This is a genomic window from Actinosynnema sp. NPDC059797 (assembly GCF_042732085.1).
Taxonomy (GTDB): Bacteria; Actinomycetota; Actinomycetes; order Mycobacteriales; family Pseudonocardiaceae; genus Actinosynnema.
Map to the genome: position 1 here is coordinate 113,302 of NZ_JBHWIE010000002.1, position 42,726 is coordinate 156,027.

The 42,726-nt window shown below is 73.8% G+C and carries 40 protein-coding genes and 1 other RNA gene (1 of these 41 only partly in view); 29 read left to right on the forward strand and 12 right to left on the reverse strand.

What is annotated here, in order from left to right:
* A protein-coding gene (locus tag ACFV4N_RS01425) for a fructosamine kinase family protein (RefSeq protein ID WP_499670510.1) crosses the window boundary here: on the reverse strand, positions 1-139 show its beginning. It extends 692 nt beyond the left edge of the window; 139 of the gene's 831 nt are visible here — the first part of the coding sequence; it begins with the start codon at positions 137-139; its stop codon lies off the left edge, out of view.
* 196 nt (positions 140-335) lie between these two features.
* Positions 336-791 carry a low molecular weight protein-tyrosine-phosphatase gene (locus ACFV4N_RS01430; protein ID WP_499670551.1) on the reverse strand — a complete coding sequence of 152 codons (456 nt, stop codon included), beginning with the start codon at positions 789-791 and terminating at the stop codon, positions 336-338.
* A gap of 89 nt (positions 792-880) precedes the next feature.
* Here ACFV4N_RS01430 and ACFV4N_RS01435 point away from each other — a divergent pair, with 89 nt between their 5' ends.
* The 7 genes from ACFV4N_RS01435 (at position 881) to ACFV4N_RS01465 (ending at position 6,748) form a co-directional block, all read left to right on the forward strand.
* The gene (locus tag ACFV4N_RS01435) at positions 881-1,348 is read left to right on the forward strand and encodes a hypothetical protein (RefSeq protein ID WP_499670511.1); all 468 of its coding nucleotides are present in this window, start codon (positions 881-883) and stop codon (positions 1,346-1,348) included.
* Between the two features lie 155 nt (positions 1,349-1,503).
* A complete protein-coding gene (locus ACFV4N_RS01440; RefSeq protein WP_499670512.1) occupies positions 1,504-1,626 on the forward strand; it encodes a hypothetical protein in 123 nt (40 codons plus the stop codon).
* A 54-nt stretch (positions 1,627-1,680) separates the two neighbouring features.
* Complete coding sequence (locus tag ACFV4N_RS01445) at positions 1,681-2,667, forward strand: polyprenyl synthetase family protein (RefSeq protein WP_499670513.1); 987 nt, start codon at positions 1,681-1,683, stop codon at positions 2,665-2,667.
* Positions 2,668-2,677: 10 nt separating this feature from the next.
* Complete coding sequence (gene cobC, locus ACFV4N_RS01450) at positions 2,678-3,721, forward strand: Rv2231c family histidinol phosphate aminotransferase CobC (RefSeq protein WP_499670514.1); 1,044 nt, start codon at positions 2,678-2,680, stop codon at positions 3,719-3,721.
* A complete protein-coding gene (locus tag ACFV4N_RS01455; protein WP_499670515.1) occupies positions 3,718-4,863 on the forward strand; it encodes a Nif3-like dinuclear metal center hexameric protein in 1,146 nt (381 codons plus the stop codon). The genes cobC and ACFV4N_RS01455 overlap by 4 nt, the downstream gene beginning before the upstream one ends.
* The gene (locus tag ACFV4N_RS01460; protein ID WP_499670516.1) at positions 4,860-5,597 is read left to right on the forward strand and encodes a zinc ribbon domain-containing protein; all 738 of its coding nucleotides are present in this window, start codon (positions 4,860-4,862) and stop codon (positions 5,595-5,597) included. The genes ACFV4N_RS01455 and ACFV4N_RS01460 overlap by 4 nt, the downstream gene beginning before the upstream one ends.
* Entirely contained in the window at positions 5,594-6,748 is a 1,155-nt protein-coding gene (locus ACFV4N_RS01465; RefSeq protein ID WP_499670517.1) for a bifunctional RNase H/acid phosphatase, read from the forward strand. The genes ACFV4N_RS01460 and ACFV4N_RS01465 overlap by 4 nt, the downstream gene beginning before the upstream one ends.
* Here ACFV4N_RS01465 and ACFV4N_RS01470 read toward each other — a convergent pair.
* On the reverse strand, positions 6,745-7,560 hold the full coding sequence (locus tag ACFV4N_RS01470) for a helix-turn-helix domain-containing protein (RefSeq protein WP_499670518.1): 816 nt from the start codon (positions 7,558-7,560) through the stop codon (positions 6,745-6,747). The genes ACFV4N_RS01465 and ACFV4N_RS01470 overlap by 4 nt on opposite strands.
* Positions 7,561-7,627: 67 nt before the next feature.
* Between ACFV4N_RS01470 and ACFV4N_RS01475 the strand changes: the two genes are divergently transcribed.
* Both ACFV4N_RS01475 and ACFV4N_RS01480 read left to right on the forward strand, forming a co-directional pair.
* Entirely contained in the window at positions 7,628-8,026 is a 399-nt protein-coding gene (locus ACFV4N_RS01475) for a hypothetical protein (RefSeq protein ID WP_499670519.1), read from the forward strand.
* Positions 7,984-8,502: a hypothetical protein gene (locus tag ACFV4N_RS01480; protein ID WP_499670520.1), complete on the forward strand. Its 519-nt coding sequence runs from the start codon at positions 7,984-7,986 to the stop codon at positions 8,500-8,502. The genes ACFV4N_RS01475 and ACFV4N_RS01480 overlap by 43 nt, the downstream gene beginning before the upstream one ends.
* Here ACFV4N_RS01480 and ACFV4N_RS01485 read toward each other — a convergent pair.
* On the reverse strand, positions 8,499-9,056 hold the full coding sequence (locus tag ACFV4N_RS01485) for an NAD(P)H-dependent oxidoreductase (RefSeq protein ID WP_499670521.1): 558 nt from the start codon (positions 9,054-9,056) through the stop codon (positions 8,499-8,501). The two genes, ACFV4N_RS01480 and ACFV4N_RS01485, sit on opposite strands and share 4 nt — an antisense overlap.
* A 224-nt stretch (positions 9,057-9,280) precedes the next feature.
* Here ACFV4N_RS01485 and rnpB point away from each other — a divergent pair.
* Positions 9,281-9,679: RNase P RNA component class A (gene rnpB / locus ACFV4N_RS01490), an RNA gene on the forward strand.
* Between the two features lie 200 nt (positions 9,680-9,879).
* Entirely contained in the window at positions 9,880-11,571 is a 1,692-nt protein-coding gene (locus tag ACFV4N_RS01495; protein ID WP_499670522.1) for a DUF6345 domain-containing protein, read from the forward strand.
* Positions 11,572-11,640: 69 nt separating this feature from the next.
* On the opposite strand, the gene ACFV4N_RS01500 is transcribed toward ACFV4N_RS01495, so the two are convergent.
* On the reverse strand, positions 11,641-11,985 hold the full coding sequence (locus ACFV4N_RS01500) for a ParB family protein (protein WP_499670523.1): 345 nt from the start codon (positions 11,983-11,985) through the stop codon (positions 11,641-11,643).
* 383 nt (positions 11,986-12,368) lie between these two features.
* On the opposite strand from ACFV4N_RS01500, the gene ACFV4N_RS01505 reads away from it, so the two are divergent.
* The 11 genes from ACFV4N_RS01505 to ACFV4N_RS01555 all read left to right on the forward strand — a co-directional run bounded on the left by ACFV4N_RS01505 (position 12,369) and on the right by ACFV4N_RS01555 (position 23,230).
* Positions 12,369-12,644 carry a hypothetical protein gene (locus ACFV4N_RS01505; RefSeq protein ID WP_499670524.1) on the forward strand — a complete coding sequence of 92 codons (276 nt, stop codon included), beginning with the start codon at positions 12,369-12,371 and terminating at the stop codon, positions 12,642-12,644.
* Positions 12,645-12,647: 3 nt separating this feature from the next.
* Positions 12,648-13,079 carry a hypothetical protein gene (locus tag ACFV4N_RS01510; RefSeq protein ID WP_499670525.1) on the forward strand — a complete coding sequence of 144 codons (432 nt, stop codon included), beginning with the start codon at positions 12,648-12,650 and terminating at the stop codon, positions 13,077-13,079.
* Between the two features lie 88 nt (positions 13,080-13,167).
* Positions 13,168-15,918 (forward strand): ATP-binding protein, encoded by a 2,751-nt coding sequence (locus ACFV4N_RS01515; protein ID WP_499670552.1) that lies wholly within the window; start codon positions 13,168-13,170, stop codon positions 15,916-15,918.
* Positions 15,915-17,828, forward strand: coding sequence for a hypothetical protein (locus ACFV4N_RS01520; RefSeq protein ID WP_499670526.1), 1,914 nt, complete (start codon positions 15,915-15,917; stop codon positions 17,826-17,828). Before ACFV4N_RS01515 ends, ACFV4N_RS01520 begins: the two co-directional genes overlap by 4 nt.
* Positions 17,828-18,442 (forward strand): hypothetical protein, encoded by a 615-nt coding sequence (locus ACFV4N_RS01525; protein ID WP_499670527.1) that lies wholly within the window; start codon positions 17,828-17,830, stop codon positions 18,440-18,442. Before ACFV4N_RS01520 ends, ACFV4N_RS01525 begins: the two co-directional genes overlap by 1 nt.
* Before the next feature lie 3 nt (positions 18,443-18,445).
* Positions 18,446-19,447, forward strand: a complete 1,002-nt coding sequence (locus ACFV4N_RS01530) for a C40 family peptidase (protein ID WP_499670528.1) — start codon at positions 18,446-18,448, stop codon at positions 19,445-19,447.
* A gap of 12 nt (positions 19,448-19,459) precedes the next feature.
* Positions 19,460-20,038, forward strand: a complete 579-nt coding sequence (locus tag ACFV4N_RS01535) for a hypothetical protein (RefSeq protein ID WP_499670529.1) — start codon at positions 19,460-19,462, stop codon at positions 20,036-20,038.
* A gap of 56 nt (positions 20,039-20,094) precedes the next feature.
* Positions 20,095-20,283, forward strand: coding sequence for a hypothetical protein (locus tag ACFV4N_RS01540; RefSeq protein ID WP_499670530.1), 189 nt, complete (start codon positions 20,095-20,097; stop codon positions 20,281-20,283).
* Positions 20,284-20,336: 53 nt separating this feature from the next.
* Positions 20,337-21,758 (forward strand): RNB domain-containing ribonuclease, encoded by a 1,422-nt coding sequence (locus ACFV4N_RS01545; protein ID WP_499670531.1) that lies wholly within the window; start codon positions 20,337-20,339, stop codon positions 21,756-21,758.
* Between the two features lie 12 nt (positions 21,759-21,770).
* A complete protein-coding gene (gene npdG, locus ACFV4N_RS01550) occupies positions 21,771-22,439 on the forward strand; it encodes an NADPH-dependent F420 reductase (protein WP_499670532.1) in 669 nt (222 codons plus the stop codon).
* Positions 22,439-23,230, forward strand: coding sequence for a helical backbone metal receptor (locus ACFV4N_RS01555; protein WP_499670533.1), 792 nt, complete (start codon positions 22,439-22,441; stop codon positions 23,228-23,230). The genes npdG and ACFV4N_RS01555 overlap by 1 nt, the downstream gene beginning before the upstream one ends.
* Positions 23,231-23,444: 214 nt before the next feature.
* On the opposite strand, the gene pip is transcribed toward ACFV4N_RS01555, so the two are convergent.
* On the reverse strand, positions 23,445-24,383 hold the full coding sequence (pip, locus tag ACFV4N_RS01560; RefSeq protein ID WP_499670534.1) for a prolyl aminopeptidase: 939 nt from the start codon (positions 24,381-24,383) through the stop codon (positions 23,445-23,447).
* Between the two features lie 81 nt (positions 24,384-24,464).
* Positions 24,465-25,319 (reverse strand): 3-methyl-2-oxobutanoate hydroxymethyltransferase, encoded by an 855-nt coding sequence (gene panB, locus ACFV4N_RS01565; protein WP_499670535.1) that lies wholly within the window; start codon positions 25,317-25,319, stop codon positions 24,465-24,467.
* Between the two features lie 123 nt (positions 25,320-25,442).
* Between panB and ACFV4N_RS01570 the strand changes: the two genes are divergently transcribed.
* A complete protein-coding gene (locus tag ACFV4N_RS01570) occupies positions 25,443-25,805 on the forward strand; it encodes a VOC family protein (protein ID WP_499670536.1) in 363 nt (120 codons plus the stop codon).
* Here ACFV4N_RS01570 and ACFV4N_RS01575 read toward each other — a convergent pair.
* Positions 25,783-27,486, reverse strand: coding sequence for a right-handed parallel beta-helix repeat-containing protein (locus tag ACFV4N_RS01575; protein ID WP_499670537.1), 1,704 nt, complete (start codon positions 27,484-27,486; stop codon positions 25,783-25,785). The genes ACFV4N_RS01570 and ACFV4N_RS01575 overlap by 23 nt on opposite strands.
* Positions 27,487-27,551: 65 nt before the next feature.
* Between ACFV4N_RS01575 and ACFV4N_RS01580 the strand changes: the two genes are divergently transcribed.
* Complete coding sequence (locus ACFV4N_RS01580) at positions 27,552-28,640, forward strand: TetR/AcrR family transcriptional regulator (RefSeq protein ID WP_499670538.1); 1,089 nt, start codon at positions 27,552-27,554, stop codon at positions 28,638-28,640.
* A gap of 24 nt (positions 28,641-28,664) precedes the next feature.
* Here the strand turns inward: ACFV4N_RS01580 and ACFV4N_RS01585 are convergent, their stop codons facing one another.
* Complete coding sequence (locus ACFV4N_RS01585; RefSeq protein WP_499670539.1) at positions 28,665-29,414, reverse strand: SDR family oxidoreductase; 750 nt, start codon at positions 29,412-29,414, stop codon at positions 28,665-28,667.
* Positions 29,415-29,533: 119 nt separating this feature from the next.
* On the opposite strand from ACFV4N_RS01585, the gene ACFV4N_RS01590 reads away from it, so the two are divergent.
* A complete protein-coding gene (locus ACFV4N_RS01590) occupies positions 29,534-30,358 on the forward strand; it encodes a helix-turn-helix transcriptional regulator (protein WP_499670540.1) in 825 nt (274 codons plus the stop codon).
* Between the two features lie 6 nt (positions 30,359-30,364).
* On the opposite strand, the gene ACFV4N_RS01595 is transcribed toward ACFV4N_RS01590, so the two are convergent.
* The gene (locus tag ACFV4N_RS01595) at positions 30,365-31,927 is read right to left on the reverse strand and encodes an alpha/beta hydrolase (RefSeq protein ID WP_499670541.1); all 1,563 of its coding nucleotides are present in this window, start codon (positions 31,925-31,927) and stop codon (positions 30,365-30,367) included.
* A gap of 72 nt (positions 31,928-31,999) precedes the next feature.
* On the opposite strand from ACFV4N_RS01595, the gene ACFV4N_RS01600 reads away from it, so the two are divergent.
* Complete coding sequence (locus ACFV4N_RS01600; protein ID WP_499670542.1) at positions 32,000-33,715, forward strand: NAD+ synthase; 1,716 nt, start codon at positions 32,000-32,002, stop codon at positions 33,713-33,715.
* Between the two features lie 228 nt (positions 33,716-33,943).
* The gene (locus tag ACFV4N_RS01605; RefSeq protein WP_499670543.1) at positions 33,944-34,435 is read left to right on the forward strand and encodes a hypothetical protein; all 492 of its coding nucleotides are present in this window, start codon (positions 33,944-33,946) and stop codon (positions 34,433-34,435) included.
* Between the two features lie 22 nt (positions 34,436-34,457).
* Here the strand turns inward: ACFV4N_RS01605 and ACFV4N_RS01610 are convergent, their stop codons facing one another.
* Together ACFV4N_RS01610 and ACFV4N_RS01615 are read right to left on the reverse strand one after the other, a co-directional pair.
* Complete coding sequence (locus tag ACFV4N_RS01610; RefSeq protein ID WP_499670544.1) at positions 34,458-35,960, reverse strand: MFS transporter; 1,503 nt, start codon at positions 35,958-35,960, stop codon at positions 34,458-34,460.
* Entirely contained in the window at positions 35,957-36,607 is a 651-nt protein-coding gene (locus ACFV4N_RS01615; protein ID WP_499670545.1) for an LppX_LprAFG lipoprotein, read from the reverse strand. The genes ACFV4N_RS01610 and ACFV4N_RS01615 overlap by 4 nt, the downstream gene beginning before the upstream one ends.
* A gap of 150 nt (positions 36,608-36,757) precedes the next feature.
* Between ACFV4N_RS01615 and ACFV4N_RS01620 the strand changes: the two genes are divergently transcribed.
* Together ACFV4N_RS01620 and ACFV4N_RS01625 are read left to right on the forward strand one after the other, a co-directional pair.
* Positions 36,758-38,101, forward strand: a complete 1,344-nt coding sequence (locus tag ACFV4N_RS01620; RefSeq protein WP_499670546.1) for a glutamine synthetase family protein — start codon at positions 36,758-36,760, stop codon at positions 38,099-38,101.
* Positions 38,102-38,112: 11 nt separating this feature from the next.
* Positions 38,113-42,312, forward strand: coding sequence for an FkbM family methyltransferase (locus ACFV4N_RS01625; protein ID WP_499670547.1), 4,200 nt, complete (start codon positions 38,113-38,115; stop codon positions 42,310-42,312).
* The last annotated feature ends 414 nt before the right edge of the window (positions 42,313-42,726 follow it).

Consider the following 42,726-nt stretch of genomic DNA (forward strand, 5'->3'; position numbering starts at 1 on the left):
CGGCGTTCGGGCGGTCGTGCCGCTTGACCACGACCAGGTCGCCGTCGGCCAGGTCGACCTCCCAGACGGCGGGGCCGAGCTGCCGGACCTCGATGGTGTCGTGGCCGGTCAGCTCGGCGGCGGCGCGGGCGGGGTTCACGGGTGCCCTCCGGTCGTTCGCGGGCCGGTTGTCCACAGGCCGGCTCGACGCGGCCCGGATCGTCGTCCGGGGCCGGCAGAATGAGAACAGGGGTCCCCTGGCCGGGGACCTCCGCGAAGCGCTCCCGGTCGCCGGGTACGCCCGCGAAGCGCTCCCGGTCGCCGGGCACGCCCGCGAAGCCCTCCCGGGACCGGCGTCACAACCGCTCGCGCGCCCACGCCAGCAGCCCCGGCACGGCCGCCTCCACCATCGTGATCACCCGGTCGAACCCGGCCTCGTCGCCGTAGTACGGGTCCGGCACGTCCTCCCCGTCCGCGTCCGGGTCGAACGACCGCAGCAGCCGCACCTTCGACGGGTCGGGCACCATCCGCCGCAGGGCGCGGGCGTGCCCCGAGTCCAGCGCCACCAGCAGGTCGGCGTCCAGGTGGTCGTCCGCGACCTGCGCCGCGGTGTGCCCCGTCGGATAGCCGTGGTCCGCCAGCGACTTCGCCGCGCGCGGGTCGGCCGGGTCGCCCACGTGCCAGCCGCCGGTGCCCGCGCTGGTCACCTCGACGAGGTCACCCAGGCCCGCTCGCCGCAGGTGCTCCCGGAATATGATCGCGGCCACGGGGGAACGGCAGATGTTGCCGGTGCAGATGAAGGTCACGTGCAAGCCCACGGCAGCGCAGTCTGCCAGGTCGCGGCGTTCCGAGGACGCCGAGCGCGTCGAACCGGTCGGCCGGCGCTCGTGGGGAGTTTCTGATGTCCGGGGTCGTGGTCGGTGTCGTCGTGCTGCTCGCGGTCGGGGCGGTGGTGGGCTTGGCGCTGCGGCGCCGGTCGTGGCCGGAGACGCCCGCGTTCGCCCGGCCCCGCCCGGTGACCTCGCCCGGCGGGCTGGCGCCCGACCCGAACGCCGGATTCTTCACCGATCGCGGTTTGCTCTTCCGGAAAAGGCTTTTCTTCGTCGGCACCGGGTGCCCGCCGAGCCTGGTCACCGATTTTCCGTCACTGGACGTGTCGCAACGGGAACAGCCCGTGCGCATTGCCAGGCACGGCATTAGGTCGTGGTGGTGGTTCGAGGGCGAGTTCTACCGCGAGGCGGCCGCCCTGCAGGCCGACGACGTGCGCACGTGGGTCCGGGAGCGGCAGCGGCGACAGCGGCTCAGGCAGGACCGGGCCCGGTTCCTGTCGGCTGCCGAGGAAAGTCTGCGAAAGCGCGAGAACGGGTAACGAACGGGCGTCCAATTCCGACGACAATGCGTGTGGAATGTCGGGGAAGGAACGCGTATGTGCCACAAGTGTGTCGTGCGCCGCACTCGTCCGCTCAATGCCGGGCGGCCCGTCCGCCCGGGGTCGCCCGGCCGGCCGCGGAAGGCGGGTGACCGGTGAACGAGTCGACGCTGTGCCGGTTGACCGGGTGCGAGGTGCCCTCGCTCGCGCACCTGGTGCTGAGCGCGGCGGTCGTGCTGTTCGCCATGTTCGCCTCGGTGCTCTCCGCGGTGGGGTGACCGGACCGCGGTGATCTCAGCGGGCTCTCAGCCGGGCCGCGCGACGATCACCGCGTGTCCACCGTGAAACCCATGCCGACCATGCCCGCCCTGGCCGCGGCGCTGCCGCTGGTCGAGGACGAGGTGCGGAGGCTGGCGACGTCGTCGTCGGTGCCGGCCGTCAACGCCCACGCCGGCCGCATCACCGCCGCGGGCGGCAAGCGCTTGCGCCCGGTCCTGGTGCTGGCGGGCGCCCTGGCCGTGGCCGGGACCGTGCCCGACAAGGCGATCACCGCCGCCGCGTGCGTGGAGCTGCTGCACGCGGGCTCGCTCGTGCACGACGACCTCATGGACGGCGCCACCGAGCGGCGCGGCGTGCGCACGGTCAACGCGGCCTGGGGCGCCGGGCCCGCCGTGCTCGTCGGGGACTTCATGCTGGCCCGCGCGAGCCAGGTCGCGCTCGACCGGATCTCCCCCTACGCCGCGAGCAGGCTCGCCGAGGCCGTCGCCGCCCTGGTCGAGGGCCAGGCGCTGGAGGTGCTCGACCTCTACGACGCCCACCGCTCGCCGGACGACGCGCTGCGCTCGATCGAGCGCAAGACCGGGGCGCTGTTCGAGGTGGGTTGCGTGCTGGCCGCGCACTGCGCCGGCGCCGACGAGGACACCGCCGCCGCCCTGGGCCGCTACGGCGCGCTGTTCGGGGTGCAGTTCCAGGTCCTCGACGACCTGCTGGACCTGGCGTCCACGTCCCGGCGGCTGGGCAAGCCAGCCGGCAACGACGTCCGCCAGGGCGTCTACACCCTCCCGTTGCTGCGCGCCCTCGACGCCGACCGGCGCCGGCTGCTGGCGGAGCGCGGCCGCGAGCTGACCGACGACGAGCTGGCCGGGCTGCTCGCCGGGCTGCGGCGGACCAGCATGGTCGCGGACACCCTCGCGCACTGCACGTCGCTGGCCGCCCGCGCGGTGCGGGCGCTGCCCGACCTGCCCCACGGGGAAGCGCTCGGCGTGCTGCGCGAGCTGCCGGGGGCCTACCTCGACTGGGCGGCCTCGCAGATCGCCTAGACTCCCGGCGATGACCAGCCAGGATCCCGGCCGGGCGCTGCTGCGCCACCACGGGGACGTCGACGCCGAGCCCGGACTCGCGGACTTCGCGGTGAACGTGCGGGTGCCCGCGCCGCCGCGGTGGCTGCGCGACCGGCTGGCCGCCACCCTGGACGCCCTCGGCTCCTACCCGGGCGCCGCCGCCGACCTGCGGGCCCGCGAGGCCGTCGCGGCGCGGCACGGCCGGTCGCCGGACGAGGTGCTGGTGCTCAACGGCGCCGCCGAGGGCTTCGCCCTGCTGCCGGACCTGCGCCCGTCCCTGGCCGCCGTGGTGCACCCGTCGTTCACCGAGCCCGAGGTGGCGCTGCGCGACGCGGGCGTGCCCGTGCGGAGGGTGCAGCTGCGGCCCGAGGACGACTACCGGCTGCGGCCCGAGCTGGTGCCCGACGAGGCCGACCTGGTGGTGCTGGGCAACCCGACCAACCCGACGTCCGTGCTGCACCCGGCCGAGGCGGTCGCGGCGCTGGCCAGGCCCGGCCGGGTGCTGGTGGTGGACGAGGCGTTCGCCGACGCGATCCCCGGCGAGCCCGAGTCGCTGGCCGGCCGCGGCGACCTGGGCGGGCTGCTGGTGCTGCGCAGCCTGACCAAGACGTGGGGGCTGGCCGGGCTGCGCGCCGGCTACTTCCTGGGCGCGCCGGAGCTGCTGGCGCGGCTGGCGCTGACCCGGCCCCAGTGGCCGGTGGGCAGCCTGGTGCTGGAGGCCGTGGCGGCGTGCTGCTCGCCGGAGGCCGTGGCCGAGGCCGAGGCGCTGGCGTGGGAGGCGCGCGAGCACACGTCGCTGGCCGTGGCGCGGCTGGGCGACCTGGTGGTCGTGCCGCCGGCCGCGCCGTTCGCGCTGCTGCGCGTGCCCGACGGGCCGCGGGTGCGGCGGGCGTTGCGGGACAAGGGGGTGGCGGTGCGGCGCGGCGACACGTTCCCCGGCCTGACGGCCGACCACCTGCGCGTCGCGGTGCGCGCGCCGGAGCAGTTCGCGGTGCTGGTGGACGCGCTGCGCGTGGTGCTGGAGGAAGCGTGACGACGACGCTCGGTGACGTGCTGGCCGCGCTGGAGGCGGCCTACCCGCCGGCGACCGCCGAGTCGTGGGACGCGGTCGGCCTGGTCTGCGGCGACCGCGCCGAACCCGTGACGAGGGCGCTGTTCTGCGTCGACCCCGTCGAGTCCACAGTGGACGAGGCGCTGGAGGTCGGCGCGCAACTGCTGGTCGCCCACCACCCGCTGATGCTGCGCGGGGTCAACGGCGTGCCCGCCGACGACCCCAAGGGCGCCCTGGTGCACCGGCTGATCCGCGCGGGCGTGGCGCTCTACACCGCGCACACCAACGCCGACGCCGCCAACCCCGGCGTGTCCGACGCGCTGGCCCACGCCCTGGGCCTGCGGGTGACCGGTCCGCTGTCGCCCGCGCCCGCCCGGCAGCTGGACGTGCTGGCCACCTACGCGCCGGTGGAGCACGCCCAGCGGGTCCTGGACGCCCTGCACGCCGCCGGCGCGGGCGCCCTCGGCGACTACCGCGACGCCGCGTGGACCGTCGACGGCACCGGCCAGTTCCGGCCGCTGCCCGGCGCGAACCCCGCCGACGGCGCGGTCGGCGAGCTGCGGCGGCTGCCCGAGACGCGCGTCGAGGTGGTGCTGGAGCGCCGTCGCCGCGCCGAGGTCGTGCGCGCGCTGCGCGCCGCCCACCCGTACGAGGAAGTCGCGTTCAACCTCAACGAGATCGCCGAGCTGCCGTCCGACACGGGCATCGGCCGGGTGGGCGAGCTGCCCGCCGCCGAGCCGCTGCGCGCGTTCGCCCGGCGCGTCGCCGACGCCCTGCCCGCCACCGCGTGGGGCGTGCGCGCCGCCGGCGACCCCGACCGGCCCGTGCGGCGGGTCGCGGTGTGCGGCGGCGCGGGCGACGGCTACCTGTCCGCCGCGACGCGGGCGGGCGTGGACGCCTACGTGACCGCGGACCTGCGCCACCACCCGGCGGGCGAGCACCTGGCCGCCGGCGGGCCCGCGCTCGTCGACGTGGCGCACTGGGCCAGCGAGTGGCCGTGGTGCGGGCAGGCGGCCGAAGTCGTGCGCTCCGCCCTCGGCGGTACGGTCGAAGTCGTCGTCTCGACCCGCCGGACCGACCCGTGGACCGTCGGCGCGACGAGCCGAACAGGAGGAGCCCAGTGAAAGCCGATCCCGCCGTGCAGCGCCGGTTGCTCGACCTCGCCCGGGTCGACACCGAGTTGGCGCGTGTCACCCACCGCCGCCGCACGCTGCCCGAGCTGGCGGAGATCGCCGAGGCCGAGAAGGTGCTCAGGGCCAAGCAGGACGCGTTGACCACGGTCGAGACCAACCTCGGCGACCTCACCCGCGAGGTCAAGCGGCAGGAGACCGAGATCGACCAGGTCCGGGCCCGCGAGGACCGCGACCGCAAGCTGCTCCAGGGCGGCACGGTCGGCGCCAAGCAGCTCACCGACCTGGAGCACGAGCTGGCCACCCTCGGCCGCCGGCGCGGCGCCCTGGAGGACGACCTGCTGGAGCTGATGGAGCGCCGCGAGGCCGTCGAGGCGAACGTCCAGCACGCCCGCGTCGAGCTGGACAAGGCCCAGGAGGCGCTGTCGGACGCGGCCCGCCGCCGCGACTCCGCGCTGGCCGACCTGGAGTCCACCGAGGCCAAGCGCACCGCCGAGCGCACGACGCTGTCCGGCCAGTTCCCCGAACCGCTGCTGGCCCTCTACGACCGGGTGCGCCTGCACAAGGGCACCGGGGCCGCGCTGCTCCAGTCCCGCCGCTGCGGCGCGTGCCGGATCGAGCTGGACCGCAGCGCGCTGGCCAACGTCAAGGACTCGCCGGCGGACGAGGTCGTGCAGTGCGAGGAGTGCGGCGCGATCATGGTCCGCACCTCGGAATCCGGTCTGTGACGGGTGCGGTGAAGGTCTTCGTCGAGGCGGACGGCGGGTCGCGCGGCAACCCCGGGCCCGCCGGCTACGGCGCCGTGGTGCTGTCCGCGACCGGCGAGGTGCTGGCGGAGCGGGCCGAGGGCATCGGCGTGGCCACCAACAACGTCGCCGAGTACCAGGGCCTGATCGCGGGGCTGCGGGCGGCGACCGAGGTGGGCGCCGCCGAGGTGGTCGTGCGGATGGACTCCAAGCTCGTGGTCGAGCAGATGTCCGGGCGCTGGAAGGTCAAGCACCCGGCGATGCAGCCGCTGTTCGCGACCGCGCGCGAGCTGGCGCGGGCGTTCGCGCGGGTCAGCTACGAGTGGGTGCCGCGCGAGCGCAACAAGCGCGCCGACCGGCTCGCCAACCAGGCCATGGACGACCAGGCCGGCGTGGAGCGGCGACCCGAGCCCCAGCAGCCCGAGACCGGGCAGTTGGAGCCGGGGAAGGCCGGACCGGGGCGGGGCGAGGCCGGGGGGACGGGGCAGGCGCCGCCGTCGTCGTGGACCGGCGCGGTGGGCGAGCCGACCCGCCTGCACCTGCTGCGGCACGGGCAGACCGAGCTGTCGGTGGCCCGCCGCTACTCCGGGCGCGGCAACCCGCCGCTGACCGAGGTCGGGCGCGGGCAGGCCGAGGCCGCCGCCCGCAGGCTGGGCAAGCTCGCCGGCGTCGCCGCCGTGGTGGCCTCGCCGCTCGCCCGCGCGCAGGAGACCGCGCGCGCCGTCGCCGCCGCCACCGGCGCCGAGCTGACCACCCACGAGGGCCTGGTCGAGACCGACTTCGGCGCGTGGGAGGGCCTGACCTTCGCCGAGGCCGCCCGGCGCGACCCCGACGTGCACCGGCGGTGGCTGTCCGACCCGACCGTGCCCGCGCCGGGCGGGGAGAGCTTCGACGAGGTGCTGCGGCGCGTGCGGCGGGTCAAGACCGACCTCATCGCCCGCTACGGCGGCGCGGACGTCGTCGTGGTCAGCCACGTCACGCCGATCAAGCAGCTGCTGCGGACCGCGCTGGACGTCGGCCCGTCACTGCTGTTCCGGCTGCACCTGGACCTCGCGTCGCTGTCGGTGGTCGAGTTCTACCCCGACGGGCACGCCTCGGTGCGGCTGGTCAACGACACGTCCCACCTGGCCTAGGGGGCGCCGGCGCCGGACGCCTCCGCCGGCGTCCGCCCGGCCTCCGTCCGCGCGTACAGCACCGACCGCCCGGCCCGCCGCCGCTCCACCAGCCCCGCGTCCCGCAGCACCCGCAGGTGCCGCCCCACCGACCCGAGCCCCTGGCCGGTCAGGGCGACCAGCTGCGTCGTGCTCAGGGGCGTCCCGAGCAGGACCAGCAGCCCGGCCCGCGCGGCGACCTCCCGCGGCGGGTGCCCGGTCCGGTTGACCCGGAAGCGGCTCCCGCCGAGCCACCGGGTCCCCGGCTTCAGCGAGTCCAGGACCGCCGCCCAACCGCCCCGGCCCACGTGCGCGGTCCGCGCGGCCACGTCCGCCTCCAGGACGCGCCGCCGGTGCTCCCAGTGCGGCCGCACGGCCCGCTCCCGGACGTGGGTCAGCAGCGCGGTCGCCCGCTCGGGCAGGTCGTCCCGGTCCAGGACGGCGGGCAGCGGGCCGCGCAGGGACGCGCGCAGGTCGGCCCGCGCCCGCTCCGCCCCCGTCGCCCGCACCCGGGCCGCGGTCCGCTCGAAGCCCTCGCCCTCGCCCGGGGTGGGGCAGAAGAAGTCGGCGATCCAGGACGGGCCGATCGCCGCCCGCACGAGCGGCCCGGCCACCGGGTCGGCCGCGAGGTGCGCGCGGTAGGCGGGCAGGTGCGCGCGCAGCCAGGCGTCCTCGCCGGGGTGGGCGCCGACGCCCGCGTCGAGCAGCCTCAGGCTCGCGAAGACCTCGGCGAACCGCGAGACCACGAACCGGCCCCGGGCCAGGGTGTCGGTGTCGATCCGCCACAAGCCCATGCCCACGACCTTTCGCGCGTCGGCGAAACAGTCAACACGGCCCGGACGGCTGGGGAGGATCCGGCCCATGCGCAGCTACCGCTCCCTGTTCCGCACCCCGGAGTTCACGCCGTTCCTGCTGTCCTCCGCCGCTTCCGCCGCGGCCGGCACGATCGGCGCCCTGGCCCTGGCCACGCTGGTCTTCCGGGCCACCGGGTCGCCGCTGCTGTCGGCGGTGAGCATGTTCGGCCCGCAGTTGGCGCAGCTGCTGGGGGGAGCGTTCCTGCTGTCGGCCGCCGACCGGCTGCCCCCGCGGGCGATCCTGTCCGGCCTCGCCCTCGCCTTCGCGCTCGGCACGGCGGTGCTCGCGCTGCCGGGCCTGCCGGTCCGGGGGTCTTCGCCGTCCTGCTCGCGCAGGGCCTGGCGGCGTCGTCGGGCGGCGGGGTGCGCGGCGGCCTGCTGTGGTCCTCGCGCCCCCGCCGCCTGACGTACCTGGCCCTGTGGGTCCCCAACGGCCTGGTGGTCGGCGGCGACTCGCTCTACGTCCCCTACGCCCCCGGAGCCGCGGGCGCGATGTACGCGTTCGGGGCGCTGGGCATGTTCCTGGGCGACCTGGCGGTGGGGCGCCTCGTGCCGCCCGCGGCCGTCGCCATCGCCTCCGTCGGCTTCGCCGCGAGCCTCGCGCTCCAGGAACGCCTGATGTCGCTCACCCCCGACGACCTCACCGGCCAGGCCCTCGGCCTGTACACCACCGGCATGGCCGCGTGCCAGGGGATCGGCGCGCTCCTCGCGGGCACGCCGGCCCAGCTGACCTCCCCGGCCGCGGCCATCACGCTGATGGCGGCCGGGTCGATCACCGCGACCCTGGTCCTCGTGGCCCTGGGCAGGCGCGCGGGACGACAGCCGGTCCCGCGCCCGGACACCCGGCCGGAACCCGCGGGCACCGCCCCGTCCGAGCCCTAACCCGCCGCGCGCAGGCGCGGGCGCGCACGCCGGAACCGGGCCTCCGCGACGGCGTGCGCGAACCGGTCCACCGCATCGCGCACCGCCGCGTCGGCTTTCGGCTCGATCACGTCGCCGGTGATGTCGCCGTCGAGGACGAATTCGCCGCGCAGCACGTTGTCCGCGCCTTTGCCGGCGAGCAGCGGGTTGAGCGCGTAGTCCATGGCCACGAGGAAGCCCTGGTTGCCGCCGGTGGCCAGCGGCAGGACCGCGCGACCGCGCAGCGCGCGTTTCGGCAGCAGGTCCAGCAGCGCTTTCACCAGGCCGCTGTAGGCGGCCCGGTAGACCGGGCTGGCGACCACGATGCCGTCGGCGCGCAGCACGGCGGCGACCGCGTCGCCGATGTCCGGGTCCCGCAGGTCCTCCGTGAGCAGGGACAACGTCGGGAGTTCGCGGACGTGCAGGGTGCGGACGTCGTGCTCGGACCCGCGCAGCAGCTCCTCGACGCGGGCGACGAGGATGCCGGTGCGGGACACGGGCGAGGGACTGCCGGAAATCACCAGAACAGAGGACATGGATTCCTGACACCTTTCGGTGTGAAAAGGCTCGGTGTGCGAGGTAAATGCGTCAGCGACAACAGATCGCGGCGGCGGTGCGACCGAAGTCGACGTGGCGACGTCGAGTCAGTCCTCCCATTCCCGGCATGTTCCGAGTAGAGCAGCAATTCCACATCCCGACAAGCTTCGGGCGACCTGGTTCCACAGCCTGGGAGCGGGCCGACTACGCTGGTGGGAGCGGATGAGTCGGCAGGGCGGCCGCGTCGACGGATTCACCTCCGTCGCCGAGGAAAGTCCGGACTCCACAGGGCAGGGTGGTTGTCAACGGCAACCAGGGGCGACCCTCGGGACAGTGCCACAGAGAACAGACCGCCCCGGTGCGAGCCGGGGTAAGGGTGAAACGGTGGTGTAAGAGACCACCAGCGCCCCCGGTGACGGGGGCGGCTAGGTAAACCCCACCCGGAGCAAGGCCAAGAGGGTGCCCCCGGGCACCTGCGCAGGCGTTCGAGGACGGCCCGTCCGATGCCTGCGGGTAGGCCGCAAGAGCCTGTCGGCGACGGCAGGCCGAGATGGATGGCCGCCGAACGGGAGCGCCGCGAGGCCCCCGGGAACAGAATCCGGCTTACATGCCGGCTCATCCGCCCCACCCACGGCCCCGAGCCCGGCTCCGGGATCGGCTCACCACCGGCGACGGGCACACCGGTCCGCCTGTAGATCCCTCCCCTCCCGGCCGCGTTACAGAAGTGACGCCGTTCGAGTGATCTTGCGTATCAGCACCGCCGAGCCCTCCTCCTCCCGGCGACCCGCGGGCCCTGCCCCGCGGCGCAGAAGGAGGAAACGCATGTCCACCACCAGACGTCAGGGGGCAACGGTGCTCGCCCTGACCGGGCTGCTGGGCGCGGCGGCGCTCACCGGCGCCACCGGCGCCGGCGCGGCCCCGGCGGACGAGTTACCCGTCTACGCGGTCCGCTCCGAGGGGATCACCGACGAGCAGGTCGCCGCCCTCCAGAGGGCGTTCGGCCTGAAGTCGGTCGAGCGCACCGCCGAGGGCGTCGTCACGTTCACCGACGAGGAGCGCCACCTGCGCGTGCCCTCGATCGACCAGGGCGCGGGCCAGCCCGACGAGAGCGGCCAGGCCACCACTCGGACCGCGTTCGACGTCGCGGCGATCCGCGCGCTCAGGGCCGTGCCACCGCAGGACGCGACCAAGCGCGTCACCGAGACCCTGCGCGGCATCGGCCTGCTGCCGGCCGAGGCGACCCCCACCGCCTCGCACTCCACCCTCGACATCGTCGACGGCAACGGCGCCACCGTGGCGAGCGCGCCGCTGGACACCACGGTGACGTTCGACTTCAGGCTCGGCGGCGTGCCGCTGGAGGGACCGGGCTCGAAGGTCCGGGTCTCGCTGGACGGCACGGGCGCGGTCACCCAGCTCACCTACGCCGCCCGCCAGGTCGTCCAGGTGGGCCTCAAGCCCGTCCTCGACCTGGACCTGGGCTACCAGAAGTGCGTCGAGGTGCTGGGCGGCGTGCCGCTCGGCGCGGTCCAGTACGCCTACTCCTCCGGTCCGCTGGGCTCGGGGCAGACGCACCTGGAGCCGTACTTCCGCTGCCAGGGCGTGGACCCGGGCGAGAACGCCCCGGTGTTCTTCCTGCCCGCCGTGGTGGGCTCGTCGCTGCCCGAACCCGACCCCGCCGTGCCACCGCGCCGCTCCACGACCGCCAGTTCCGCGACCGGCAACCCGGCGACCGCCAATTCCACGACCGCCAGTTCCGCGACCGGCGACGTGGGCGCCGACTCGATCTCCCTCGTCGACGTCGGCAGCGAGGGCACCGGCACCTGCCAGGGCCTGTACGGCGTGCCCAACAACATCACCGGCTTCAACAACCGGTTCACCTCGGCCGTCATCCCGGTGCAGTTCAGCTGGACCGGCCCGAACGCGTGGGAGCAGGACTTCAAGGACCCGGCGTTCGCCGGCGGCCAGGACCACCTCTACACCGACGACGTCGACATGACCTTCTACCACGGCAACGGCGGCCCGTTCGGCCTGTCGTTCTCCCGGTGCAGCTCGGTCAACGACGCGACCCTGCGCAACACCGAAGCCCGCTGGGGCAACCGGGACTCCGAGTGGATGAGCCTCTACACGCCGAGCCTGCTCGCGACCACGGCGAGCGGCCAGGCGTGGTGGCAGCGGTGGGGCAGGGCGTTCCGCGGCCTGCACCAGATCAACGGCTTCGAGACCACCATCGTGCAGCCGGGCGCGTTCGTGTCGCCGGCCGGCTCGTTCGGCGGGCGCTACGCGAACTACCTGCTGCGGTCGTCGCTGCGCCCGGTGCAGCGGCCGATGCGGGTGCGGGACGCGTGGGCGCAGGCGTCGATCGACACGCAGCCGTCGTACGTGCGGTGGGCGACCATGGGCGCGATGAGCGGCGGCAACCTCGCCAACTTCAACGACTACTTCTGGGGTCGTGGCGCGGTCGGCTCGGACATCACGTCGCCCACCGGCTACTGGAAGATCTCCGGTCCCAGCTGACCACCGCGTGACGGGCGCGCCGCGACCCGTGGGGTCCCTTCCGGCTACTGGGGGTCGGAAGGGGCCCTTTCACGTGCGCCGGGACGGCCGGCCCGGCTGCATCCGGATCACCGGGCGGAACGCCTCGCCGCCGTTGTAGCGCTCCTCCAGCTCGGCCACGTAGGCGGCCACGGCCGGGTTGACGATGTCGGCGAGGCTGCGCACCCCGGCCGACGCCTCGTACGCCGCGAGGTAGGTCGCCGCGGCCCGGGCCCGTTCGAGCACCTCCTGGTCGAAGTTGACCGTCCGCTGCACCCGCCGCCCCGCGGGACGCTCCGGGCCGGTAACCTGATCAACACCCGAGACGGCCACCGCGACCGTGATCTCGTTCACCCCGGCGGCTGGTTCGGGCGCGGCTTCCGGCGGCTGGGCCATCTGCGGCCTCCTCGGCGTCGTCACTCGTGTGGGTGCGGACCGTTCGGATCTAACACTGGGCCGAATGGTGCACTCGGTGTTGGCAGGCGGATGGGGGGCAGCGGATCTTGCATACTGTCCGTGACCAGGAAGTTCGCAGTCGAGTGAACTGTCCCAGCAATCGGGAGAATCCGGACTCCCCAGTTCTCCACCGGCTTCCCCGGACCCATCATGTCTGTGGCTAGATTAGACGTAATCGACAGTCAGGGGAATGGTTGTTGATCTACGCACAGCTAACGGACCGATACACCTCGTGACGAAGACGTGTTCTACTCGATAGCGCACACCCGGCCGGACACCCCTCGGTCCGACCGGCGAAGTCCTGCGTACTCAGGAGTACTGCAATGACGGCCATGACCCTGGTAACACTCGCGCAGCAACAGCCCGCCCTGGGCACAGGCGGGGTGCGCCAGTGGATCCTCGACAACCTGCTGCCCCTGCTCCTGCTCACGGTCGCCGTGCTCCTGCTGTGGCTGGGCGGTGGCAAGGGCGACAACGCCGGGGTCATGCGCCGCCTGGGCGGGGTGATCATCGCGCTGGCGATCGTCGGACTGGCCGTGACCACGGACGCGGGCGCCAACATCGGCTCGTGGATCGCCGGCCTGTTCACCGGCGGGTGACCCTTGCGGGTACGCACTGACGACGAGGTCTACCGGGTCGACGCCGTCTGGCTCGGGCCGCCCAGGGCAACGTTCCCCTGGCGTGCGCGCTACGTCGCGTGGGGCGTCGGCATCGTGGTCTTCCTGCTGGTCACCGCGGTCCAGCGGCAGATCGGGTTCGGGTTCGACTTCATCAACACCGGCTGGGGCTTCGTGATCACGATCGCCCTGACCCGCTTCATCTGCGCGCGGATCAGCCACGAGCGCCCCCTGTCGTCGGTGATGACGATGTGGGTGCGCGAGCTGACCTCGCCGCGCGAGACGACCTCCGGCCGCGGCGGCGCCGCCAGCGCCGCCCGGATCCGGGTCAGCCAGCACCGCCCGCGCAAGCGCGTGAAGCGGAAGGGCCCAGACCGCCGTCAGAAGGAGGTGCGCGGTGTTCGGACGCCGGCGTGACCGCAACCGACGCTCCGCTGCGCACGTCGCCCAGCACGCAGCCGCCGCCCGCGACGACCGCAAGGTCTACAGCAAGCGCGGCCGCCGCCTGCCCGGCGAGCAGGCAGTGCCCAGCTACACCCCGTCGATCTCGGCCCGCAGCATCGACGGCCACCTGCTGCGCACCGGCCAGGAGGTCTACGCCTGGTACCGGCTCGCGCCGCAGCGCTGGTCGTTCCGCTCGGACTCCCAGCGGCAGGACCTGATCGCCGCGATCGCGGGCCAGTACGCCGAGCTCCAGGGCCGCTGGATGCACCTGCGCGTGACGAACCGGCCCTACCCGATCCGGATGTGGGCCGAGGCGCACGTGCACAACGCCGTGCGCCGGCTCCCGGACACCCCCGGCACGCTGAGCTTCGACGACTACATGGTCGGCGAGCAGCAGCAGCTGATGGGCCGGTCGATGGCCGAGAAGGAGGTCTACCTCGGCGTCCAGGTGCAGACCCGCAACATGATGGACCGCGCGGTCGAGCGCGCGGCCCCGGTGCTGCGCAAGGTCTTCCCGGACGCGGTGGACGCCGAGCTGGTCGCCATCGAGTCCGAGATCGACCACCTGGACCAGGTGATCGGCTCCGCCGGCCTGGAGGGCCGCCCGGCCACGGCCGAGGAGATGTCCTGGCTGATGCACCGGTCGTGCTCGCTGGGCCTGCCCGCGCCGCGCAACCTGCCGGCCGTGCCCGGCGCGCCGTGGGAGCCCGAGGACCTGGCGTCGTTCACCGACGCCGCCGACTTCCACCAGGAGCCGTACGCGCCGACCGTGGTGGTGCGCGGGCGCACCGGCTCGAACGCGGGCATCCGGCGGCACGTCGCGGTGCTCACCGTCGGCCTGATGCACGGCCTCCAGATCCCCGAGGTCGACGACCCGTGGGTGCAGCGGTCCGACCGGCTGCCCGCCTCGGTGGAGTGGTCGGCGCGCATCTACGTCCGCCGCCCGGAGGAGGTCTCCGGCGAGCTCCAGCGGCAGATGAGCAAGGTCCGCTCGCAGGTGCGCCACTACACCGACGAGCACGAGCTGGAGCCGCCGCAGTCGCTGGCCCGCCAGGCGTCCCGGGTGCTGGAGATCGACGACGAGATGACGTCGGGCTTCACCGCGCTGGGCACGAGGGTGCGGTCCTGGTGGCGGCTGGCGGTGTCCGGGCCGACCGAGCGCGAGGCGCTCAAGCTCGCCCAGACCCTGCTCGACCTCTACAAGCCGAAGATCGCCATCGAGCACCCCGAGGCGCAGTACGCGATCGCCCGCGAGTTCATCCCGGGCGAGCCGCTGTCCTCCTCGGCCTACCTGCGCCGCGGCTCGGTGCTGTGGGCGGCCTCGGCCGTGCCCACGGCGACCGCCGAGGTGGGCGACCGCCGGGGCATCCTGCTCGGTGAGACGGTCACCGCGACCCGCCGCCCGGTGGCGTGGGACCCGTGGATGGCGCAGGAGCTGCGCGACGCCTCCGGCCTGACCGCGATGGTCGCCGGCCTGGGCGCGGGCAAGTCGTTCCTCGGCGGCGGCATCGTCTACAAGACGCTGCGCTCCGGCGCGCACTGGACGCTGCTCGACCCGTCCGGCCCGCTGGCCGCCCTGTGCGAGCTGCCGGAGCTGCGCCCGTACGCGCGGCCGATCAACCTGCTCAACGCCCAGCCCGGCATCCTCAACCCGTACCGGGTGGTTGCGGAGCCGCAGCTGGAGCACTTCACGGACGAGGACGACGCGGAGCGGGCGTGGCGGCGCGAGCGCGCGCTGGCCGCGGCCACCCGCCGCCGCCTCGTGCTGGACGTGCTCACCGGCCTGCTGCCGTTCGAGGTGGCCAGGCTGCCGCAGACCCGGATCGTGCTGCTGCGCGCGGTCCGCACGGTCGGCGGCCGGCCCGACGCGCACCCCGGCATGGTGTTCGAGGCCCTGCGCCGCGACGCCAGCGAGCACCACGAGCACGCGGTCGTGGTCGCGGACTTCCTCGACGAGATGCGGGAGCGCATGTCGCTGCTCATCCCCGAGCAGGACGCCGACCCGTACAACGAGCAGCGCGACGACCGGCTCACCGTGCTCACCATGGCCGGGCTCAACCTGCCGAAGGACGGCGTGGGCCGCGAGCACTGGACCGACGCCGAGGCGCTCGGCGTGGAGATGCTGAACCTCGCCGCGTGGCTGACCCAGCGGTCGATCTACGAGCGGCCGAAGGACCTGCGCAAGGGCGTCTGGATCGACGAGGCGTTCTTCCTGTCCGAGGTGCCCACCGGCCGCGTGCTGATGAACCGCTTCGCCCGCGACTCCCGCAAGTGGAACGTGCGCGTGCTGCTGTCGTCGCAGATCCCGGCGGACTTCCTGAAGATCCAGGGCTTCGTGGCCCTGCTCGACTCGGTCTTCGTGGGCCGGCTGGACGACGACCAGGCGCAGGAGGACGCGCTGCGGCTGCTGAAGGTGCCGGTCGGCGCGGGCTACGAGCAGGTGGTGGCCTCGCTGGGCCGGCGCCCCGGCGGCGTGCGCACCAGCACCGAGCGCGACCGCGCGCCGCGGCAGTTCATCTTCGCCGACGGCGCGGGCGGCGTGGAGCGGATCCGGATCGACTTCTCCGGGCCGCACCTGGAGCACCTGCGCAACTCGCTGGACACCACGCCGGACGCCCTGCGCGAGGGCGCGGAGCCCGCCGAGCTGGAGGCCGCGCCGCCGCGCGACCCGTTCGCCTACGAGGAGCACCACCCCGACGACTACGACGACGAGCTGGCCGCAGACCTGGAGGTCGGGCTGGTGGACGACCTGGTCGACTCGGCGCACGGCGAGGGAGGAAACCGCCGTCCGGGACGGGAAGGCCTGGCATGAGCACCCTGCTGCTGGTGGCGATGGTCGCCGCCGCGCTGTACGCGCGGCGGCGGTACAGACGCGCCCGTGAGGAAGGCGCGCCGGCCCGCGTCGGCTCGGGCCGCTGGCGCGCGATGACCGTGGTGGTGGCGCTCGTCGGCCTCCAGGTCGTCATCGGCGCCACCCCCGCCCAGGCCGCGCCGTGCGGCGAGGCGCCGAACCCCGAGCGCCCCGGTTCGGGCATGGTCGGCGCGATCGACCCCCCGATCGGCAACGGCCTGCCCGACACCCCGTACCTCACCTACGGGTACGCGGGCATGGTCTGGCACACGTACCAGCAGAAGTGCTCGCTGCCCAACGCCACCCCGGTGCTGGACACCTGGATGGGCAACGAGCTGTTCAACGTCGGCAAGAACATCGTCGGCGCGACGAACGCCCTGCACTACACGGTCGTCGGCCAGGGCCTGCTCCAGCCGCTGGACCAGGCGGTGAAGGACGGCGTCCAGAAGGTCTACGACAACGTCTACCTGCGCTGGTTCGGCCTGGTCGCGCTGATCCTGGCGATGCTGATGTTCCGCCAGATCTGGCAGGGCGACCTGGCCTCGATCAGCAAGCGCGGCCTGTGGGCGCTGGCCGCGATGTGGCTGGCGACCTCGACCCTCGCGCTGCCCCAGTTCTACGACCTGCTGGACAACACCCTGGTCACCAAGACCTCGGAGATCCAGGCCGGGTTCATCGACGTCGAGGACGACAAGGACACCCTGGACGTGCTGCCGTCGCGGCTGCACGACGCGGTCGTCTACCAGAGCTGGCTGCGCGGCGAGTTCGGCTCGCCCGAGGCGCCGCAGGCCGCCGAGTTCGGCCCCAAGCTGCTCAACGCCCAGGCGTGGACGGTGCAGGAGCTGACCGAGAGCAAGGACGGCGACCAGAACGCGCTCAACGCGAAGAAGGCCGAGTTCACCAACATCTACAACCAGCTCGGCCCCACGCAGGGCTACTTCACCGGCGACGACGGCGGCCGCACCGGCGCCGGGTTCCTGTCGCTGCTCCAGGCCGTCGCGTTCTCGCTGTTCCAGCTGTTCGCCAAGGCCGCCGTGCTGCTCGCGCAGCTGCTGCTGCGGGTGTTCACGCTGGCCGGACCGCTCATCGGCCTGGTCGCGCTGATCCACCACGAGCTGCTGCGCAAGGTCGCCCGCGCCGCCGCCGTCACCGTGTTCAACGTGCTGGTGCTGGCGGTCCTGGCGGGCGTGCACGCGCTGCTGCTCCAGGCGATCTTCAGCGCGACCGGCCTGTCGCTGCTCACCAGGACCCTGCTGGGCCTGATGCTGACCCTGGTGTGCTTCATGGTCGGCAAGCCGCTGCGCCGCATGTGGCAGATGGTCGAGATGTCCGTGGGCACCGCGAGCGGCGCCCTGCCGATGCGCGGCGGCGTGCTGTCCAGGCTGCGCGGGAAGAAGGAAGGGCCCACGCCGCAGGACGAGTTCTGGGAGACCGTGCGCGACACCGACCCGGACGGCCCCGAGGTGCCGCAGCGGGACCGGCGGCGGGTGCGGCCGGAGGCGGCCAACCCGGTCGTCGCCACCGCCCAGCGCCTCGACCGCAACGGCAACAGCGTCGGCTCCGGCGTCGGCGAGCTGGGGCCCGGCCCCGGCTCCTCGGCGCCCGCCCTGCCCGCGGGGTCGCGCGGCGGACCGGCGGCGCTGCCCGCGGGCCGCTCGCGCGTGGTGGACGCGCCGCCCGTGGCGGACCGGGGCTGGGACCGGCTGGACGACGCGGTGGTGGTGCCCTCGCGGGTGACCGGCGGGTTGTCGCGGGTCGCGGACGACCGGGTGCTGCCGGGTCCGCGCCGGGCCGAGACGGAAGTCGTGGCGGGCAGGCAGGTCCACGTGATCTACCGGCCGTCACGCGGGCTGGAAGTCAGGGACAGCTGATGCCGATCAGGACCAACCGCGGCCGGGCCGCGGTGTACCGACGCCTGTGGGGGTGGCCGCTGCGGTCGCCCCGCCACCTGGCCATGGCGATCATCGGTTTCGCCGCGCTCGTCGCCGTCGTCAGCATCGTGATCGACAACGCGGTCGTCGAGCGGACCGGCCGGGGACCGGCGGCCGGCGCGCCGACCACCACGGTCGCGTCCGGCGCGGGCAACCAGGTCGGCGTGCTGCCGCCGCCGGGCACCTCGACGCGGCTGCCGACCAAGGCGCCCAGCCCCACGCCCGCGGCGGGCACCACGGCCCCGGTCAACCCGAACGCGCAGCTCGTCGCGGACATGTGGGTCGACGCGTTCTCCGCCTTCGAACCCGGCCGCACCACCAAGGAGCGGTGGCTGGAGGGGCTGAAGCCGCACACCTCCAACGAGATGTTCCCCCAGTTGGAGTCCGTGGAGCCGGTGGACGTGCCGGTGGTGGTCGACCAGCCCGTCAAGGCGGTCAAGTCGTTCACCGATTCGGTGGAGTTCGAGGCGCCGTTGGAGGACGGCAAGCTCTACGTGGTCGTGGCGCGTCTCCCCGAGGGGTGGAAAGTGCACAAGTTCGACAAGGTGGGCTGAGGCGTGCTGAAGATCGTGGTGGCGGTCGCCGCGGTGGCCGCCGTGGTGGCGGTCGTCGTGACCAACGGCGTGTCGACGGTCATCCGGGAGAACACCCCGGTCGACGGGTCGTCGGCGTTCCGGATGGCGAGCTGCAACGCGTCGATCGGGCCGTGGACCGGCGGCGGCGAGGAGAAGGGCCGCGGCGACGCCGACCGGCTCACCGACGAGCAGCTCACCACGGTCGCCAACATCATCTCCATCGGCCGGGAGCGGCAGCTGCCGCCGCTGGCCTGGCAGATCGCCATCCAGGCGGGCATGACCGAGTCGGGCCTGCGCAGCCTGGACTACGGCGACCGCGACTCGCTGGGCATCTTCCAGATGCGCCCGTCGATGGGCTGGGGCACGCCGCAGCAGGTGATGGACCCCCACTACGCGATCAACAAGTTCTACGACGTGCTGCTCAAGCTGCCCGACTGGGAGGCGCAGCGGCCCGGCGACTCGGCGCAGGACGTGGAGCGGTCGGCGTTCCCGGACCGCTACCACCGGTGGGAGGCCATGGCGGCGTTCCTGATCGGCCGGGAGGGCGACGTCAGCGACCCGGCCGGCTGCGGCGAGGCGGCGGGCGACTTCCTGCTCGCCTCCAACGCCGCGGGCACCGCCATCGAGTTCACCCGGCAGCAGCTCGGGGAGCCGTACCTGTGGGGCGGCAACGGCCCGGACGCCTGGGACTGCTCCGGCATCCTGGTCAAGGCGTTCGCCGCGGCGGGCGTGAAGATCCCGCGCGTGGCCAACGACCAGTACATGTCCGGCGGCGCGCACCTGCCCGTGCGCGAGGCCAAGGCCGGTGACCTGATCTTCTGGGCGACCAACCCGGCGCAGCCGGTCACCGTGCACCACGTGGGCATGTACCTCGGCAACGACGAGTACATCCACGCGCCGCAGACCGGCGACGTGGTCAAGATCAGCAAGATCAACTGGGACTACCACGAGTTGATGCCGCTGGCCGTCCGGCCGGGCGTGTAGGGAGGCACGACGGTGTTCAACCACGAACCCATCCAGCGGCCCGCGGGACCGCCCGCGACGAGCACGCCCGCGCGGGACTACCTCAACACCCGGCCGCCGGGCACCGACGCGCAGTACGCGGTGCTGCCGCGGTCGCTGGTGGAGGCGATGCCGCTGCCGTGGCAGCAGCAGATGGCGCACCTGCTGGCCGACTTCCACCGCGCCTACGCCCACCTGACCTGGCCGGTGTACCGGGTGGTGCCGTCGCGGCGGGAGCGGCTGGTCGACCTGGACGAGGACCAGCTGGCCGAGGTCGGCGTGCTGGTCGAGATCGACTCGGACGGCGAGCTGGTCTACCGCGACCGCGGCGGCCAGAAGATCCCCGACCCGGAGCACCGGACGGCGCTGGTGTCCGTGCTCGACCCGATCCCGGGCGAGCACGCCAACGCCAACCAGAGCACGCCGCCGCGCGGCTTCCCGCAGCCCCAGGTCGGACCGCAGCCACCGGTGGGGCAGCCGCCGATGGGCCCGCAGCCGCCGGTGGTGCCGCAGCCGACCTACCCGCAGTCGGGCCCGCTGCCCGTGCAGGCGCCGCCGCAGTGGCGCCCCTGACCCGCACGGGTGCACGACCGCGCATGGATCCTGGACAGGGGTGGAAACCTGGTCCCATGGCTGCTGATCCGAACGCGTGGTACTACTGCCTGACCCACCGCACCGTCGAGCGCGGCGTGGGCTGCCGCGGCGCGGACCGCATGGGCCCGTACCCGGACGAGGCGACCGCGCAGCGGGCCCTGGACCTGGCGCGGCAGCGGACGGAGGCCGAGGACCGGGCCGACCGGGAGTGGGGCAAGCGCTGACGCCCCGACCGCGGTGCCGGCTCCGACCCGGTCCGCCGGTCTAGGGTGCACCCATGGTGGTGATCCGCACCGGCCGGGCCGAGTCGGACCCCGGCCTGGACTTCGGGGGCGTCCGGACCGAGTTCGGCCTGCCCGCAGAGTTCCCGCCCGCCGCCCTGGCCGAGGCGCAGCGGGCCGTGTCCGGGGACGTCGACCACGCCGACCGCGAGGACGCCACGGCGCTGCCGCTGGTGACCATCGACCCGCCCGGCTCGAAGGACCTGGACCAGGCGCTGCTGGTGGAGCGGGTCGGCGACGGCTTCCGCGTGCACTACGCGATCGCCGACCTGGGCGCGTTCGTGGCACCCGACGGCGCGCTGGACGCCGAGGTGCGGCGGCGCGGCCAGACGCTGTACCTGCCGGACGGCAACGTGCCGCTGCACCCGCCGGTGCTGTCGGAGGGCGCGGCGAGCCTGCTGCCCGGCCAGGTGCGGCCCGCGGTGCTGTGGACGTTCGGGTGCGGCCCCGACGGCGAGCCGCGCGAGGTGCTGGTGCGGCGGGCCGTGGTGCGGTCGACCGCGCAGTTCGACTACAAGGGCGTGCAGGCGTCGTTCGACGCGGGCGAGCCGCACCCGTCGGTCGAGGCGCTGGCCGACTTCGGTAGGCTGCGCCGGGAACGGGCGGCCGAGCGCGGCGCGGTGGAGCTCCAGCTGCCCGAGCAGGAGGTCGTGGCGGCCGGCGACGGCGGCTGGGAGCTGGTGATCCGGCCGCGCGCCGACGTGGAGACCTGGAACGCGGAGGTCTCGCTGCTCACCGGCATGGCGGCGGCGAGGATCATGCTGGACGCCGGGGTCGGCGTGCTGCGGACCCTGCCGGACGCGGACGACGGCGCGGTGGAGGAGCTGCGGCGGTCCGCGCAGGCGCTGGGCGTGCCGTGGCCGGACGGCGTGACGCCCGCGGAGCTGCTGGCCGGCCTGGACCCGGCGCGGCCGGAGTCGCTGGCGCTGTTCGTGGACGCGACCCGGCTGCTGCGCGGCGCGGGGTACACGGCGTTCGACGGCGAGGTGCCGGAGGTGGTCGGGCACGCGGGCCTGGGCGCGCCGTACGCGCACGTCACCGCGCCGCTGCGGCGGCTGGTCGACCGGTTCGCCACCGAGGTGTGCCTGGCGGTGACCGCGGGCGAGCCCGTGCCGGGGTGGCTGCGGCGGGCGCTGCCGCAGCTCCCGGGGCTGATGGGCGGCTCGGACGCGCTGGCGGGCAAGGTCGACCGGGCGTGCCTGGACCAGGTCGAGGCGTGGGTGCTGGCCGACCGGGTGGGCCACGAGTTCGACGCGGTCGTGCTGCGCGCCGACGGCAACGCCGCGGACGTGTTCGTCGCGCAGCCGCCGGTGATGGGCCGCTGCACCGGCCCGGACCTGCCGGAGGGCGAGCGGATCCGGGTGCGGCTGGTCGAGGCGGACCCGGATCGCCGGAAGGTCGTCTTCGAACGCGTGTGATGTGATGGCCCGGTGACTGGTATTCGTGAGCTGACCGTCGGCGTCCTGGGCGGCACGGGCGCGCAGGGCAAGGGCCTGGCGCTGCGGTGGGCCAAGGCGGGCCTGCGGGTCGTCATCGGGTCCCGCGGCGCCGAGCGCGCCGAGGCCGCGGCCGAGGAGGTGCGGGCGGCGACCGGGGTCGACCACGTCGCCGGCGCGGACAACGCCGGCTGCGCGGAGCGCGCGGACCTGGTGCTGGTCGCGGTGCCGTGGGAGGGGCACGCCGAGCTGCTGGCGTCGCTGCGCGAGCCCCTGGCGGGCAAGGTCGTGATCGACTGCGTGAACCCGCTGGGCTTCGACAAGCAGGGCCCTTACGCGCTGCCGGTGCCCGAGGGCAGCGCCGCGCAGCAGGCCGCCGCGCTGCTGCCGGGGTCGCGGGTGACCGCGGCGTTCCACCACGTCTCGGCGGTGACCCTGGCGGACCTGTCCGTCGAGTCGGTCGAGGAGGACGTGCTGGTGCTCGGCGACGACCGCGAGGCCACCGACCTGGTGCGGGCGCTGGCCGACACCGTGCCGGGGTTCCGCGGCGTCTACGGCGGCCGGCTGCGCAACGCCCACCAGGTCGAGGCGTTCACCGCGAACCTGATCGCGATCAACCGCCGGTACAAGACCCACGCCGGCCTGCGGATCACCGGCGTCTGATGGTGCCCGTCGACGACCTGGGCGAGCCGGTCCCGCTGGCCGGCCCGCCCCGGCGGGTGGTCAGCCTGGTGCCGTCGCTCACCGAGGCCGTGCTCACCGAGGTCCTCGACCCGACCTCCCTGGTCGGCGCCACCGACTACTGCACGCACCCGCCCGACCTGGACGTGGCCCGGGTGGGCGGCTCCAAGTACCCGGACGTGGACCGGGTCCTGGCCCTGCGCCCGGACCTGGTGCTGGCCAACAGCGAGGAGAACCGGCCCGAGGACGTGATGCGGCTGCGCGCCGACGGCATCCCCGTCTGGGTGACCGAGGCGCCCGCCACCGTCCCGACCGCCCTGGGTTCGCTGCGCCGCCTCCTGGCCACCGCGTGGGACGCGGAACCCCCGTGGCTGACGACGGCCGAGGCCCTGTGGCGCGAGGTCACCCCGCCGTGGACGCGGGCCGTGGTCCCGGTGTGGCGCAAGCCCTGGGTGGTCCTGGGCCGGGACACCTTCGCCGGCGACGTCCTGCGCCGCCTGGGCGTGCTCAACGCCTTCGCCGACCACCCCGACCGCTACCCGCGCCCGCCCCTGGCGGACCTCCAGCACGCGGACGCCGTGATCCTCCCGGACGAGCCCTACGCCTTCACCGGAACCGACGGCCCGCAGTTCTTCCCCACCCTGCGCCCGGCCCACGTCTCCGGCCGCCACCTGACCTGGTACGGCCCGTCCCTGGTCACCGCCCGCCCAGCCCTGGAATCAGCCCTGACCACCCAACTGGGCGGCCCCCACCACCCAACTCACGGCTCCTGAACGCACGACTCACCCGACCTGAACGCACGACTCGCCGGTCCTGAACGTACGACTCGCCGGTCCGGACCGGAGGACACGCGCGAAACCCGGCGTGTCCTCCGCTCGGACATCGCGTGTCCTCCGGTCGGGCATCGCGAGTCGTACGTTCGGAACGCGCGAGTCGTACGTTCGGGACCGGTGAGTTGTGGGTTCGGGACCGGGGGGTTGGGCGCGGTCAGGTGCGGAAGCGGTCGGTGGCGTTGATCAGGGAGCGCCGGATGCCCGGTTCGTCGAAGGCGTGGCCCGCGTCCGGCACGACCACCAGCTCGGAGCCCGGCCACGCCCGGTGCAGCTCCCAGGCCGACACGGCGGGCGTGGCCACGTCGTAGCGGCCCTGCACGATCACCGCCGGGATCCCCGCGAGCCGGTCCACGTCGCGCAGCAGCTGACCCTCCTCCAGCCAGCCCCGGTGCCGGAAGTAGTGGTTCTCGATGCGCGCGAACGCCAGCGCGTACCTCGGGTCGGCGTGCGCCTCGACCAGCTCGGGCCGCTCCAGCAGGGTGATCGTCGAGGCCTCCCACACGCTCCACGCCAGGGCGGCGGGCCCGTGCACGGCCGGGTCCGGGTCGTTCAGCAGCCGCGCGTACGTGCCGATCACGTCGCCGTCCGGCGCGAGCGCCGCCACCCGGTCCCACAGCTCCGGGAACAGGAACCCCGCCCCGCCGCCGTAGTACCAGTCCAGTTCCTTGCGGCGCAGCAGGAACACGCCGCGCAGCACCATCTCGGTCACCCGCTCCGGGTGGGTCTGCGCGTAGGCCAGCGCCAGCGTCGAGCCCCACGACCCGCCGAACACCTGCCACCGGTCCACGCCGAGGTGCTCGCGGATCTTCTCCACGTCCGCCACGAGGTGCCAGGTCGTGTTCACCGACAGGTCCGCGCCGGGTGCGGACGCGTGCGGCACCGACCGCCCGCAGCCGCGCTGGTCGAACAGCACGATCCGGTACGCGGCCGGGTCGAACAGCCGGCGCTGCGCCGGGGTGCAGCCGCCGCCCGGACCCCCGTGCAGGAACACGACGGGCTTGCCGTACGGGTTGCCGCACACCTCCCAGTACACGCGGTTCCCGTCACCGACGTCGAGCAGGCCCTGGTCGTATGGCTCGATCTCGGGGTACATGACCCCACTCTGCCCCAGCCGGCGGCGAAGTGGATCACACGGGGTTCGGGGCCGCCGCGTCCCGGGCGGCCCCGCCCGCGCTCAGTGGAAGGTGTGCTCGGGACCGGGGAACCGGTGCCCCTTGACCTCGGCGGCGAACTGCTGGGCCGCGTTCACCATCACGCCCGCCATGTCGGCGTACCGCTTCACGAACTTCGGCGCGCGTCCCCGCCGCAGGCCCATCATGTCCTGCCAGACGAGCACCTGCGCGTCGGTGTCCGGGCCCGCGCCGATGCCGACGGTCGGTATGCGCAGGTCGTGCGTGATCTGCTTGGCGACCTCGGCGGTCACCATCTCCAGCACGACCGCGAACGCCCCGGCCTCCTGGACCGCGCGCGCGTCGGCCACCACGGAGTCGAACGCGTCGTTGCGGCCCTGCACCCGGTACCCGCCGAGTTGGTGCTCGCTCTGCGGCGTGAAGCCGATGTGGGCCATGACCGGGATGCCCGCCCGCACGATCGCCTCGACGTGCGGCGCGAAGTGCCGCCCGCCCTCCAGCTTCACGGCGTGCGCGCGGCCCTCCTTCATGAACCGCACGGCGGTCGCCACGGCCTGCTCCACCGACACCTGGTAGGAGCCGAACGGCAGGTCGGCCACGACCAGCGCCTGCTTCACCGACCGCGTGACGCCGCGCACGAGCGGGATCAGCTCGTCCACGGTCACCGGCAGCGAGGTGTCGTAGCCGTAGACGTTGTTGGACGCGGAGTCGCCGACCAGCAGGACCGGGATCCCGGCCTCGTCGAACAACTCGGCGGTGTACATGTCGTAGGCGGTGAGCATGGGCCACGGCTCGCCGCGGTCCTTCATCGCCTGCAGGTGGTGGATCCGCACCCGCTTTCCGGTCGGGGCGCCTGACGCCCCGTTCCCGTAAGGGGCGGTTACCTCGGCGGAAGCCATTTCGACCGTCCTCCCTCGGGGCCTGCTCCGTCGCGGGTCCCCGGGCGTCGTTGCACGGTTACGGGGCCCAGCGTGACACCGCCGAAAGGCAATGTGCCAGGAGTGCGAGTAGCTTCACACGGCATGGCGTGCCGGATCACCGAACTCGTGCTGGACTGCAACGATCCCGAAGCGCTCGCCCGCTTCTGGTGCGAGGTGCTCGACTACGAGGTGCTGAGCCGGGAAGAGGGTGTGCTGGAGATCGGCCGCGACGGCGGCAACTACCCGACGATCATCCTGGAGCCGGTCGACGAGGCCAAGCGGCAGAAGCTGAGGCTGCACATCGACGTCAACGCCACCGACCGCGACCAGGACGCCGAGCTGGAGCGGCTGCTCGCGCTCGGCGCCCGGCAGGTCGACGTGGGTCAGCGCGACGTGGACTGGTACGTGCTGGCCGACCCGGAGGGCAACGAGTTCTGCCTGCTCAAGAGCCGCGTCGAGCCGTGATCAGGCCGGCCCGCGCCCGCACGGCCGCGGTCGCCGCGGCCAGCGCGGCCGGGTCGGTGATCGTGGTGTTGCCCGCGTAGGAGACACCCGCGGGCACGGCGTCCGCGCCCACCGGGTCGGCGTCGAAGAAGTTGCCCCGGTAGGCGACGTGCTCCAGCGGCGGGCTGACGTGCAGCACGGAGGTGTTGTCGGCGCGGGCGACCACGTTGCCCTCGACCACGACCCACGTGGCCCCGTAGTCGGTGTAGAGGCCGAAGTTGTACGGCGTGCGGGTGTCCTCGATGACGTTCCCGCTGATCAGCGCGCCGCTGTCGGCGTCGTCGCCCTGCGGGCCGGACAGGTAGACCCCGCCGCCGTCGGCCAGCGCGCCCATCGAGCCCGTGACGTGGTTGCGCAGCACGCGGGTGCCGCGTCCGGGACCCGCGGCGATGCCGTTGTGAGGCACGTCACGGACTTCGTTGTGCGCCACGGTGCAGCGCTCGGTGTCCAGCAGCGAGACACCGGGCGAGCCGGCGTGGTCCAGGCCCGCCCGCCGCACCAGGTTGTCCTCCACGAGCACGTCCCGCGCGCCGACGACGGAGACGGCGGACGCGCCGAGGTCGTCGAAGTCGCAGCCGCGCACCACGACGTCCGCGCCGCCGGTCACGCCGAGCGCGGAGGCGCCGAGCCGGGTGAAGCGGCAGCCCTCGAACCGCGCGCCGGCGGCGTCCTCGACCCGTACGGCCGCCGGGATCCGGACCTGCTCCTCCGGCACGGTCAGCCACGCGCCCTCGCCCACCACGACCTTCCCGATCGCGCCGCCGTCGTAGCAGCCGTCGGCGTGGTAGTGCAGGAACCCGCGCTCGCCGCCGGGCCGCAGCCACGTCGTGTCGGCGAACACCAGGCCGAGGAAGGCCACGTCCCGCACGCCGGTGGCGTGCACCAGCGCCTCCAGCTCGGGCGCGACCGCGTCCACCTGCTCGTCGGGGCGGGGCAGGTAGTGCAGGACGTGCCGGCCGGGGCGCGAGCGGTCCAGGGCGAAGGTGCCCGGTTCGGCCAGGAACGAGGGGTCGCCCTCCACCCTGGTCGGCGCGTCCGGGCCGGTCGTCCGGTGGCCCTCCCACTCGGAGCGGTAGACCTCCAGGGACCAGCCGAACGCGGGTTGCGCCATGGTGATCCCGGTGGAGCCCCCGTCCCGGGCGAGCGCGGCGACGGCGAGCCGGGCCTCGGTCCACGGGTAGACGCCCCGGTGCACGAACTCCACGCCCGCGTGGTTCACCCAGTCCAGCGGCACGTCGGTGACGTAACCGGTGTCGGTGCGGCGCACGAGGCCGGGCAGCCCGTCGACGCCCGCCCGCTCGACCCGCCCGCCGTTCACGGTCAGGTGCCGGGTGACCAGGTCGCCGACGTCGGCCAGCAGCACGCCGTCCCGCTCGCGCCACCCGCCGACCGGGCGCCCGCCGCTGACCACGACCTCCTCCTGGGCGTCGGTGCCGTAGCCGAACGCCTGGTAGACGACCCCGGAGTCGGCCTCGGTCAGCCGGAGCGGCGCGGTGAGCCGGTGCGTGCCCGCTCTCAGGTGGACGACCCCGCCGCCCGCCTCCCGGGCGGCCCGCCGGGCGCGGTCCAGGGTGGCGAACGGCCGGGCGGCGGTGCCCGCGGCGGCGTCGTCCCCGGTGGGGGAGACGTAGAACTCGGCCATGATTGCTCCCGTCTGTTTACGGCATAAACAAGAGGGATGTATATCATGGCCGCCGGAGGTGCGGCATGGGAGAAGCGGGTGACCCGGATCTCGGCGTCGAGCTGCTGTGGGGCGAGCGGCCCGCGCTGAACCTGGCGCGGATCGTGGGCGCCGCCGTGGCGGTGGCGGACGAGGAGGGGCTGGCCGGGCTGTCGATGCGCAAGGTGGCCGAGCGGCTGGGCTTCACCACCATGTCGCTCTACCGCCACGTGCCCGGCCGCGACCACCTGGTCGACCTCATGTGCGACGCCGTGCTGGGGGAGGTGCCCGTGGGCGGGGCGGAGGAAGACGGGGTGGAGGAAGGCGGGGCGGGGCAAGGCGGCGATGGCGCGGGTGCCGACGGCGCGGACGGGGGCGACGAGAGTGGCGATGGTGCGGGCGGGGGCGGCGCAGGTGCCAACGGCCCAGGTGAGAGTGGTGCGGGCGGGAGTGCCGCAGGCGGGGATGGGTTGCGCGGGGATGGGTTGCGCGGGGATGGGCCGCGCGGAGATGGGGCGGGGGCTGCCGAGTCGGGCCGTGGTGAGCCGGGCGGCAGTGGTCCGGGTGGCTGGCGGACTCGGCTGGAGGCGTTCGCCAGGCAGGGCTGGGAGGTGCGCCGGCGGCACCCGTGGCTGGCCGAGGTGCCCGTCAACCGCCGCGTGCCCGGCCCGAACGCGGTGGCCCACTACGAGCACGCCCTCGGCATCCTCGCCGACACCGGTCTTGCCCCGACCGAGGTGGTGGCGTCGGTCGGGCTGCTCAGCCGCTTCCTGGACGCGGAGGCCAGGAGCCTCGCGGACGCGGTGCGGGCCGAGCGCGGCACCGGCGTCGCCGACGACGAGTGGTGGGGCGCCCGCGACTCGCTGTTCGCCCGCTTCGACCGCTACCCGGTGCTGACGGCGCTGTGGGAGGCGGGCGGGTTCGACCAGCCGGAGTCGTTCGAGTTCGGCTTGGCCCGGCTGCTCGACGGCATCGGGCTGCTCGTCGAAAAGCGTGATGTAACTCGTGATGAAATCTGCCGGGTGTGCGGAGGTCCGGTGACCCAGCCCGCCTCGGGGCGGCCTCGCGCGTACTGCTCCCGCGCCTGCCAGCAGCGCGCCTACCGCAAGCGCAGGACGGGGCCCGCCGACCGGTAGTCGACGGGCCCCGCGGGTTCCGGGTCAGACCTGCACGGTCGGCAGCACGATCAACTGCCGCAGGTTGACGTGCTTGGGCCGGCTGGTGGCGAACCCGACCACGTCGCCGATGTCGGCCGGGTCCAGCGGCGGCACCTGCTCCCGCCACGCCGCCAGGTGCGCGTCCACCTCGGGGTTGTCCATGTGGTCGCCCAGCTCGGAGCTGACCAGGCCGGGCTCGACGTTGGTCACCCGCACGCCCAGCGGGCCGAACTCGGTGCGCAGGTTCGCCGACAGGTGCGTCACCGCGGCCTTGGTCGCGACGTACACGGCGTAGGTGGGGAAGGTGCTGTGCGCGCCCACGGACGAGATGTTCACCAGGTCCGCGGCGCCGTCGCGCCCGGCGGCCACCAGGTCGTCGGTGAACGCCCGGGTCACGTTGAGCAGGCCCGAGACGTTGGTGTCGATCATCCGCCGCCACTCGTCGTCGCGGCCCGCGGTGATCGGGTTGGCCAGCATGACGCCCGCGTTGTTGACCACCAGGTCCACCCGCCCGAACGCGGCGTGGACCGCCTCGACGGCCGGGGCGAGGTCCTGGGTGACGTCGGCCGACACGGCGAGCGCGCGCCCGCCCTCGGCCTCGATCTTCCCGGCCAGCTCGGTCAGCCGCTCGGCCCGGCGGGCCAGCAGCGCGACCTTCGCCCCGGACCGGGCCAGGACGAGGGCGATCTCGGCGCCGATGCCGCTCGCGGCGCCGGTGACAACGGCGGTGCGGTTGTTCAGGTCGTAGGTCATGGCAACAACATTGGCGCTGGTCGGGCCCGTTACGAGAGGCACCGCTCAACCCCGGTACCGCGTTCCCTGGGTCTGGCAGTACCCAGGTTGGGCGGGGCCGGCGCACCCATACTGGAGGGGTGAACCACGACCTCGGCGAATTCCTCCGCACCCGCCGGGCCCGGGTGCGCCCCGACGACGTCGGCCTGCCCGCCGGTGGCCGGCGGCGGGTACCCGGCCTGCGCCGCGAGGAGCTGGCGATGCTGGCCGGCGTGAGCGTGGACTACTACATGCGCCTGGAGCAGGGCCGGACCCCGTCCGTGTCCGACGCGGTGCTCGACGCGGTGTCCCGCGTCCTGCGCCTGGACGAGACCGAGCGCTCCCACCTGCGCAACCTCGTGCGCCCCACGCCGACCAAGCGGCCGGCGCCCCAGCGCGTGCGCCCCGGCCTGCGGCGGTTGCTGGACATGGTCGGCGACGTGCCCGCGTTCGTCATGGGCCGCCGGTCGGACGTGCTGGCGTGGAACCCCTTGGCGGGCGCCCTGTACGGCTTCGACGAGGCGAGCCCGGAGGACCTCAACTCGGCCAAGCACACGTTCCTGCGCCCCGAGGCCCGCACGTTCTACCGGGACTGGCCCGCGGTCGCCGCCGACATGGTCGCCTTCCTGCGCCTGGACGCGGGCCGCTACCCCGACGACGCCCGGCTGGCCGCGCTGGTGGGCGAGCTGGCGGTGAAGGACGAGACGTTCCGCAAGCTGTGGGCGCAGCACAAGGTCATGGAGAAGACCCACGGCACCAAGCTGATCCACCACCCGGTCGTGGGCGACCTGGACCTCGACTACGAGGCCCTGAAGCCGTCCGGCGACCCGGACCTGACCCTCGCGGTCTACACCGCCCGCGTCGGCTCGCCGTCCGAGGAACGCCTCAAGCTGCTGGCCAGTTGGAGCGCGTCGGTCGACGCCTGAGGCGGCTCAGGAGCAGCGCGTGCCCTCGGCGGGCAGCGCCAGGTCGACCAGGTAGGCGTGCCCGGCGGCGTCCACGCACGCGTTGCCCTGGAGGTACACGGTGTGCTGGTTGCCCTCGAACGTCAGCAGCCCGCCGCCCAGCTCGCGGGCCAGGCTGACGCCCGCGTCGTACGGCGTGGCCGGGTCGCCGGTCGTGGAGACCACCAGCACCGGGGGCAGCCCGGACACCGGCTCGGGCTCCTCCGCGGTCGGCGGCACGGGCCAGAACGCGCACGCGTCCAGCGCCGCCGCCGCGGGCTGCCCGTCGTCCAGGAACGGCGCGGCCTCCTTGTACCGGCGGGCCAGGTCGGCGAGCGCGGCCCGGTCGGTCATCGGCGGCTGGTCCACGCAGTTGACCGCGGTGAACGCGTCGTTGACGGAGCTGTAGCGGCCCTGCTGGTCGCGTTCGAAGTAGGCGTCCGCGAGCAGCATCAGCACGTCGCCGCGACCGCTCTTCAGCTCGGTCAGCCCGGTGTTCAGCGGCTCCCACAGCTCCTGCGAGTACATCGCCTTGAGGGTCCCGTAGGTCGCGTCGGTGTAGGACAGCTGCCGGTCGCCGGCCGGCACCGGCCGCTGGATCAGCGGCACGGCGAGGTCGCGGAACGCCTGGTTGGCCTTCGAGGCGTCGTCGCCCAGGGCGCAGTCGGACTGCCCGGCGCACCACGCGGCGAACGCGTCGAACGCCTTCTGGAACCCGGCGCCCTGCGCGATCAGCGACTCCGCGAGGCCCTGCTCCGGGTCCACCGCGCCGTCGAGCAGCAGCGCCCGCACGTTGCCGGGGAACTCCTGCGCGTACTGCGCGCCGATCTGGGTGCCGTAGGAGTAGCCCAGGTAGGTCAGCTCCTCGTCGCCCAGCGCCGACCGCATCACGTCCAGGTCGCGCACCACGTCGCGGGTGCCGACGTTGGCCAGCAGCTCCGTGCCGCTGGCCTGGGCGCACTTCTCGGCGAACCGGCGGTTCTCCGCCTCGGTCTGCGCGATGCCCTCCGGCGAGGTGTCCGCGTCGACGTCGAGCCGCTCGGCGTCGCGCTCGGCGTCGGTCAGGCACCGGACCGCCGGCTCGCTCGCGCCGACCCCGCGCGGGTCGAACCCGACCAGGTCGAACCGCTCGCCCACCGGCGACGAGCGGACCGAGGCGGCCAGGCTCGCGGCGGCGGTCATCCCGGACGCGCCGGGACCGCCCGGGTTGATCAGCAGCGACCCGGTGCGCTCACCGCTCGCGGCCTGCCGCAGCAGGGCGAGCCGGGCGACCTCGCCGTCCGGCTCGTCGTAGTCGAGCGGCACCTCCAGCCGCGCGCACTCGAACTCCGGCCGGTTCTTCAGGAGGGTGACCGAGGCGCCGCTGGTGGCGTAGCCGTCGCAGTCCTCCCAGGCCAGCTCCTGCCCGTAGTACCGCTCCAGCCCGGCGGGCACGGCGCCGGCGGGCCCTCTCCGCTCCAGCACGGTCCCCGCCGCGGGTGAACCGGCCACCACCGACGTGCAGGAGGCGAGGACCGGCAGGACCAGGAGCACGAGGAGGGATCGGCGCACGTGTCGATCGTAGGTGTGACTCGTCGGCCACAACGCCCGCCGCCGGCTCGTCGGGTGAGCGAGAATGCACCCATGCCTCAGCTCCGACTCGCCCTCGCCCAGGTCAACGCCTGTGTCGGCGACCTGGCCGGCAACGCCCAGCTCGTCGTCGACTGGTCCCGCAAGGCCGTGGAGGCCGGGGCGCACCTGGCCGTCTTCCCCGAGATGGTGCTGACCGGGTACCCGGTGGAGGACCTGGCGCTGCGCGAGTCGTTCGCCGAGGCGTCCAAGGACGCCCTGGTCGGGCTGGCCGGCGCGCTGGACGAGGCCGGGTGCGGCGAGCTGGTCGTGTTCGTCGGCTACCTGGACCGCGACGCCGCCGGGATGCGCAACTCGGCCGCCGTGCTGCACCGCGGGCGGGTCGTGGCCCGGCAGCACAAGCACCACCTGCCCAACTACGGCGTGTTCGACGAGCGCCGGTACTTCACGCCGGGCGAGGAGCTGGACGTGGTGCGCGTCCACGGCCTCGAGGTGGGCATGGTCATCTGCGAGGACCTGTGGCAGGACGGCGGGCCGGTCGCCGCGCTCGGGCGGGCCGGGGTGGACCTGGTGGTCTCGCCCAACGCCTCGCCCTACGAGCGCAAGAAGGACGACGCCCGCCTGCCGCTGGTGGCGCGGCGCGCGGCCGAGGCGAAGGCGCCGCTGGCGTACGTCAACCTGATCGGCGGCCAGGACGAGCTGGTGTTCGACGGCGACACGATGGTGGTCGGCGCGGACGGCGCGCTGGTCACGCGCGCACCGCAGTTCGTGGAGCACCTGGTGGTGCTCGACCTCGACCTGCCGGGCGGCGCGTCCCGCGAGGAGGGGTCCTTCGCCGGGTTCGCGGTGCGCCGCCGGACCCTGTCCGAGGACCCGCTGCCCGCCTACGAGCCGCTGCCCGCGCCCGCGCCCGCCGAGCCGCTGTCCGACGAGGCCGAGGTGTGGTACGCGCTGGTCACGGGCCTGCGCGACTACGTGCACAAGAACGGGTTCCAGTCGGTGGTGCTCGGCCTGTCGGGCGGCATCGACTCGGCGGTGGTGGCCGCGCTGGCGGTGGACGCCCTGGGCGCCGACCGCGTCCACGGCGTGTCGATGCCGTCGGCGTACTCGTCGGAGCACTCGAAGTCCGACGCCGAGGACCTGGCGCAGCGCACCGGCGTGCACTACTCGGTGCAGCCGATCGGCCGCATGGTGGACGTGTTCGTCGACCAGCTCGGCCTGACCGGGCTGGCCGAGGAGAACGTCCAGGCCCGGTGCCGCGGCGTGACCCTGATGGGGCTGTCGAACCAGCAGGGGCACCTGGTGCTGGCGACCGGCAACAAGACCGAGCTGGCCGTGGGCTACTCGACCATCTACGGCGACGCGGTCGGCGGGTTCGCGCCCATCAAGGACGTGCTCAAGACGCTGGTCTGGTCGTTGGCGCGGTGGCGCAACGCGGAGGCCGAGAAGCTGGGCGAGCTGCCGCCGATCCCGGAGAACTCGATCAGCAAGCCGCCGTCGGCGGAGCTGCGGCCGGGGCAGGTCGACACCGACTCGCTGCCGGACTACGAGCTGCTGGACTCGGTGCTGGACGACTACGTCGAGGGCGACAAGGGGTACCGGGACCTGATCGCCATGGGCTTCTCCCACGAACTGGTGGACAAGGTCCTCCGGATGGTGGACCGGGCCGAGTACAAGCGCCGCCAGTACCCGCCGGGCACCAAGATCACCTTCAAGGCGTTCGGCCGCGACCGCCGGTTGCCGATCACGAGCGGCTGGCGCGAGGGCTGACCTCTCCACCACCGACCTCATCATCAACTTCATCACTGACCTCCTCTTCCCGTCCCTGCCCTTCCGCTCTTTCAAAGCGGGTCGGGGCGGGAAGAGGGATGGCACTCCTTCGTGTGGTTTGCCCCCTGCCTCCCGACGCCGCCCCCGCCGGCCCTGCCAAGGTCGAGCGCACGGGCCCCGACGTCGGCGAACGGGCTCGTGACGGGTTCGGACCCTCGGGAGGACGCCATGCTGAAGAAGATCGCCGCGATCGCCGCCGCCACCGCCGTCGCCACGGCCCTGCTCCCGGCGAGCGGCTCGGCCTCCCCCCGGCCCGCGCCCCGGGACGCGTTCATCGGCGGCAGCGGGATCAGCGCCCTGGGCACCGAATTCGGCTTCGCCGTGTTCGGCGGCGAGGGTGAGGGCGGCGAGGCGAGCGGCTTCGCGCTGTTCCGCAACACCGGGGAGGGCGTCAAGGAACGCCTGGGCGGGGTGACCTGCGTGAGCGTCAAGGGCAACGCCGCCATCTTCAAGATCAAGGACGTGGGCAGCGAGGGCGGCACCCACCGCCAGTTCTTCGTCCGCGACAACGGCCCGACCGGCGACGGCGCGCCCACCGACGAGCTGAGCGCCTACGGCGTCCCGTCGAACGACTCGCCCGACAAGTGCGACGCCCCCCGTGACGACATCAAGGCCAAGGTCATCACCCAGGGGGACATCCTCGTCGAGGCCGACGAGTAACCCGGCCCGGCGAGCAGCAGGCTCAGCGCGCCGCCCGCGGCAGCAGCAGCGACACCAGCGCCCCGACCCCGCAGACGACCGCCGTGATCAGGAAGATCTCGTGGTACTCGGTCAGCAGCGCACCGGTCAGCGCCCGCTCGTAGGCCGCCGCCGCGGCGGCGAACTCCTCGGCCGACCTCCCGAACGGCAGCGGCGTGTCCAGGTCGGCGGTCAGCTCCCGGAACCGGTGCAGGCCCCACGCCGACAGCCCGGCCACGCCCACCAGCATCCCGGTCATCCGTGCCACCACGACCGCCGCCGACGCCACCCCGTGCTCCGCCGCCGGCACCACCCGCAGCACCGCCGCCGACACCGGCGCGATCACCAGCCCCAGCCCGAACCCGGCCACCGCCAGGTCGCGCCCGACCACGAACGACGTGACGTCGGCGGGCCACCGCGCGATCAGCAGGTACGCCGCGCCGGCGACCACCAGCCCGGTGAACGACACCCACCGGTCGCCGACCCGCCCGGCCAGCCACCCGCCGACCAGCGCGCCCACCGGCAGCGCGACCAGGAACCTGGCCAGCATCGCCGCCGCGGCCGCCGAGTCGCGCCGCAGCACCGTCTGCGCGAACAGCTCCACGTCCACGAGGGTCACCATCAGCGCCGCGCCCGCCGCCAGGGACACGCCCAGCGACGCCAGGAACGGCCGCCACTCCACGCCCGCCGGGTCCAGCAGCCGCACCGGCGACCGCCGCTCCCACCACAGGAACGCGGCGAACACCGCCACCGACGCGCCCAGCACCGGCCACCCCCACGGCGGCAGCACCGCCCGCGACGGGTCCGGGTTGTAGAGCCCGACGACCACCAGGCCCAGCGACAGCGCCAGCAGCGCGCCGCCGACGAAGTCGACCCGCACGCCCGTCCGCCCCGTCCGCGGCACGGTCCGCTGCACCACCACCGACGCCACCGCCGCCAGCGGCAGGTTCACCCAGAACACCCACCGCCAGCTCTGCGGCTCCAGCGACTCCGCCACCGACCAGGCGTTGAACAGCGACGCCACGCCGACGCCGTACAGCGTGCCCAGGACGCTGCCCAGCTCCTGCGCCGCGCCGACCACGCCCAGCGCCGAGGCCCGCCGCTCCGCCGACCACAGGTCCGCCACCAGCGCCATCGTCACCGGCAGCAGCGCGCCGCCGGCCAGGCCCTGCACCACCCGCCCGGCCACCAGCAGCGGCAGGTCGCCCGCCAGCGCGGTCACCGCGGACCCGAGCGCGAACCCGGCCAGGCACGCGTGCAGCACCAGCCGCCGCCCGAACCGGTCGGACAGCTGCCCCAGCAGCGGCATCCCCGCCACGTACCCGAGCAGGTACCCGGTCACCACCGGCGTGGCCCGCTCCAGCTTGTTCACCGGGATGCCCAGGTCGCGGACCATGTCCACGAGCACGCCGACGACCACGTACGCGTCCAGCGCGCCCAGCAGCACCGCACCGGCCCCGGCGCCGATCGCCAGCCGGCGCGACGCGGGGGCGCTCCCCGCCCTCATTCGGGCGCGGAGACGGAGACGGGCTCGTTGAACCCGGACAGGTCGATGGTGACCTTCGCGCCGCCCGGCAGCGTGAACACCGCGTTCACCAGCTTGTCCTCGCGCACCGAGAACCGGGACGCCACGTCCGCGTCGATCCCGGGCACCAGGCCCGCCGCGACGTCCTTGGGCACGGTCGCCTCGACCACCGTGACGCCGTCGTCCGCGCTCACGGTCTTCTCGTCGCGCGCGTCGGTCAGCACCTTGGCCACGCCGCGCTCCGGGTCGAGGATCGCGGTCGGGTCGTACACCTGGCCCGCCAGCGCCGCGGGCAGCTTGGTGAACCCGCCCGTGGGGCCCTTGAAGTACAGGTCCTGGTCGACCAGCACGTACTCGACCTCGATCAGCTGGCCGAACTGCTCGACCTTGGCCCGGCCCTTCGACTGGCCGTCGGCGTTCAGGTCGCCCTCGGCGTCCTCGACCGGCACGTCCGGCAGCTCGCCGTCCACCTTGATCACGAAGTGCGTGCTGCTCACCGACCTCATGCCCGCAGCCGCCCCGTCGAGCACCTCGGACCCGGCCGGCAGCCCGCCGCCGTCACCGGAGGAGGTGCAGCCGGCCGCGAGGGCGAGCAGGAGCGACCCGACCAGGGCGCGTCGAGGGAACATGGGCAGATCGTAGAGCCACCGCCCACCCCGCACCGGCGATCACGGGCGGAAGCCCTTGACCTGCGGGTAAGCTCGCCGGGTGCGACTGGGCAGGCGCGTACCGGCGAGGCGGCCACGCACGGCCGGCCGCTCTTACCTAGGCTTCGTCCCATGAACCGCCAGCAGGAGTTCGTGCTCCGCACCCTAGAGGAACGCGACATCCGGTTCGTCCGGCTCTGGTTCACGGACGTCCTGGGCTTCCTCAAGTCCGTCGCGATCGCCCCGGCGGAGCTCGAAGGCGCCTTCAACGAGGGCATCGGCTTCGACGGTTCCGCGATCGAGGGCTTCGCCCGCGTGTACGAGTCCGACATGGTGGCCAAGCCCGACCCGTCGACGTTCCAGGTCCTGCCCTGGCGCACCGCGGAGAACAACCACTACTCCGCCCGCATGTTCTGCGACATCGCCATGCCGGACGGCTCGCCGTCGTGGGCCGACCCGAGGCACGTGCTGCGCCGCTCGCTGGCGCGGGCCAGCGAGGCCGGGTTCACCTGCTACGTGCACCCGGAGATGGAGTTCTTCCTGCTCAAGAGCCTCCCCGACGACGGGGGCGAGCCGGTGCCGGCCGACAACGGCGGGTTCTTCGACCAGACCAGCCACGAGACCGCGACCCACTTCCGGCGCCACGCCATCGAGGCGCTGGAGGCCATGGGCATCTCGGTCGAGTTCAGCCACCACGAGGGCGCGCCCGGCCAGCAGGAGATCGACCTGCGCTACGCCGACGCGCTGACCATGGCCGACAACGTGATGACGTTCCGCTACGTCATCAAGGAGGTCGCGATCACCCAGGGGGTGCGCGCCTCGTTCATGCCCAAGCCCTTCACCGACCAGCCGGGCAGCGGGATGCACACGCACGTGTCGCTGTTCGAGGGCGACCGCAACGCGTTCTACGACGCCGAGGACCCCTACCAGCTCTCGGACACCGGCAAGATGTTCGTCGCCGGCCTGCTCCGGCACGCCCGCGAGATCTCCGGCGTGACCAACCAGTGGGTGAACTCCTACAAACGCCTGATCGTGGGAGGCGAGGCGCCCACCGCGGTGTGCTGGGGCCACGCCAACCGGTCGGCGCTGGTGCGCGTGCCGATGTACTCGCCGGGCAAGTCCTCGTCGCGCCGGGTGGAGATCCGGTCCCTGGACTCGGCGTGCAACCCGTACCTGGCGTACGCGGTGATCCTGGCCGCCGGCCTCAAGGGCATCGAGAAGGGCTACGAGCTGCCGCCGCCCGCCGAGGACGACGTGTGGTCGCTGACCGATCGCGAGCGGCGCGCGGCCGGGTACGACAACCTGCCGCAGAACCTGGGCGAGGCGCTGGTCGAGATGGAGAACTCCGAACTGCTGCCCGAAGCGCTCGGCGAGCACGTGTACGACTTCTTCCTGCGCAACAAGCGCACCGAGTGGGACGCGTACCGGCGCAGCGTGACGCCGTACGAGTTGCGCACCCTGTTGCCGGTCCTGTGAGGGGAGCTCCCGTGCGGGTGGTGCGCACCGAGCACTCGGAGAAGCTAGGTTTGCAGACCGTGACCGAGGTGCCCGCGCGATCGGAAACCCGTCCTGCGTTCATCGCGTGCACGGTGGCCAGGGCCGCCGAGCTGCCCGCGGTGAAGGTGCTGTCCAGCTCGTTCCTGGCCGCCCACCCCGAGGCCAGGTTCCTGGCCCTGGTGGTCGACGCCCTGCCCGAGCACTCCGGCCCCGGCCTGGTCACCCCGGCCGACCTGGGCGTGCCGGCCGAGGAGCTGGCCGAGCTGGCCACCGGCTGCACCGCGGCGCAGCTGTGCGGCCTGCTGCGGCCCGTGCTGCTGGAGCAGCTGCTGGGCCAGGGCGTGCCGGTGCTGTACCTGGACCCGTGGGTGAAGGTCCTGCGGCCGCTGACGGACCTGGTCCTGGACGCCGTCGGGCGCGGACCGCTGGTCCTGCTGCCCAGGGCCCTGCGCCCCCTCCCGGACGACGGCCTGCGGCCCACGCCCGCCGAGCTGCTGGAGACCGGCGTCTTCGACCCGGGCTTCCTGCTGGTGGCGCCGGGCGCCGAGCCGTTCCTCCGCTCGCTGGCCGAGCAGCTGCGCCGCGTGCCGGACGCCACCAAGGCCGTGCTCGACATGGCCCCGGCCCTGGTCAACCTGCACGTCCTGCGCAACGCGACCGTGGGGCTGTCGGCGTGGAACGCGGGGCAGCGCACCCTGCACCGCCAGGACGACGGCACCCTCACCACGCTGGGCGAACCGCTGCGCACCGTCCACTTCGCGGGCTTCGACCCCCAGCGGCCGTGGCTGCTGTCGGCGGAGTTCGCCGACCGGCCGCGCGTGCTGCTGTCCGAGCACCCCCACCTGGCCGAGCTGTGCACCGCGTACCGCGCCGACCTGATCCGCAAGGGCCACTCGCCGCAGCGGGTGCGCTACGGCTTCGGGCAGCTCGCGGACGGCACCCTGATCCCCGACGAGCTGCGCGCGGACTACCGCGAAGAAGCCCGCGCCCAACCCGGTTCGGCCTTCAGCCCGGAGGCGTGGACCGCGCCGGCGACGCCGGACCGGGCGGTCGAGGGAGCCGCCGCAGAGGAAGCCGCCGGGGAAGCCGCTGCCGAAGAGCCCGCCGTCGAGCCCGCCGTCGAGTTCGACGAGGAGCCCGCCGGGGTGGCCGACGCCTCGTGGGCATCGGTCAACGGCCACGTCAACGGCCAGGTGAACGGTTACGCCGGCGGCAGCCCGCACCCCGCCCCGCCACCTCCCGCAGCCGAGGTCCCTGCCACCGAGACCCCTGCCACCGAGGCTCAGGACATCGAGACCCCGGTACCCGAGGCTGAGGCACCCGAGGCTCCAGCTGTCGAGACTTCAGCTGTCGAGACTTCAGCTGTCGAGACTTCAGCTGCCGAGGCTCCGGCGGTCGAGACCCCAGCGGCCGAGGCCCCGGCCACCGAAGACCTGCCCTCCGAGGCCCCTGCCACGGATGCGCCGGTCGCCGAGGACCCCTCCGCCGAAGCCCCGGCACACGAGGACCCGGTTCCCGCCGCTTCCTCGTCCGAGCCGGCCGAGCAGCCCGGCCGAATCCCCACCCCACCCCCGGCCTTCGGCCCGGACGGCGGGGCGGCGTTCGTGGCCTGGGCCTGCCAACCGGTCCCCGACCTGCCCGGCAGCACCCGCTGGGCCGTCGCGCTCTGGCGATCCGACCTCGCGCTCCGCACCCAGTTCCCCGACCCGTTCGGTGCGGACGGCAAGGCGTTCCGCGACTGGTGCGCCGGGGTCGGCGTGGCGTCCGGCCGCCTGCCCGCCGCCGCCGTGCCCAGGTCGCGCGCCGAAGCGCCCGTCCTGCACGACCAGCTCGGCGTCACCGTCCTCGGCACCGGTCCGGTCGCGCAGCTCGTCCACGACGCCGCCCGCGCCTCCGGCCTGCCCACCTCCACCACCGCCGGCTACCCGGTGGTGGTGCGCGTCGGCACCAGGCAACCCGTCCCGGACAGCCGCTTCGTCGTCGACTACCTGCTCGACGACGAGCAGCCGGGCGGCGCGAACGAGGTCTGGGTCCCCTCCGAGACCACCCGCGCGGCCCGCGAGCGCCAGGGCGGACCGGTCGCCCGCGTCCTCCCGCTGCCCGTGGCCGAGGTGGACACGCGCGAACCCGAACCACACGAACGCGTGATCTTCGGAGCCGTCGCCGACCACGCGATCGACCGCGAGGGCAACGTCCTCGGCGCGGTCTCCGCGTTCCTCTCCGCGTTCCCGGACCGCTCGGACATCACCCTCCGCATCGAGGTCCGCGAAGCCAAAGCCCACCCGGAGGCCGCCGAGCGCCTGCGCCTCGCCACCGCCGCCGACCCGCGCATCGAACTCGTCGACGACCTCGACCACGTCGACTGCCTGGTCCAGCTGCACCGCGGCGGCGCGGACGACCGGATCGCCCACACCCTCGGCGCGCACGCGGCCGCGGGCACCCCGATCCTCACCTCCGACCACGGCGCGGTCGCGGAGCTGTTCGACAAGAACTCGGTGATCTTCGTGCCGTGCCGCCAGGGCGTCGAGCCCGACGTGCAGGCCGCCGCCAAGTTCCTGCGCGCCATCGCCGACGACCGGTCCGCCGCCGAGGCCATCGGGCTCAAGGGCCGCGAGCGCGTCCGGGCCACCCGCAGCACCGCCGCGGTCGGCGACGTGCTGCGCGAACGCGTCGAGCACGCCTACCGGACCTGGCGCGCCCGCCGGCCCAAGACCACGCCGACCGTCGACCCGATGACCGCGCTGCACTCGGCCAAGCACGCCCTGCTGCGCCAGCCCGACGTGGGCGTCGCCAGCCGCACGCCCATGGCGCCGCAGCTGCGCAAAATGGTCCTGCGCGTGCTCGACCACTACGACAACCACATGCGCGACGTGCTCGGCTCCCTGGTCGACGGGGTCGAGCGCACCGTGGCCGAGCTGGTCCGCCGCCAGGACGACATCTCCACCGGCATCGGGCTGGGCGAGCTGGAGGTGCTGCGCGCGGAGCTGGAGCAGCACGCCGAGAACCAGGGCCACCTGGCCGACCAGCTCGTCGGCGTCGACGACGGCGTGGTCCGGGTCCGCGCGGACATGGCCGGGCAGGGCCGCAGGCTCCGCGAGATCGAGGATGCGCTGGTCGCGGAGGCCGGCAAGCGCGCCAAGCAGGGCGACGCGCTCGCGCACCGCATCGACAAGCTGACCGTCGCCCTCGAACGCACCCTCGACCGCATCGACTCGCTGGAGTCCAAGGTCGTCGACGTGCTGCGCGAGCGCGACTCCAGGCTCGACGCCGGGCTGCGCGCCGCCAACCAGGCCCAGCAGACCGCCGACGCCCTGCGCCGGGTGGTCGTCCGCGAGCACGAGCGGCACAGCGACGCGGTGCCGCGCAGCTCCCTGGTGCTGACCGACGTCGGCCTGCTGCGCCTGCCGTCCGACGACGCGTTCATGCTGCCGCTGCTGTCGAGCAACGGCGTGTGGGAGCCGGGGCTGTCGGCGCTGATCGACGAGGTCGTCGAGCCGGACGGGATCTTCCTCGACGTCGGCGCGTACGTGGGTTACCAGACCGTGCGCATGCTCAGCCGGTTCGGCGCGGGCGGCGCGGTGGTCGCGGTCGAGCCGTGCCCGTCCGCGCGGGCGCTGCTCAAGCACAACGTCGAGGTCAACCTGCCCGAGCGCGTCGCGCAGCAGTTGGTCCTGGTGGACGCGGCCGCGTGGGAGACCACCGGGGAACTCGTCACCCAGCCCGCCCTGACCGGCGGGGTGTCGGTGGCGCCGCTGCCCGAGGACGCCCCGGAGGACGTCGCGAAGGTCCGCGCCACCCGGCTCGACAAGGAGCTGGAGGCGGTGCCGGACCTCCAGGGCCGCAAGCTCTCGGTCGTCCGCGTGGACGCGCCCGGTCGCGGTCACCGCGCGCTTGCCGGGCTCGTGCGCCTGCTGCGCCGGGACCGCCCGCACGTGTTCATCGAGTTCTCGGCCTCGGCGACGCGTGGTTTCGGCGACGATCCGGTCACGGTCCTCAAGGAGTTCCGGATCTGGGGCTACGACCTGGTGCCGGTCGCCACCCGCGAGGCGGCGTCGCCGGAGCAGATCGTGGCCGCGATGGAGGGCCTGCGGACCATCTCGCTGTGGCTGCGCCCCCGGCCGGTGACCGCCAAGAGCCCGGCCCGGCAGGCCCCCGCGCCCGCCCGGCAGCCCGCTGACCAGGCGATTTGACTTGGCCGAAGGTCATGAGTACCTTTTGCCGAGTCGCCAGGAAGACCCCGGAACGAGCGGTTGACACCGCGAATCGGGCCGGGTAGAGTACTGCGGCGGCAAGCTCCCAGAAGCGAACAAGCAGCACGACGTGCTGCCTCGGTTCTGGAAGACAAAGCAAATTGAATGCGAAGCGCGTTTCAGGACGTCGCGGAGCCGAGGAAGCCGGAACCGGCCGATTTGACACCGCGAAAACGAACGAGCTAAGCTTCAAACACAAGCGAAACACCGGAAACACAAAGCCCCGGAATGAACCGCGGTAAGACGCGGGACACGATGGTGAGCGCGTGTTCTTTGAGAACTCAACAGCGTGCCGAATAGCCAGTAAATTTATGATCCTCGTCAAGAGGATTCCTTTGAGATTGTTACTGGACA

Excerpts from the sequence above, each read along its gene's own strand:
- ACFV4N_RS01435 (WP_499670511.1), top strand. The coding sequence starts at position 881 with ATGTCCGGGGTCGTGGTCGGTGTCGTCGTGCTGCTCGCGGTCGGGGCG.
- ACFV4N_RS01610 (WP_499670544.1), bottom strand. The coding sequence starts at position 35,960 with ATGAGGGCGGGGAGCGCCCCCGCGTCGCGCCGGCTGGCGATCGGCGCC.
- ACFV4N_RS01505 (WP_499670524.1), top strand. The coding sequence starts at position 12,369 with ATGACGGCCATGACCCTGGTAACACTCGCGCAGCAACAGCCCGCCCTG.
- cobC (WP_499670514.1), top strand. The coding sequence starts at position 2,678 with ATGACCAGCCAGGATCCCGGCCGGGCGCTGCTGCGCCACCACGGGGAC.
- ACFV4N_RS01520 (WP_499670526.1), top strand. The coding sequence starts at position 15,915 with ATGAGCACCCTGCTGCTGGTGGCGATGGTCGCCGCCGCGCTGTACGCG.
- panB (WP_499670535.1), bottom strand. The coding sequence starts at position 25,319 with ATGGCTTCCGCCGAGGTAACCGCCCCTTACGGGAACGGGGCGTCAGGC.
- ACFV4N_RS01600 (WP_499670542.1), top strand. The coding sequence starts at position 32,000 with ATGCCTCAGCTCCGACTCGCCCTCGCCCAGGTCAACGCCTGTGTCGGC.
- ACFV4N_RS01495 (WP_499670522.1), top strand. The coding sequence starts at position 9,880 with ATGTCCACCACCAGACGTCAGGGGGCAACGGTGCTCGCCCTGACCGGG.
- ACFV4N_RS01545 (WP_499670531.1), top strand. The coding sequence starts at position 20,337 with ATGGTGGTGATCCGCACCGGCCGGGCCGAGTCGGACCCCGGCCTGGAC.
- ACFV4N_RS01555 (WP_499670533.1), top strand. The coding sequence starts at position 22,439 with ATGGTGCCCGTCGACGACCTGGGCGAGCCGGTCCCGCTGGCCGGCCCG.
- ACFV4N_RS01620 (WP_499670546.1), top strand. The coding sequence starts at position 36,758 with ATGAACCGCCAGCAGGAGTTCGTGCTCCGCACCCTAGAGGAACGCGAC.
- pip (WP_499670534.1), bottom strand. The coding sequence starts at position 24,383 with ATGTACCCCGAGATCGAGCCATACGACCAGGGCCTGCTCGACGTCGGT.
- ACFV4N_RS01570 (WP_499670536.1), top strand. The coding sequence starts at position 25,443 with ATGGCGTGCCGGATCACCGAACTCGTGCTGGACTGCAACGATCCCGAA.
- ACFV4N_RS01475 (WP_499670519.1), top strand. The coding sequence starts at position 7,628 with ATGCGCAGCTACCGCTCCCTGTTCCGCACCCCGGAGTTCACGCCGTTC.
- ACFV4N_RS01580 (WP_499670538.1), top strand. The coding sequence starts at position 27,552 with ATGGGAGAAGCGGGTGACCCGGATCTCGGCGTCGAGCTGCTGTGGGGC.
- ACFV4N_RS01500 (WP_499670523.1), bottom strand. The coding sequence starts at position 11,985 with ATGGCCCAGCCGCCGGAAGCCGCGCCCGAACCAGCCGCCGGGGTGAAC.
- ACFV4N_RS01470 (WP_499670518.1), bottom strand. The coding sequence starts at position 7,560 with ATGGGCTTGTGGCGGATCGACACCGACACCCTGGCCCGGGGCCGGTTC.
- ACFV4N_RS01585 (WP_499670539.1), bottom strand. The coding sequence starts at position 29,414 with ATGACCTACGACCTGAACAACCGCACCGCCGTTGTCACCGGCGCCGCG.
- ACFV4N_RS01615 (WP_499670545.1), bottom strand. The coding sequence starts at position 36,607 with ATGTTCCCTCGACGCGCCCTGGTCGGGTCGCTCCTGCTCGCCCTCGCG.
- ACFV4N_RS01485 (WP_499670521.1), bottom strand. The coding sequence starts at position 9,056 with ATGTCCTCTGTTCTGGTGATTTCCGGCAGTCCCTCGCCCGTGTCCCGC.
- ACFV4N_RS01605 (WP_499670543.1), top strand. The coding sequence starts at position 33,944 with ATGCTGAAGAAGATCGCCGCGATCGCCGCCGCCACCGCCGTCGCCACG.
- ACFV4N_RS01540 (WP_499670530.1), top strand. The coding sequence starts at position 20,095 with ATGGCTGCTGATCCGAACGCGTGGTACTACTGCCTGACCCACCGCACC.
- ACFV4N_RS01525 (WP_499670527.1), top strand. The coding sequence starts at position 17,828 with ATGCCGATCAGGACCAACCGCGGCCGGGCCGCGGTGTACCGACGCCTG.
- ACFV4N_RS01575 (WP_499670537.1), bottom strand. The coding sequence starts at position 27,486 with ATGGCCGAGTTCTACGTCTCCCCCACCGGGGACGACGCCGCCGCGGGC.